At 72.4% G+C, this 54,075-nt stretch carries 58 protein-coding genes and 1 pseudogene (2 of these 59 cut by a window edge); 40 read left to right on the top strand and 19 right to left on the bottom strand.

Annotated elements, in window-relative coordinates; all coding sequences use genetic code 11:
* The 5 genes from ACIP89_RS29245 to ACIP89_RS29225 all read left to right on the top strand — a co-directional run.
* Positions 1-5: the final stretch of a DUF2993 domain-containing protein gene (locus ACIP89_RS29245; RefSeq protein WP_401922492.1), read on the top strand. Its footprint begins 691 nt before the window's first position; only the last 5 of its 696 coding nucleotides appear in the window; the start codon falls outside the window, past its left edge; its stop codon occupies positions 3-5.
* 209 nt (positions 6-214) lie between these two features.
* The gene (locus ACIP89_RS29240) at positions 215-322 is read left to right on the top strand and encodes a putative leader peptide (protein WP_353962123.1); all 108 of its coding nucleotides are present in this window, start codon (positions 215-217) and stop codon (positions 320-322) included.
* Positions 323-476: 154 nt separating this feature from the next.
* On the top strand, positions 477-1,322 hold the full coding sequence (locus ACIP89_RS29235; RefSeq protein ID WP_390085526.1) for a sulfurtransferase: 846 nt from the start codon (positions 477-479) through the stop codon (positions 1,320-1,322).
* A gap of 51 nt (positions 1,323-1,373) precedes the next feature.
* Positions 1,374-1,661 (top strand): DUF1416 domain-containing protein, encoded by a 288-nt coding sequence (locus ACIP89_RS29230; protein ID WP_018490348.1) that lies wholly within the window; start codon positions 1,374-1,376, stop codon positions 1,659-1,661.
* Positions 1,662-1,895: 234 nt separating this feature from the next.
* Positions 1,896-2,204: a DUF3099 domain-containing protein gene (locus ACIP89_RS29225; protein WP_401922496.1), complete on the top strand. Its 309-nt coding sequence runs from the start codon at positions 1,896-1,898 to the stop codon at positions 2,202-2,204.
* Positions 2,205-2,249: 45 nt separating this feature from the next.
* Here the strand turns inward: ACIP89_RS29225 and ACIP89_RS29220 are convergent, their stop codons facing one another.
* Complete coding sequence (locus ACIP89_RS29220) at positions 2,250-2,612, bottom strand: DsrE family protein (protein WP_401922499.1); 363 nt, start codon at positions 2,610-2,612, stop codon at positions 2,250-2,252.
* A gap of 181 nt (positions 2,613-2,793) precedes the next feature.
* On the opposite strand from ACIP89_RS29220, the gene ACIP89_RS29215 reads away from it, so the two are divergent.
* The 6 genes from ACIP89_RS29215 (at position 2,794) to ACIP89_RS29190 (ending at position 7,629) form a co-directional block, all read left to right on the top strand.
* Positions 2,794-3,531 carry a hypothetical protein gene (locus ACIP89_RS29215; protein WP_401922502.1) on the top strand — a complete coding sequence of 246 codons (738 nt, stop codon included), beginning with the start codon at positions 2,794-2,796 and terminating at the stop codon, positions 3,529-3,531.
* Complete coding sequence (locus ACIP89_RS29210) at positions 3,528-4,367, top strand: hypothetical protein (protein ID WP_402117551.1); 840 nt, start codon at positions 3,528-3,530, stop codon at positions 4,365-4,367. Before ACIP89_RS29215 ends, ACIP89_RS29210 begins: the two co-directional genes overlap by 4 nt.
* Positions 4,364-5,248, top strand: coding sequence for a hypothetical protein (locus ACIP89_RS29205; RefSeq protein ID WP_402117550.1), 885 nt, complete (start codon positions 4,364-4,366; stop codon positions 5,246-5,248). Before ACIP89_RS29210 ends, ACIP89_RS29205 begins: the two co-directional genes overlap by 4 nt.
* A 263-nt stretch (positions 5,249-5,511) precedes the next feature.
* Complete coding sequence (locus ACIP89_RS29200; RefSeq protein WP_401922511.1) at positions 5,512-6,084, top strand: FABP family protein; 573 nt, start codon at positions 5,512-5,514, stop codon at positions 6,082-6,084.
* Between the two features lie 66 nt (positions 6,085-6,150).
* The gene (locus tag ACIP89_RS29195) at positions 6,151-6,636 is read left to right on the top strand and encodes a Fur family transcriptional regulator (protein ID WP_401922514.1); all 486 of its coding nucleotides are present in this window, start codon (positions 6,151-6,153) and stop codon (positions 6,634-6,636) included.
* A gap of 24 nt (positions 6,637-6,660) precedes the next feature.
* On the top strand, positions 6,661-7,629 hold the full coding sequence (locus tag ACIP89_RS29190; protein ID WP_401922517.1) for a YgfZ/GcvT domain-containing protein: 969 nt from the start codon (positions 6,661-6,663) through the stop codon (positions 7,627-7,629).
* Positions 7,630-7,653: 24 nt separating this feature from the next.
* On the opposite strand, the gene dtd is transcribed toward ACIP89_RS29190, so the two are convergent.
* Positions 7,654-8,103, bottom strand: a complete 450-nt coding sequence (gene dtd, locus ACIP89_RS29185) for a D-aminoacyl-tRNA deacylase (RefSeq protein ID WP_389208078.1) — start codon at positions 8,101-8,103, stop codon at positions 7,654-7,656.
* Between the two features lie 114 nt (positions 8,104-8,217).
* On the opposite strand from dtd, the gene ACIP89_RS29180 reads away from it, so the two are divergent.
* From ACIP89_RS29180 to ACIP89_RS29170, 3 genes are all read left to right on the top strand, one after another.
* On the top strand, positions 8,218-8,841 hold the full coding sequence (locus ACIP89_RS29180) for an ABC transporter substrate-binding protein (protein WP_401922520.1): 624 nt from the start codon (positions 8,218-8,220) through the stop codon (positions 8,839-8,841).
* Between the two features lie 46 nt (positions 8,842-8,887).
* Positions 8,888-9,883, top strand: a complete 996-nt coding sequence (locus tag ACIP89_RS29175) for an asparaginase (RefSeq protein WP_402117548.1) — start codon at positions 8,888-8,890, stop codon at positions 9,881-9,883.
* Between the two features lie 70 nt (positions 9,884-9,953).
* Positions 9,954-11,207, top strand: coding sequence for a GNAT family N-acetyltransferase (locus tag ACIP89_RS29170; protein WP_401922526.1), 1,254 nt, complete (start codon positions 9,954-9,956; stop codon positions 11,205-11,207).
* Positions 11,208-11,244: 37 nt separating this feature from the next.
* Here the strand turns inward: ACIP89_RS29170 and ACIP89_RS29165 are convergent.
* Positions 11,245-11,978 (bottom strand): annotated as a pseudogene (locus tag ACIP89_RS29165) (ABC transporter permease).
* 61 nt (positions 11,979-12,039) lie between these two features.
* Positions 12,040-13,089, bottom strand: coding sequence for an ATP-binding cassette domain-containing protein (locus tag ACIP89_RS29160; RefSeq protein ID WP_402117546.1), 1,050 nt, complete (start codon positions 13,087-13,089; stop codon positions 12,040-12,042).
* Positions 13,090-13,157: 68 nt separating this feature from the next.
* Here ACIP89_RS29160 and ACIP89_RS29155 point away from each other — a divergent pair, with 68 nt between their 5' ends.
* Together ACIP89_RS29155 and ACIP89_RS29150 are read left to right on the top strand one after the other, a co-directional pair.
* Positions 13,158-13,991 (top strand): TetR/AcrR family transcriptional regulator, encoded by an 834-nt coding sequence (locus ACIP89_RS29155; RefSeq protein ID WP_402117544.1) that lies wholly within the window; start codon positions 13,158-13,160, stop codon positions 13,989-13,991.
* Between the two features lie 54 nt (positions 13,992-14,045).
* Positions 14,046-14,729 (top strand): TetR/AcrR family transcriptional regulator, encoded by a 684-nt coding sequence (locus ACIP89_RS29150; protein ID WP_402117543.1) that lies wholly within the window; start codon positions 14,046-14,048, stop codon positions 14,727-14,729.
* Here the strand turns inward: ACIP89_RS29150 and ACIP89_RS29145 are convergent.
* The 3 genes from ACIP89_RS29145 to ACIP89_RS29135 form a co-directional block, all read right to left on the bottom strand.
* A complete protein-coding gene (locus ACIP89_RS29145) occupies positions 14,726-15,244 on the bottom strand; it encodes a DUF2199 domain-containing protein (RefSeq protein ID WP_401922538.1) in 519 nt (172 codons plus the stop codon). The two genes, ACIP89_RS29150 and ACIP89_RS29145, sit on opposite strands and share 4 nt — an antisense overlap.
* Positions 15,245-15,307: 63 nt before the next feature.
* Positions 15,308-16,864 (bottom strand): MFS transporter, encoded by a 1,557-nt coding sequence (locus ACIP89_RS29140; protein ID WP_402117541.1) that lies wholly within the window; start codon positions 16,862-16,864, stop codon positions 15,308-15,310.
* A 155-nt stretch (positions 16,865-17,019) separates the two neighbouring features.
* The gene (locus tag ACIP89_RS29135) at positions 17,020-17,508 is read right to left on the bottom strand and encodes a MarR family winged helix-turn-helix transcriptional regulator (protein WP_402117539.1); all 489 of its coding nucleotides are present in this window, start codon (positions 17,506-17,508) and stop codon (positions 17,020-17,022) included.
* 121 nt (positions 17,509-17,629) lie between these two features.
* On the opposite strand from ACIP89_RS29135, the gene ACIP89_RS29130 reads away from it, so the two are divergent.
* Entirely contained in the window at positions 17,630-18,745 is a 1,116-nt protein-coding gene (locus ACIP89_RS29130) for a DUF4037 domain-containing protein (protein ID WP_402117538.1), read from the top strand.
* Positions 18,746-18,976: 231 nt separating this feature from the next.
* Positions 18,977-20,392 (top strand): MFS transporter, encoded by a 1,416-nt coding sequence (locus tag ACIP89_RS29125; RefSeq protein ID WP_402117536.1) that lies wholly within the window; start codon positions 18,977-18,979, stop codon positions 20,390-20,392.
* A gap of 187 nt (positions 20,393-20,579) precedes the next feature.
* On the opposite strand, the gene ACIP89_RS29120 is transcribed toward ACIP89_RS29125, so the two are convergent.
* Positions 20,580-21,467: an NAD(P)-dependent oxidoreductase gene (locus tag ACIP89_RS29120; RefSeq protein ID WP_401922553.1), complete on the bottom strand. Its 888-nt coding sequence runs from the start codon at positions 21,465-21,467 to the stop codon at positions 20,580-20,582.
* Between the two features lie 54 nt (positions 21,468-21,521).
* Here ACIP89_RS29120 and ACIP89_RS29115 point away from each other — a divergent pair, with 54 nt between their 5' ends.
* Both ACIP89_RS29115 and ACIP89_RS29110 read left to right on the top strand, forming a co-directional pair.
* The gene (locus ACIP89_RS29115) at positions 21,522-21,872 is read left to right on the top strand and encodes a winged helix-turn-helix transcriptional regulator (protein WP_401922556.1); all 351 of its coding nucleotides are present in this window, start codon (positions 21,522-21,524) and stop codon (positions 21,870-21,872) included.
* 137 nt (positions 21,873-22,009) lie between these two features.
* Positions 22,010-22,987: an NAD(P)H-dependent flavin oxidoreductase gene (locus ACIP89_RS29110; protein WP_402117535.1), complete on the top strand. Its 978-nt coding sequence runs from the start codon at positions 22,010-22,012 to the stop codon at positions 22,985-22,987.
* A gap of 14 nt (positions 22,988-23,001) precedes the next feature.
* Here the strand turns inward: ACIP89_RS29110 and ACIP89_RS29105 are convergent, their stop codons facing one another.
* On the bottom strand, positions 23,002-23,514 hold the full coding sequence (locus ACIP89_RS29105) for a winged helix-turn-helix transcriptional regulator (RefSeq protein ID WP_402117533.1): 513 nt from the start codon (positions 23,512-23,514) through the stop codon (positions 23,002-23,004).
* Between the two features lie 100 nt (positions 23,515-23,614).
* Between ACIP89_RS29105 and ACIP89_RS29100 the strand changes: the two genes are divergently transcribed.
* From ACIP89_RS29100 to ACIP89_RS29090, 3 genes are all read left to right on the top strand, one after another.
* Positions 23,615-24,829: an MFS transporter gene (locus tag ACIP89_RS29100; RefSeq protein WP_401922565.1), complete on the top strand. Its 1,215-nt coding sequence runs from the start codon at positions 23,615-23,617 to the stop codon at positions 24,827-24,829.
* 54 nt (positions 24,830-24,883) lie between these two features.
* The gene (locus tag ACIP89_RS29095; RefSeq protein ID WP_402117532.1) at positions 24,884-25,540 is read left to right on the top strand and encodes a DUF6000 family protein; all 657 of its coding nucleotides are present in this window, start codon (positions 24,884-24,886) and stop codon (positions 25,538-25,540) included.
* Between the two features lie 136 nt (positions 25,541-25,676).
* Positions 25,677-26,309, top strand: a complete 633-nt coding sequence (locus ACIP89_RS29090) for an SMI1/KNR4 family protein (RefSeq protein WP_402117530.1) — start codon at positions 25,677-25,679, stop codon at positions 26,307-26,309.
* Here ACIP89_RS29090 and ACIP89_RS29085 read toward each other — a convergent pair.
* On the bottom strand, positions 26,287-26,685 hold the full coding sequence (locus ACIP89_RS29085) for a hypothetical protein (protein WP_402117529.1): 399 nt from the start codon (positions 26,683-26,685) through the stop codon (positions 26,287-26,289). The two genes, ACIP89_RS29090 and ACIP89_RS29085, sit on opposite strands and share 23 nt — an antisense overlap.
* Positions 26,686-27,065: 380 nt before the next feature.
* Here ACIP89_RS29085 and ACIP89_RS29080 point away from each other — a divergent pair, with 380 nt between their 5' ends.
* From ACIP89_RS29080 to ACIP89_RS29070, 3 genes are all read left to right on the top strand, one after another.
* Entirely contained in the window at positions 27,066-27,521 is a 456-nt protein-coding gene (locus ACIP89_RS29080) for a helix-turn-helix domain-containing protein (protein ID WP_402117527.1), read from the top strand.
* Positions 27,522-27,548: 27 nt separating this feature from the next.
* Complete coding sequence (locus tag ACIP89_RS29075) at positions 27,549-28,217, top strand: hypothetical protein (RefSeq protein WP_401922578.1); 669 nt, start codon at positions 27,549-27,551, stop codon at positions 28,215-28,217.
* 116 nt (positions 28,218-28,333) lie between these two features.
* Positions 28,334-28,669, top strand: a complete 336-nt coding sequence (locus tag ACIP89_RS29070; protein WP_401922580.1) for a DUF2516 family protein — start codon at positions 28,334-28,336, stop codon at positions 28,667-28,669.
* Here the strand turns inward: ACIP89_RS29070 and ACIP89_RS29065 are convergent.
* The 3 genes from ACIP89_RS29065 to ACIP89_RS29055 form a co-directional block, all read right to left on the bottom strand.
* Complete coding sequence (locus ACIP89_RS29065; protein ID WP_402117525.1) at positions 28,651-29,994, bottom strand: PP2C family protein-serine/threonine phosphatase; 1,344 nt, start codon at positions 29,992-29,994, stop codon at positions 28,651-28,653. The two genes, ACIP89_RS29070 and ACIP89_RS29065, sit on opposite strands and share 19 nt — an antisense overlap.
* A gap of 500 nt (positions 29,995-30,494) precedes the next feature.
* On the bottom strand, positions 30,495-31,592 hold the full coding sequence (locus ACIP89_RS29060) for an NlpC/P60 family protein (RefSeq protein ID WP_402117523.1): 1,098 nt from the start codon (positions 31,590-31,592) through the stop codon (positions 30,495-30,497).
* 240 nt (positions 31,593-31,832) lie between these two features.
* On the bottom strand, positions 31,833-32,609 hold the full coding sequence (locus ACIP89_RS29055; RefSeq protein WP_401922586.1) for a class I SAM-dependent methyltransferase: 777 nt from the start codon (positions 32,607-32,609) through the stop codon (positions 31,833-31,835).
* A gap of 415 nt (positions 32,610-33,024) precedes the next feature.
* On the opposite strand from ACIP89_RS29055, the gene mshA reads away from it, so the two are divergent.
* The 3 genes from mshA to ACIP89_RS29040 all read left to right on the top strand — a co-directional run bounded on the left by mshA (position 33,025) and on the right by ACIP89_RS29040 (position 36,983).
* Positions 33,025-34,389 (top strand): D-inositol-3-phosphate glycosyltransferase, encoded by a 1,365-nt coding sequence (gene mshA, locus ACIP89_RS29050; protein ID WP_401932519.1) that lies wholly within the window; start codon positions 33,025-33,027, stop codon positions 34,387-34,389.
* A 159-nt stretch (positions 34,390-34,548) separates the two neighbouring features.
* Complete coding sequence (locus ACIP89_RS29045) at positions 34,549-35,079, top strand: YbjN domain-containing protein (RefSeq protein ID WP_401922590.1); 531 nt, start codon at positions 34,549-34,551, stop codon at positions 35,077-35,079.
* Between the two features lie 143 nt (positions 35,080-35,222).
* Entirely contained in the window at positions 35,223-36,983 is a 1,761-nt protein-coding gene (locus ACIP89_RS29040; protein ID WP_402117521.1) for a glycosyl hydrolase family 28-related protein, read from the top strand.
* Positions 36,984-37,044: 61 nt separating this feature from the next.
* Here the strand turns inward: ACIP89_RS29040 and ACIP89_RS29035 are convergent, their stop codons facing one another.
* The gene (locus ACIP89_RS29035; protein ID WP_402117519.1) at positions 37,045-38,058 is read right to left on the bottom strand and encodes a phosphotransferase family protein; all 1,014 of its coding nucleotides are present in this window, start codon (positions 38,056-38,058) and stop codon (positions 37,045-37,047) included.
* 246 nt (positions 38,059-38,304) lie between these two features.
* Here ACIP89_RS29035 and ACIP89_RS29030 point away from each other — a divergent pair, with 246 nt between their 5' ends.
* Complete coding sequence (locus ACIP89_RS29030; protein WP_402117517.1) at positions 38,305-39,087, top strand: hypothetical protein; 783 nt, start codon at positions 38,305-38,307, stop codon at positions 39,085-39,087.
* Positions 39,088-39,131: 44 nt separating this feature from the next.
* Here ACIP89_RS29030 and ACIP89_RS29025 read toward each other — a convergent pair whose 3' ends face one another.
* The 3 genes from ACIP89_RS29025 to ACIP89_RS29015 form a co-directional block, all read right to left on the bottom strand.
* Positions 39,132-39,374, bottom strand: coding sequence for a hypothetical protein (locus tag ACIP89_RS29025; protein ID WP_401922599.1), 243 nt, complete (start codon positions 39,372-39,374; stop codon positions 39,132-39,134).
* Positions 39,371-39,619 (bottom strand): hypothetical protein, encoded by a 249-nt coding sequence (locus ACIP89_RS29020; RefSeq protein ID WP_389208016.1) that lies wholly within the window; start codon positions 39,617-39,619, stop codon positions 39,371-39,373. Before ACIP89_RS29020 ends, ACIP89_RS29025 begins: the two co-directional genes overlap by 4 nt.
* Before the next feature lie 399 nt (positions 39,620-40,018).
* A complete protein-coding gene (locus ACIP89_RS29015) occupies positions 40,019-40,780 on the bottom strand; it encodes a phosphoglyceromutase (RefSeq protein ID WP_401922601.1) in 762 nt (253 codons plus the stop codon).
* A gap of 241 nt (positions 40,781-41,021) precedes the next feature.
* Here ACIP89_RS29015 and ACIP89_RS29010 point away from each other — a divergent pair, with 241 nt between their 5' ends.
* Positions 41,022-42,338 (top strand): MDR family MFS transporter, encoded by a 1,317-nt coding sequence (locus ACIP89_RS29010; protein WP_402117516.1) that lies wholly within the window; start codon positions 41,022-41,024, stop codon positions 42,336-42,338.
* Positions 42,339-42,850: 512 nt separating this feature from the next.
* Here ACIP89_RS29010 and phoU read toward each other — a convergent pair.
* Positions 42,851-43,528, bottom strand: coding sequence for a phosphate signaling complex protein PhoU (gene phoU / locus ACIP89_RS29005; protein WP_401922605.1), 678 nt, complete (start codon positions 43,526-43,528; stop codon positions 42,851-42,853).
* A 198-nt stretch (positions 43,529-43,726) separates the two neighbouring features.
* Here phoU and ACIP89_RS29000 point away from each other — a divergent pair, with 198 nt between their 5' ends.
* Positions 43,727-45,001, top strand: coding sequence for a sensor histidine kinase (locus ACIP89_RS29000; protein WP_401922608.1), 1,275 nt, complete (start codon positions 43,727-43,729; stop codon positions 44,999-45,001).
* A complete protein-coding gene (locus tag ACIP89_RS28995; protein WP_073733027.1) occupies positions 44,998-45,678 on the top strand; it encodes a response regulator transcription factor in 681 nt (226 codons plus the stop codon). Before ACIP89_RS29000 ends, ACIP89_RS28995 begins: the two co-directional genes overlap by 4 nt.
* 124 nt (positions 45,679-45,802) lie before the next feature.
* Here ACIP89_RS28995 and ACIP89_RS28990 read toward each other — a convergent pair whose 3' ends face one another.
* Positions 45,803-46,495: a DUF461 domain-containing protein gene (locus ACIP89_RS28990; RefSeq protein WP_402117514.1), complete on the bottom strand. Its 693-nt coding sequence runs from the start codon at positions 46,493-46,495 to the stop codon at positions 45,803-45,805.
* 634 nt (positions 46,496-47,129) lie between these two features.
* On the opposite strand from ACIP89_RS28990, the gene ACIP89_RS28985 reads away from it, so the two are divergent.
* From ACIP89_RS28985 to ACIP89_RS28955, 7 genes are all read left to right on the top strand, one after another.
* Positions 47,130-47,612, top strand: a complete 483-nt coding sequence (locus ACIP89_RS28985) for a CarD family transcriptional regulator (RefSeq protein ID WP_006380568.1) — start codon at positions 47,130-47,132, stop codon at positions 47,610-47,612.
* 468 nt (positions 47,613-48,080) lie between these two features.
* Positions 48,081-48,827 (top strand): 2-C-methyl-D-erythritol 4-phosphate cytidylyltransferase, encoded by a 747-nt coding sequence (ispD, locus tag ACIP89_RS28980; RefSeq protein WP_401922613.1) that lies wholly within the window; start codon positions 48,081-48,083, stop codon positions 48,825-48,827.
* Positions 48,817-49,374, top strand: coding sequence for a 2-C-methyl-D-erythritol 2,4-cyclodiphosphate synthase (ispF, locus tag ACIP89_RS28975; RefSeq protein WP_371776995.1), 558 nt, complete (start codon positions 48,817-48,819; stop codon positions 49,372-49,374). Before ispD ends, ispF begins: the two co-directional genes overlap by 11 nt.
* Before the next feature lie 121 nt (positions 49,375-49,495).
* Entirely contained in the window at positions 49,496-50,068 is a 573-nt protein-coding gene (locus tag ACIP89_RS28970; RefSeq protein WP_401932499.1) for a GNAT family N-acetyltransferase, read from the top strand.
* Between the two features lie 61 nt (positions 50,069-50,129).
* Positions 50,130-51,650, top strand: coding sequence for an ABC transporter substrate-binding protein (locus ACIP89_RS28965; RefSeq protein ID WP_402117512.1), 1,521 nt, complete (start codon positions 50,130-50,132; stop codon positions 51,648-51,650).
* A 4-nt stretch (positions 51,651-51,654) separates the two neighbouring features.
* The gene (locus tag ACIP89_RS28960; protein WP_402117511.1) at positions 51,655-53,379 is read left to right on the top strand and encodes an ABC transporter permease subunit; all 1,725 of its coding nucleotides are present in this window, start codon (positions 51,655-51,657) and stop codon (positions 53,377-53,379) included.
* Positions 53,376-54,075 carry the 5' portion of an MFS transporter gene (locus tag ACIP89_RS28955; RefSeq protein ID WP_402117510.1) on the top strand. It continues 587 nt past the right edge of the window, so only the first 700 of its 1,287 coding nucleotides appear in the window; the start codon lies at positions 53,376-53,378; the stop codon falls past the right edge of the window. The genes ACIP89_RS28960 and ACIP89_RS28955 overlap by 4 nt, the downstream gene beginning before the upstream one ends.

Here is a 54,075-nt window from a genome sequence, read left to right as displayed (position 1 = left end):
GCTGACTCCGGCGGCGAGTCGCCGCACCGTACGGGGCCTGCGCCACATACTGAGACGGCTGCGTCCGGTCCGCAGATGCCGGGCCGGCGCCACGTTCCCGGGGACGGCCGCGGAGCAGGCGTGAATCCCCTCTCGTCTCGCCCTTCGGACGATCGCGTCTCAATGGGTGACACGACGGTGACATGTCCGGCCGTACGTCCCTACGATCGGTCCCATGCAGTGCTCTATTAGCGGTCTCCCGCAGCGGGGACGGGCGGATCTCACGAAGCGGCGGGCAGTGGACCTGTGCCGCGTCGCCGCCATGCTCTGTCGCACTGTCTGAGCGGGAGCGTCGACTTCCCGCGTTCCCGGCCCGCCGACCATGCGTCGGGGCCATCCCGATGCCTCTGTGCACGTGCCGCATTCCGCGCTCCGTACATCCGCATCCCGCACCAACTCGCATCATCTCGCCGCAGACTGCCCCGGAGGAGAACACAATGAGCCGCAGTGACGTCCTGGTAGACGCCGACTGGGTCGAGGCCCACATCGACGACCCGAAGGTTGCCATCGTCGAGGTCGACGAGGACACCGCCGCGTACGAGAAGAACCACATCAAGAACGCGATCCGGATCGACTGGACCAAGGACCTCCAGGACCCGGTCCGCCGCGACTTCATCGACCAGGCGGGCTTCGAGGAGCTGCTGTCCGGCAAGGGCATCGGCAACGACACCACGGTCGTCCTGTACGGCGGCAACAACAACTGGTTCGCGTCCTACGCGTTCTGGTACTTCAAGCTCTACGGCCACCAGGACGTCCGGCTGCTCGACGGCGGCCGCAAGAAGTGGGAGCTCGACTCCCGCGACCTGGTCGACGGCGACCAGATCCCGTCCCGCCCGGCCACCCAGTACAAGGCCAAGCCGCAGGACGAGTCGATCCGCGCCTACCGCGACGACGTCGTGAAGGCGATCGGCTCCCAGAACCTGGTCGACGTGCGGTCGCCCGACGAGTTCAGCGGCAAGCTGCTCGCCCCGGCCCACCTCCCGCAGGAGCAGTCGCAGCGCCCCGGCCACGTGCCGAGCGCCCGCAACATCCCGTGGTCGAAGAACGCCAACGACGACGGCACCTTCAAGTCGGACGACGAGCTGAAGGCCCTCTACGAGGCCGAGCAGGTCGACCTGTCGAAGGACACCATCGCGTACTGCCGCATCGGTGAGCGCTCCGCGCTCACCTGGTTCGTGCTGCACCAGCTCCTCGGCCAGGAGAACGTCAAGAACTACGACGGTTCGTGGACCGAGTACGGCTCGCTGGTGGGCGTGCCGATCGAGCTCGGCGCCAACAAGTAACTCCGCACCACCCGGACCCGGCACGACCCCCGACCAGAAGGACAGAACACCATGTGTGGAGCAAAGGCCGGCGGCCCCGACGCTTCGACGATCAAGCCCGGTGAGACCACCATCCAGGGCAGCGTGACCCGCGACGGCGAGCCCGTCACCGGCTACGTCCGCCTGCTGGACTCGACCGGTGAGTTCACCGCGGAGGTCCCGACCTCCGCGACCGGACAGTTCCGCTTCTACGCGGCCGAGGGCACCTGGACGCTGCGCGCGCTCGTCCCGGGCGGCAGCGCCGACCGCACGGTCGTGGCACAGACGGGCGGTCTGTCCGAGGTGGCCATCGCCGTCTAGTGCTTGTCCGGTGGATCAGGGTCGGATAGGACGCCGCGCCCCCGGCCATGATCCACCGGACAGGCCCTCGTGCCCCTCCCGGCACCGGAACCAGGCACGAAGACCGGCCGAAGGGCCGTACCCCAGGGGGCTGGACGCCCTACTGAACCGGGGTACGGCCCTTCGTGCCGTCCGGGTGACGGTGGCTCTTCCCCAGGACCGGCTGGGCGGGCGAATCAGGCCTACGCTGGATTCATGTACGCCCGACGACGTCGCGCATATTTCCTGATGATGGGCGGATGCCTCGTCCTCTTCGTCTCGTCCTGGGCCTTCGTGAGGCTCTGGTCGATTCCCGCCGCCATCAGCATGTGCGTGATCGCCATGGTCATCCCGCCCGTCGCGGCGATCGTGGCCAACCGGAAGGGCCCGGAGGACCGCTGGTGGGACGACCCGCCCCCGGACCCCCGGCGGCGGACGGGCAAGGAGAACCCCGCGAACCCCACCGGCGACCCGGAGTCCGACGCGTGGTGGGACGAGCTGGACGGCAGGAAGCGCCGCCGGTGAGCGATCGGCCCGGCCGGTGACCGGCTGCTCGGCGACCGGCTCCCGTCAGTAGACGAGGGCCTGCACGCCGTCGGCCATGATCTCGCTGACGAAGACCTGGGCCCCGGCGATCCGTACCCCGTCCAGGACGTCCTGCTCGGTGATGTCGCGGCGGGCCGCGCACTGGGTGCAGAGCGTGATCGAGCCGCCCGCCTGGATCGACTCGATCAGATCCGGCAGCGGCGCCGAATGCGGCAGTTCGAACTCGGCGGCCCGCCCCGGCAGGGCGAACCAGGCGGATTCCCCGGTCAGCCAGAGCGAGACCTCCACGCCGCTGGCGACGGCGACCGCCGCCACCGTGAACGCCTGCGAGCAGCGCTCGGCGGAGTCGGCACCTGCGGTCACCTTGATCACGAGCTTCTTCGGCATATGCGGAACTGTAATCCCCGGCCGTACAACCTCGGCGGTGAGTGGCGGGTCAGTTGGTTGCGCGGATGACGGAATCCGCGCTTCAGGTCTCGTGGGGGGACCCATTTTGAATCAGAAGGACACCATTCCACGCCTTGGGGAAGGGCCCGTCGAGGGGGCGTCCGCGTCCGGTTCCGGTGCGGTGGGACGACGCCCGCGCGGGCGTACGGCCCTGATCGTCGCCGTCGCCGCGGTGCTCGGGATCGCCGGCGGCACCGCCGTCGGCTACGGCGTACAGGCCGAGCGGGCACCGACCCCGCTGGGCGCGCTGTCGCAGCCGGACCTGGCGTACCCGGCGAAGGCCCTGACCGCGGACCGGCTGCCGGACCCGCTCCCGGCCGCGCAGGACCGCAAGGTCCGGACGGACGGGGATCTGCGCAAGCTGCTCGTCCCGAGGCCGGCGGGCTGGAGCGAGGCCAAGGACGTGACGTCCGTACGGGACGGCTGGATGGAGGTGGAGGACTACGCGCTCGGCTTCGAGCACGAGGACGTCATGTTCGGCCGGTTCCTGGAGTCCGGCGTCCGCCGGATCGCCGCCGCCGTCTGGGAGAAGGGCGAGTACGGCACGGCGGACATCGCTCTCGTGCAGTTCGCGCCCGGTACGGGGACGCCGGCCGCGGAGCACGCGGAGGACCAGCGCCTGTACATGCCCGACAAGGATCACGGCGCGGGCAACAACGGCGACGCGATCAAGGGCAGCCTCGACGGCCGCTACTACGTGTACGAGGCCGACCGGAAGCCGGGCTACCTGCCGGTCTACCAGGCCAGGGCGGTCTTCGACCGGGGCGAGGTCATGGTCGACATCCACCTGTCCGACACCCGGCCGATCAGCAAGAAGGACATCCGGACGCTGGCCGAGCGACAGCTGGAGCGCCTGTGAGCGACGACGACACCACCACACCCGTGACCGCAGCCGCACCGCTGACCGAGCCCGAGCCCGCCTCCGGTCCCGCGCCCGCGCCCGCCGGGAAGCGCGGGAAGCGCCGCGCGATCCTGGCCACCGGCCTGACCGTGCTGGTACTCGGGGCCGTCGCCACCGCGGCCGTGTACACGAAGACCACCGTCGACAACGCCGACCGCACGGTCACGACCGAGCTGTGGGCCGGGTCCTCGCACGGCACCACCGCCAAGGACCCGGCGGGCGATGTCTCCCTGGGCCGGGCGTCCACCGAACTCAGCAAGCTGCTGCTGCCGGTCCCCGACGGGTACCGGCTCGGCCCGGACGAAGGGGTGCACGGCAACGACGGCGAGGTCAGCGGCCCCGAGGCCGCCGCCGAGATGAAGGCGGGCAACCGCGGACTCGCCGGGAAGCAGCGGCGGGAGCTGGATAAGCGGATCGACAAGCTCCACGTCCAGGGCCTCGCCGTCCGGACCTACGTGTCCGACGGGAACGACCTGATCTTCAGGACCGAGCTGGTGCGGATGAAGGACAAGAAGGCCGTCCGGGACCTCTACCGCTTCCGGGCCGGGCTCTTCGACGCCATCGGCGTCTTCCGGGACGGGCCCGCGGTCAACGGTCACAAGAAGGACGCCACGTGCTTCCTTCAGCCCAAGGACAGCGAGCACAAGATCGAGAGGATGTACTGCATGGCGTACGACGGCGAGATGGTCCTCAGCTTCTCGGCCGCGGGTCCCAGGCCCGTCCGCAAGTCGTTCGTCGCGGGCCTGGTGAGGGACCAGCTGGACCACATCAAGTCCCCGGGGGAGTACGTATGACCGAGCGGACCGCCGCCGAGGCCGAAGCGGGGCCCGCCCCTGTTGCCGCCGCCGTGGCCCCCGACGCCGCAGCGGCTGCGCCCGTGCCGCCGCTGCCGCCGCTGCCCCCGACGTCCCGGCCGCCGCGCCGGGTGCTGCGGGCCGTGGCCCGGTGGACCGTCGCCGCGCTGGTGCTCGGCGGACTGGGCGCGGGCTCGGCGTACGCCATCACCTCGCAGGAGCGCACCGACGTGCCGGGGCTGGCCACCGGGAGCGACGGGCGCTGGGGGTTCCCCCGGCTGAGCCTGCCCGCGCTCCCGCCCGGCGCGCCCCGCCCGTTCACCGAGGGCAACACCGCGGAGGTCCACCACGCGGACCTGCGCGGGCTGCTGCTGCCCGCCCCGGCCGGAGCAACGGCGGACAAGAAGCTGACGGGCGGCTGGATCAGCACGGAACGGTTCGTCTCCGAGTACGAGCGGAGCTCCCGCGCCGATATCGCCGCCGAGCTGAAGGAGGCCCCTCTCCGGCACATCGCGGCGCGTGGCTGGACCATGCCCGACGGCACGTCGAGCCGGGTCTACCTGCTCCAGTTCAACTCGGCGGGCTACGCGGACGCGTTCCACGACGACCGCTACGGCGGCACCGCGACGGCGGGGGACCCGCTGGTCGGCGCCGCTCAGGTGGAGCTGGACGAGAGCTGGTCGGGCGGCGGGAAGGTGGAGCACACCGCGTCCTACGTGGCCGTGGAGCCGAAGCCCTTCGGCGCCGCACAGGTCAGGCAGGCGTACCTGGTCGCCGGTGACACCGTCGCGCTGGTCGTCCAGTCCCGCAGGGGCGCCGGAGGCACGCCCAGCGTTCCCTTCCACCAGACGGTGATCCTGCAGAACCAGCTGCTGGGCTGAGCCGCCCCGCGGCAAACCCCGAACCGACGGGCCGGGCCTCCACCCATTAGGCTGGGACCCGGCCCGTACTGCTGCCATACCGCTCGTTCAAGGAGCTCCCGTGCTTGAGGCATTCTTCACCACCCTGCTGGTCCTGGTCTGTGTCGGCACCCTCGCCTTCGCCGGTCTGACCGTGAAGAAGCTGTACCAGGGTCAGCGCTGACCCCTCAGCTCCACGCGCGTCCTCCCCGTTCCGCCCGCCTCACAGATCGTCTGAGCCGCTCATGATCGAGATTCCGTCCGACCTCCACCCGGACCTCGTCCCGCTGGCATTCCTCCTGGGCAACTGGGCGGGCGCGGGCGTGTCCGACTTCCCCGGTGCCGAGAAGTGCAACTTCGGCCAGGAAGTGACCTTCAGCCACGACGGCCGGGACTTCCTGGAGTACGTCTCGCACACCTGGGTGCTCGACGCCGAGGGCGAGAAGGCCCGGCCGCTGGAGTCCGAGTCCGGCTACTGGCGCATCGACAAGGACCGCAAGGTCGAGGTCGTGATGGTCCGCGACCAGGGCGTCATCGAGATCTGGTACGGCGAGCTGGCCCACCAGAAGCCGCAGATCGACCTGGTCACCGACGCGGTGGCCCGGACCGCGGCCTCCGGCCCGTACAACGGTGGCAAGCGGCTCTACGGCTATGTGAAGAGCGACCTGATGTGGGTCGGTGAGAAGTCCACGCCCGAGGTGGAGCTGCGGCCGTACATGTCGGCGCACCTCAAGAAGGTCGTCACCCCCGAAGAGGTCGCCGCGATGGCGAAGAGCCTCGGGGACCTGCCGGACGACGGGATCGCGTTCTTCAAGTAGCCGGCCCGGCGGTCCGCCCTCTCGTTCCACTGGGGGCGCCACCCGTACGGACCTACACTGGGGCCTGTGGTGAGCACCGACTGGAAGACCGATCTTCGGCAGCGTGGCTACCGGCTGACGCCGCAGCGGCAGCTTGTCCTGGAAGCCGTGGACGCGCTGGAGCACGCGACGCCCGACGAGATCCTCTCCGAGGTCCGTCGGACGGCTTCCGGCGTGAACATCTCGACCGTCTACCGGACCCTGGAGCTCCTGGAGGAGCTGGGCCTGGTCAGCCACGCCCATCTGGGCCACGGGGCACCCACGTACCACCTGGCCGACCGCCATCACCACATCCACCTGGTCTGCCGGGACTGCGGAGAGGTCATCGAGGCCGATGTCGGCGTCGTCGCGGAGTTCACCGAGAAGCTGCGCGGCACGTTCGGGTTCGAGACGGACATGAAGCACTTCGCGATCTTCGGCCGCTGCGCGGACTGCGCGGCGAAGGCGGCGGGGCGGCCCGCGGATGCGGAGCGGTCCGGCAACCCGGCCGAGCGGTCCGCGAATCCGGCCTGACGGGCCGAGTCGTACGCTGGTCGCATGAAGAGCCCCCTGCTGTCCCTGCCCGGTGCCGTCCCCGCCGAGGGCTGCGACGAAGGCGTCGCCGCGCACTACGGCGACCTGTTCCGCGAGCAGCGCGCCCTCGCCGACGGCTCCGGCCTCGTCGACCTCTCGCACCGCGGCGTGGTCACCGTCACCGGGAGCGACCGGCTGGCCTGGCTGCACCTGCTGATCACCCAGCACGTCACCGACCTCGCGCCGGGCCAGGCCACCGATTCCCTGATCCTCACGGCGAACGGGCACATCGAGCACGCCATGTACCTCGTCGACGACGGCGAGACCGTGTGGATGCACGTCGAGCCGGGCACCCAGGGTGAGCTGATCGCTTATCTGGAGTCGATGAAGTTCTTCTACCGCGTCGAAGTCGCCGACCGTACCGAGGACTTCGCGGTCGTGTACCTGCCGGCCGGCTCCATCGCCCCGGCGCCGGAGGGCGGTGCCGTACGCGAGACGCCGTACGGCCGCGACCTGTTCCTGCCGCGCGCCGCTCTGGAGGCGTACGCGGCGGAGCACGGCCCGGCCGTCGGGGTGCTGGCCTACGAGGCGCTGCGCGTCGAGGGCCACCGCCCGCGCCTCGGTTTCGAGACCGACCACCGCACCATCCCGCACGAGCTGGGGCTGATCGGCAGCGCCGTCCACCTTCAGAAGGGCTGCTACCGGGGCCAGGAGACCGTGGCCCGGGTGCAGAACCTGGGCAAGCCGCCCCGCCGCCTGGTCTTCCTGCACCTGGACGGCAGCGAGGTGCTGCTCCCCGGACACGGCACCCCGGTCCGGCTCGCCTCCGACGGCGCCGAGGGCCGTCAGCTCGGCTTCATCACCAGCTCCGCCCGCCACCACGAGCTGGGGCCCATCGCCCTGGCCCTGGTGAAGCGGAACGTGCCGGTGGACGCGGAGCTGCTGGCGGGGGAGAACACCGCCGCCGCCCAGGAGACGGTCGTCGAGCCGTAGCCACGCGTTCGCGGCGCCGCCGGATCAGACCTCGACGACGAGGGTGAACGGGCCGTGATTGGTGAGCGAGACCCGCATGTCCGCCCCGAACCGGCCCGTCTCCACCCGTGCCCCCAGCGCCCGCAGCCGCGCCACCACCTCGTCGACCAGCGGCTCGGCGGTGCTGCCCGGCGCGGCGGCGTTCCAGGTGGGACGGCGGCCCTTGCGGGCGTCCCCGTAGAGAGTGAACTGCGAAATCACCAGAAGCGGTGCATTCACATCGGAGCAGGACTTCTCGCCCTCCAGGATGCGGACCGACCAGAGCTTCCGGGCGAGCTGTGCCGCCTTCTCCGGGGTGTCCCCGTGGGTGACTCCGACCAGCACACACAGGCCCTCGCCGATGATTTCTCCGACCACCGCCGGGCCGCTGCCCTCGCCGTCGGCGTCGGCCACCGTGACGGTCGCACCGTCCACCCTCTGTACCACTGCACGCATACAGACCAACCTATCTTGGGCTGAACGGGTACAGAGCACCTCCACCGGCACCCTCGGAGTGGCACGATGCACGGAGGCGGTGCGCCGACGCACCGGTCGAGGGGATGGACAAGCATGAGCACCCATGGAACCGGGCAGTCCCCGGGTACCGTGCCGGTCACGCGTGCCGGCGTCAACAGCAGTGCGGCTACGGGCACGAGCACCCTGCGCCCACCTGTGCAGCGGACCGGGCAGGGCTCCGACGACGGTCCGGCCGCGCCTGCGCCAGAACTGGGCGCCCTGCGGCTGCCGGAGCTGCGCACGCTGCGCCGCGACTCGCAGAGCGACGAGGCCGACCTGAGCTATGTGCGGCGGCTGGTCCAGGGGCGCGTGGACATCCTGCGGGCCGAGCTGGCCCGGCGGCGGGACCCCGAGTCGCCGGTGGTGGACCGGCTCTCGGAGATCCTGGCGGACGCCCCGTCGCTGCACCGCTCCTCGGCCCGGCACGTCACGCTGAGCATCCCGCGCAGCGACGAGTACCGGCAGCTGGCGGCCGAGACGCTCGCGGAGGTCGGACTGTCCGACCTCGACGCCCGTACGGACGAGGAGCTGCACACGGCGATGGGCCGCCTGGTCCGCTACGAGCAGCAGGTGTCCCGGCGCCGCCACCGGCTCCAGCGCACCGCGGACGACTGCAGCGCGGAGATCGCCCGCAGGTACCGTGACGGGGAAGCACAAGTAGACGACCTGCTCGCCTGAGGCAACCCCTCCGGGGGCGGGTCCCGCCCGTCCCCGGAAGGCCATCATGACCTCCAGCGCAGCCCCGTCCGACCGTTCCGACGCCATATCCGGGCCGGTGCCCGCACCACCGGTGCTGGCCGAGATCGTGCGGTCCGGTTTCATCGAGGGCCACCATCGCGGATCACTGGTCGTCCTGGCCGCCGACGGCAGCGTCGAGCTGACCCTGGGCGATCCGGCGGCGCCGGTCTTCCCGCGCTCCTCGAACAAGCCGATGCAGGCCGCGGCGGTGCTGCGGGCCGGGCTCGACCTGTCGGGGGAACGGCTGGCGCTGGCCGCCGCGAGCCACTCGGGCGAGGGCTTCCACCTCGCTCTCGTGGCCGAGATGCTCGCCGAGCACGGCCTGTCGCCCGATGATCTCCAGACCCCGCCGGACCTGCCGCTGGACCCGGTCGAGGCGGAGGCGTACCTCGCCGTCGGCCGGGTCCGGGAGCGGATCACCATGAACTGCTCGGGCAAGCACGCGGCGATGCTCGCGGTGTGCCTGCGCAACGGCTGGGACCCGGCCACCTACCTCGACCCGGCGCACCCGCTCCAGCAGCTCGTGCTCCAGGTGGTCGAGGAGGCGGCGGGCGAACCGGTCGCCTCGGTCGGTACGGACGGCTGCGGGGCGCCGCTGATGGCGATCTCGCTGGTGGGCCTCGCGCGGGCGTTCCGCACGTTCGTCACGGCGGCGCCGGGTTCGGCGGAGCGCCGGGTGGCGGACGCGATGCGGGCGCACCCGGAGTACGTGGCGGGCACCCGCCGCCCCGACACCTGGCTGATGCGCGAGCTGCCCGGCACGCTGTCCAAGATGGGCGCGGAGGCGGTCCAGGCGGTGGCCCTCGCGGACGGCAGGGCGCTGGCCTTCAAGATCGACGACGGCTCGACCCGGGCGCTGGGCCCGGTGCTGGCCCGCGCGCTCGGCCTGCTCGGGGTGGACGCCCCGGTGGTGTCGCGGATCGGCCGGGCACCGCTGCTGGGCGGCGCCGCGGAGGTGGGCGGGATCCGGGCGGCGTTCTGAGCCCCGCCCCGGTCCCGTACCCCGGGAAAAGCGGGCGACATCCCTGACGGCCGTGTCTAGCGTGGAGCGTATGAACAGCCTTGAGGCCCGTACCGTCACCGAGTCCGAGTTCGCCGACTGGCTGCGCGCCTTGAACACCGGGTTCCTGCGCGCGCCGACCCCCTCGGACGAGGAGGTGGCCGGGAGGCTGCCCCATATGGATCTGGCCCGCGTCCAGGGGGTGTTCGACGCCGGGCGGTGCGTCGCGACGTTCCGTTCGTTCGCGCAGGAGCTGACGGTCGTCGGCGGCGCGACGGTGCCCACCGACGCGGTCACCAACGTCACCGTGACGCCCACCCACCGCCGCCGGGGGCTGCTCACCCGGCTGATGGCGAAGGACCTGGCGGCGGCCAGGGAGCGCGGCGACGTGGCCGCGACCCTGATCGCCGCCGAGTACCCGATCTACGGGCGGTACGGCTTCGGCCCCGCGGCCTGGACCACGGAGTGGGAGATCGACATACCCCGGGCGGGCCTCGACCCCCGGCTGTCCGGGACGGCGGCCGCGGACGGCGGCCGGGTCGATCTGGTGGACGCGCCGGAGGTGCGCAAGCTGGGCCCGGCCCTCCACGACCGGCTGCGGGCCCGGCAGCACGGCGTGGTGAGCCGCGGCGACCGCTGGTGGGACCTGATGACCGGCGAGGCGCTCTTCCCGAACGTCCCCTGGACCGAGCCGTTCTACGCCGTCCACCGTGACGCGGAAGGCACCGTGGACGGCCTCCTCGTCTACCGCGCCGACGACCACTGGGGCGACGCCAAGCAGCCGCAGAACCGGGCGACGGTGCGCAGCATGATCGCGACGACCCCGGCGGCGGAGCGGGCGCTGTGGCACTTCCTCTGCTCGGTCGACTGGGTCACCACGGTCCGCACCGGCAACCGCGCCCCCGACGACCTCCTCCCGCTGCTCCTCCCGGACCCCCGCGCGGCCCGGGTGGTGACGCACGCGGACTTCCTGTGGGTGCGGCTCCTGGACGTCGTACGCGCGCTGGAGGCCCGTACCTACGCGGTCCCCGGCTCACTCGTGCTGGACGTCCACGACGCCACCGGCCTCACCGCCGGCCGCTTCCACCTGGACGCCTCGCCGGACGGCGCCACGTGCACCCCGACGACGCGCACCGCGGATCTCGCGCTGGACGTGCGGGAGCTGGGGACGCTCTACCTGGGCGACGAGTCGGCCCTGCGGCTGGCGGCCCTGGACCGGATCGAGGAACTGACCCCGGGAGCGGCGGCGCTGGCGGACGTGGTCTTCCGGGCGGGGCGGCGGGCCTGGTGCCCGGATGTGTTCTAGTGCCTGCCGGCCCTCGTGCCTGTCCCGGTTTCGTGGGTCACCGTGTCCGCCTCCTGAACAGCGCGCCCGACAGGGCCATCGCCGTCAGCAGTATCCCGCCGGCCCAGGTCAGCGCGATCCAGGGGGAGTTGCCCACCGGCTGGTCCAGCAGGAGGCCGCGGAGGGCTTCGACGGCCGGGGTGACCGGCTGGTGCTCGGCGAAGCCGTGGAGCCAGGCCGGCATGGAGTCGACCGGGACGAAGGCGCTGCTCGGGTAGGGCAGGAACAGCATCAGGAAGGTGAATCCGCCGGCCGCCTCCGGGGTCCTGGCGAGCAGGCCGATCGCGGCTGACAGCCAGGACAGGGCGACGAGGTAGGCGACCAGGACGGCGAGGGCGAGGAGCCAGCCGGTGGCGGTGGCGGTGGGGCGGAAGCCGATCAGGAGGGCGATGCCCAGGACCAGGGCGGTGGAGACCAGGTTGCGGACCGTGCTCGCGGCGACGTGGCCGGCCAGGATCCCGCACCGCTGATGTCGAGGGTGCGGAAGCGGTCGATGATGCCGCCCTTCATGTCCTCGCTGACGGCGACCGCGGTGGTGGCGGCGCCGAAGCCGGCGCACAGCAGCAGCACACCGGGGACGACGTAGGTGACGTACGCGGTGTGCGGGATTCCGGTGTCGATCGCGCCGCCGAAGAAGTAGACGAAGATCAGCATCAGCATGACCGGCAGCATCAGTGAGGTGACCAGGGCGTCGGTGTTGCGCCGGCTGACGCGCAGCGAACGGGCGGCCATCGTGCCGGCCCGGCTGAGCGAGGTGAGGGGCGCGTGCGGCGGGGCGGTGGTGGTGAAGGTTTCAGACATGGGCGGCCGGTGCCTCCTTCGGGTCCGTCGCGGTCTCCGGGTCCGTCGTGGTCTTCGGTCCCGCCGTGGTCTCCGGGTCCGTCGTGGTCAGGGCCAGGAAGACGTCGTCGAGCGTGGTGCTGTGCACGGTGAACCGCTCGACCGCCGTGCGGTCCGGGTCGATCTCGTCGAGCAGCGCCCGCACTTGGGCCGCCGAGCCGTCCGTGGGGAGCCCGAGGGTGAGGGCCGCGGGCGCGTGGTGCACGGCGCGGCCGGTGAGCCGGAGGTAGCTCTCGCGGTCGGCCATGACCAGGTCGAGGCGGTGTCCGCCGACGCGTGACTTCAGGGAGTCCGCCGTGCCCTCGGCGACCTTCCGGCCCCGGTCGAGGACGGCGATCCGGTCGGCCAGCCGGTCGGCCTCCTCCAGGTACTGGGTGGTGAGCAGCACCGTGGCACCCTCTGCGGCGAGTTCACGGACCACCTGCCAGAGCTCCTGGCGGCTGCGCGGGTCGAGGCCGGTCGTCGGCTCGTCCAGGAAGAAGACCTCCGGCTGCGGGCTGCCGACCAGGCCGGCCGCCAGGTCGAGCCTGCGCCGCATGCCGCCGGAGTACGTGCGGACGGTGCGGCGGGCCGCCGCGGTGAGGCCGAAGCGTTCGAGGAGTTCGGCGGCCCGGTGGCGCGCGTCCGCCCGGGAGCGGCCGGTGAGCCTGGCCATCATGCGCAGGTTCTCCTCGCCGGTCTGCGTCTCGTCGACGGCGGCGTTCTGCCCGGTGAGGCTGATCGCGCGGCGGACCCGGCCGCGTTCCGCCACGACGTCGTACCCGGCGACGCGGGCCGTGCCGCTGTCGGCGGTGGTGAGCGTGGCCAGGACGCGTACGGCGGTGGTCTTGCCCGCACCGTTCGGGCCGAGGAGCGCGAAGACGGTGGCGCGCTCGACGCGCAGGTCGATGCCGTCCAGGACGGGCGGTGCGCATGCCCCGTACGACTTCGTCAGGCGGTGGGCCTCGATCATGGCGGCCGGGGGCGGGGATGGGGCCGGTGGTGTGGGTGTGGCTGGTGGCATGGGTGCGCCTCCCTGCTCTCTCTGCGTATGGCGTACGCGTTACTGTGTAAGGGTTACGCATAACTAGGATGGCCGTCAAGGGAAGGCGGTTTCAGGTGACGGAAGAGAACGGTTCGCCGGGCGGTACGGGCCTGCCGGCCAGCATCGAGGCCGCCTGGGGGCTGCGGGCGCGCCCGGTGAAGGGGCCCAAGCCCGGACTGAGCCTGGAGCGCATCGTGGACGCGGCGGTGGCGGTGGCGGCGTCCGAAGGGCTCGGCGGGGTGTCCATGGGGCGGGTCGCCAAGGACCTGGGCGCCTCGACGATGTCCCTCTACCGGTACGTGGCCGCCAAGGACGAGCTCTACGTGCTGATGCAGGAGGCGGCCATGGGCCCGCCGCCCCCGCTGCCCGCCCTGGAGGAGCGGGCCGGCTGGCGGGAGGCGCTCTCGCAGTGGGCCTGGGCGCAGCGCGGGGTCTACCACCGCAACCTCTGGATGCTCCGCATCCCCGTCGCCGGACCGCCCGCGAGCCCGCACTCCGTCGCCTGGTGGGAGCAGGGCCTCCAGGCCCTCGACGGCAGCGGTCTGGGGCCGGGAGACGCCGTCTCCGTCATCCTCCTGGTCAGCGGTTTCGTGCGGAACGAGGCGCTGCTGATGGGCGATCTGGACGCTGCCGTCGAGGCGCGCGGCGTACCGGCGCGGGAAGTCATGGAGGGCTACGCCCGCACGCTGGCCCGGCTCGTCGACCCCGAGCGCCACCCCGCGCTCTCCCGGCTGATGGCCACCGACGTGATGTGGGTCCCGGACGAGCCCGACTACGAGTTCCGGTTCGGCCTCGAACGGGTGCTGGACGGGATCGCGGCGCTGATCCGCGAGCGGGGGCGGGACGCGGCGGCGGAGGGGGCCTGCGCCGGGGACCGGTAGCGGGACCGGTCGTGGTGGAGGTCGGGTCCGGTTGAGGCCGAGGGCGTACGCTGCATGGTCATGAGCGGAGAGAAGCCCAGGTCCGGCGCGGTGGCGGACGAGGACGCGCCCCGTGGGCCGAACGTGCCGATGAGTCTGCGTGAGCGGAAGAAGCGGCTGACGTACCAGGCCGTCTCCGACGCCGCGATCGCCATGTTCATGGAGCGCGGCTTCGACAAGGTCTCGGTGGCGGAGGTCGCGGCCGCCGCGGACATCTCCAAGCCGACGCTCTTCCGGTACTTCCCGTCCAAGGAGGACCTGGCCCTGCACCGGTTCGCCGATCACGAGGACGAGTCGGCCCGGGTGGTCGCCGCCCGCGCGGACGGCGAATCCCCGCTCGACGCGCTGCGGCACCACTTCCTGGAGGGCCTGGAGCGGCGCGATCCGGTCACCGGTCTGTGCGACGTGCCCGAGGTGCTGGCGTTCCACCGGCTGCTGTACGGGACGCCGTCCCTGGTGGCCAGGCTCTACGCGTACCAGGGCCGATCGGAGGCGGCCCTCGCCCGCGCACTGGGGGACGGGGTGCCGGACCGGCTGGCCGCGGGCCAGATCATCGCGGTCCTGCGCATCCTGGCCCTGGACAACTGGCGCCGGATCAGCGCGGGGCAGAGCGCGGACGAGGTGTACGCGGACGCGGTCGAGGCGGCGGAGCTGGGGTTCGTACAGCTGCGGTCGGGGCTGGGACCGGACACGCGTTAGCCGTAGTCCTCGGCGTGCTGCACCGCTTCGGCTATCTCCCGTACCCGGTCGAACGTGATTCCGTTGCGCTGCTCCACCGCCAGCGGATGGTCGGTGGGCTCCAGTTCGATGAGCGGGCGCCGGCCGATCTCGCGGGTGTGGGCGTTGGTCCTGAGGTTGGTCGTACGGGGGGAGTAGAGCCCCAGCTCGGTGGTCAGCCAGCCGAAGTAGGGCTTCTCGGACTCCCGGCCCGGGGTCCCCCACACATCGAGGGCGCGGCCGAAGTTCTCCCGGCTCAGCGACACCCAGACGCCCCAGGAGAACGGTTCCTGGCTGCCCGCCACGGGTATCTCGATCAGGCCCTTGATGAAGTAGTGCTCGTGTCTGACGATGCACTGGTCCGTCGAGAGCATGCTGTCGGGATCGCTCTCCAGGCTCGCGTCCCAGACGTCGGGTGCCATGGTCGAGTACCCCATCGGGAGTTCCGAGTGGTGTCCGCCGCAGCGGGAGCAGGTGTAGCCGGGGTCGGGTGCCATGGGCGGGATCCTATGGCCGGAAGGGGCGCCGGGGCTTCCCCACTGTCCGGCGCCTGCCGACGGCTACGCGGATCGGCCCGCGTCGGCGGCTTCGGTCCGGTGAACCGCCTCGTGCTCCGGCCGGCCTGAGCGGGTGGGAGCGCCGGTGCGGGTGGGAGCGCCCGAGCGGGTGCGGGTGCCGGGCCGCGTGCGTCCGAGGACGGTGAGTGCGACGACGAAGGCGGCGGTGAGGAGCCCGCCGCCGACCGCGAACGCCAGGTGGTAGCCGCCGGTCAGCGCCTCGGCCCGGCTGCTGCCCTCGGAGAGCAGGGTGCCGGTGCGGGAGGCCGCCAGGGTGGAGAGTACGGCGACGCCTGTTGCCATGCCGATCTGCTGGGTGGTGTTGAACAGCCCGGACACGAGCCCGGCGTCCTCCTCGCCCGCCCCCGACATGCCGAGCGCGGTGAGCGCCGGGAGGGCGAGGCCGAAGCCCGCGGCGAGGAACATCAGCGGAAGCAGGTCGGTGGCGTAGTGCCCGTGGGCGGGGAGCCGGGTGAGCAGGCCGAGCAGGGCGATCAGCAGGGCGAGCCCCAGAAGCAGGACGTTGCGGTCACCGAACCGCGCGCTCAGCCGGGCCGAGACGCCGAGCGACACGGCTCCGATGACGGCGGCGGCGGGCAGCATCGCGAGACCGGTGGCGGCGGCGCCGTGGCCGAGCACCCGCTGGAGGTACAGCGCGACCAGGATCTGGAACGAGAACAGTGCGGCCACCATCAGCATCTGGACCAGATTGGCGCCCGAGACGCTCCGCGACCGCAGGACGCGCAGCGGCAGCAGCGGAGTCCCGGCCGTGGCCTGCCGGAGGAAGAACCCGGCGAGCAGGGCGAGGGCGAGCGCGCCGAGGCCGAGCGTGTGCGCCGACAGCCACCCGTGCGTCCCGGCCCCGACGACCGAGTAGATGCCCAGCATCACCCCCGAGGTGACCAGCACGGCGCCGATGACGTCGGCCCCGGCGCGCAGGCCGGGTCCTCGGTCGGCGGGCAGGACGCGCACCGCGACGAGGAGCGTCGCGACCCCGATCGGCAGGTTGATGAGGAAGATCCAGTGCCAGCCGACGGCATCGGTGAGGACCCCGCCGAGCACCTGCCCGATCGACGCGCCCGCCGCCCCGGTGAAGCTGAACACCGCGATGGCCCTGGTGCGTTCGCGGCTCTCGGTGAACAGCGTGACGAGGATGCCCAGGCCGACCGCGGAGGCCATGGCGCTGCCCGTCCCCTGGAGGAAGCGGGCGGTGATCAGCAGCGCGGGGGAGCCGGCCGCGCCCGCCAGTACCGAGGCGGCGGTGAAGACGGCGGTGCCGGTCAGGAACATCCGCCTGCGGCCGATGAGGTCACCGAGCCGGCCGGCGAGCAGCAACAGTCCGCCGAAGGCGATCAGGTAGGCGTTCACGACCCAGCTGAGACCCGCGGGTGAGAACCCGAGGTCGTTCTGGATGGCGGGCATGGCCACGGTCACGATCGAGCCGTCGAGCACGGTCATCAGCAGGCCCGTGGCGATCACGCCGAGGGCGAGCCGGCGCGAACGGGTGGTGGCGGGGGCGGGTGTGCTGGCGGGCGGCTGGGCAGGCAGGGGTGCGGACATCGGACTCTCCTGTCGGTCGGGTCGACAAGAGAGACGCTAACAGATGGTTTTGTTGCAGACTATTTCTTTCGGTTCTGTTTTTCGTGGATGGCGCGGGGTGGGTGCCGGTGTGGGCGCGGGTACGGGTGCCGGTGCCGGTGCGGGCCTCGGCGTGGCTACTTCTGGCTCTGGCGGGCGCGGCGGGCCGTCGCGGGGGTCTCGGCCGGGGTGGCGAGGCGGTCGCCCGTCAGCTGCTCCAGGGCGCGCAGCAGCGTCTCCCGGTCGCCGCGGTCCAGTCCGGCCAGGGCGTCCCGGTGCACCCGGTCCACGATCTCCTGGCTCCGGCCGGCGAGCGCCGCGCCCTTCTCGGTGACGGCGATGATCCGCGCCCTGCGGTCCCGGCCGGAGGGTCGGCGCTCGGCGAGGCCCGCGCCCTCCAGGGCGTCCACCGTCACCACCATCGTGGTCTTGTCCATGTCGCCGATCTCGGCGAGCTGGATCTGGGTGCGCTCCTCCTCCAGGGCGTGGACCAGGACGCAGTGCATCCGCGCCGTGAGCCCGATCTCGGCGAGCGCAGCCGACATCTGGGTCCGCAGTACGTGACTGGTGTGGTCCAGGAGGTAGGAGAGGTCCGGTGCGGTGCGCGTGGGCGCCATGGCGGTCATGTCGGCCAGGGTAACAATTCGGACTGTGGCGGATTGTCCGCAACCGGACTGTCTCTGCGCACCCCGGCCGGCGGGGGTAATTTCGCTGGCCGATCCGTTTCCGCCCCCGCAGAGTGTCCGTATGACGCCCACCGACGCCGCCTTCCTGCCCGGTCTGGAGCTCTCCCGGATCCTTTACGAGGAAGCGGTGCGGCCGGTCCTGGACGCGGCCTTCCCCGGGCTGCCGTACGCCGCCGCGCGGATCGGGCCGGGCTCGGAGGTGCTCGGCTTCGACACGGCCCGGTCGGCCGACCACGACTGGGGCCCGCGGCTGGACCTCTTCCTCGCGGCGGACGACGTCGCGGCACACGGCGACTCGATCAGGCGGCTCCTGGCGGACCGGCTGCCGAAGGAGATCCGCGGCTGGCCCACCCACTTCCGCCCCGCCGACGATCCGCTCGACCCGGTCGGGCACATGGCGGCGACCGACGGACCGGTCAACCACCGCGTGGCCGCGCACGACCTCACCGGCTGGCTGACCCGGGAGGCCGGCTTCGACGCGTCGGCCGCCGAACCGTCCGTATGGGACTGGCTCGCGATGCCCCAGCAGCGGCTCGCCGGGATCACCGGCGGCGCGGTCTTCCACGACGGTCCCGGACTCCTCACCACCGCACGGCGACGGCTGGCCCGGTACCCCGAACAGGTCTGGCGCTACCTGCTGGCCTGCCAGTGGCAGCGGATCTCCCAGGAGGAGGCCTTCGTCGGGCGCTGCGCCGAGGTCGGTGACGAACTCGGCTCCGCCGTGGTCGCGGCCCGTCAGGTGCGCGACCTCATGCGCCTCAGCCTGCTCCTGGAGCGGCGGTACGCGCCGTACAGCAAGTGGCTGGGCAGCGCCTTCGCCCAACTGGACGCGGCCGAGCGGCTGTTGCCGTCCCTGCGCGGCGCACTGGCGGCGACCCGATACCCGGAACGGGAACGGCACCTCTGCGAGGCGTACCGGGCCGTCGCGATCCGCCAGAACGAGAGCGGCCTCGTCGGCCCGGTGGACCCGTCCCCGCGCCCGTACCACGGCAGGCCGTTCCTCGTCCTGCACGCCGAACGCTTCGCCCGTCCGCTCGCCGCCTCGGTCACGGACCCGGAGCTGCGCGGCCGGCCGCTGACCGGGTCCGTGGACCAATGGGCGGACAGCGCGGACCTGTTGACGGGGGCGGACGGGGACGCGCTCCGTGCGGCGGAGGCGGCCACGGCCCGCCGGTGAAGGAGCGTCCCCTCGCCCGGCGGCGGAAGGGAATCCGTCCCTTCCGCCGCCGGGCGGCAGGAACAGCATCCGTCCTTCGCCCCCCCGTCCGGCACGAAAAGAAGTGGCAGGCCGTGGCGTCGCGCACATAGCTTTGGCGCCCGTGACCCATGATCCCAGAGCGCCGCGCGACGGGTTGATACGTGTGCTCCGCACCCGGTCAACTGCCCTTCCGGTGACGGGTGGAGGCCGATGACCGAGCGGGCTCCGGTGAAGCCGGGGACCGTCGTGGACGAGCGCCTGTTCTCCCGGACGTACGCGGCCGCGACCATCAGTTTCGCCGCCGTCATGTTCCTGACCGGGTTCGCCGCGCTCGCCGTCGTGCCCACCCTCCCGGCGGCCGCCAGGGAGCTGGACGGGGTCCACCTCTACCCCCTGGTCGCGGGCTGTTTCGTCGCCGCGAGCCTGCTCGGCGGGGTGCTGGGCGGCGACTGGGCGGACCGGGCCGGACCGGCGCGTCCGCTGGCGGCCGGAGTGGTGCTGGCGGTGGTGACCCTGGTGGTCTCGGCGTCCAGCACCACCATCTGGCAACTGGCGGCCGGGCGCTTCCTGGACGGAGTGGCGGCCGGGATGATCGCGGTGGCCATCAACACCGCCATCGCCCACGCCTACCCGGACCGGCTGCGGGCGCGCGCCCTGGCGTTGATGAGTACCTGCTGGATCATCCCGTCGCTGACCGGCCCGCCGCTGGCCGGGCTGGTGGCCGACCGGTGGTCCTGGCGGGTGGTGTTCTACGGCCTCGCCGCCCTGACGGTGATCCCGTCGCTGGCCGTGGTGTTCCTGCTGCGCAGCCGCTCCTTGCGGGCGGCGCACGCGGATCCTGCGCCCGAGGCGCCGGCGGACCGGGTGCCGCGCCCCGCGCTGCTGGTCGCCGCGGCGGTGAGCGTGGGCGCGGCGCTCGGGCAGTACGCCGTCTCGGGCTGGGACGTGCGCCATCTGCTGTTCGGGGTGGCGGGTGTGGCGCTGCTGGTGGTCTTCACGCCCCGGCTGCTGCCGCCGGGCACCTGGCGCGCCGCCCGCGGGCTGCCCGCCGCCGTGCTGCTGCGCGGGCTGACGTCGGGGGCGTACTTCACGCTGGAGGCCTTCGTGCCGCTGCTGCTGGACACCGCCCGGCACGTGCCGCCGGTGCTGACGGGGCTGGCGTTCACCGGCGCCGCCATCGCCTGGGCGGGCGCCTCCTGGCTCCAGGGACGGCTCCAGGGGCGGGTCTCCCGGCACCGCATGGTCTCCGCCGGTTCGCTGGTGATGGGCGCGGCGGTCGTGATCGCCGCGGCCGGGACGCTTCCCGGGACGCCCGCGCTCACCGCCGCCGGGGCCATGGTGTTCGCGGCCATCGGTATGGGCATGGTCGCCCCGTCCCTCACCCTGCTCTCGCTCACCCACAGCCCGCCGGGCCGGCAGGGGTACGCGAGCAGCGCGATGCAGACCAGCCAGAACCTCGGGCAGATGGCGGTCATGGGGGCGTCCTCCGCCCTGTTCAACCTCTTCCTGGGCATCGGCTCCGCCGACCTGGCCGGGTACGCCGCCGCCTTCGGCCTGCTGCTCGTACCGAGCATCCTGGCGGCGACCCTCGCGGTCCGCGCCCGTGCCCTCAGCGGCAGCGGCTGAGCCGGGCCGGGCCCGTGCCCACAGCGGCAGGGGGCTGAGCCGGGCCGGGCCCTCGACAGTGGGCCCGGCCCGGCCGGACGGAAGGTGCGCGCCCTCTTCAGCGCGGCCCGGCCGTCACCCCGTGGGCCGGCCCCCACCCCGGCCCTCACCCCGTGGGCCGGCCCCCACCCCGACCCCCCTCCAGCCCTCAGCCCCGGCCGAGGAGCTCCGCGATCCGGATGAAGCCGTCGGCGCCGTGTCCGTCGGCGATGGCCCGTCGCGCCAGTTCCCCGGCCGCGCGCATCACGCCCGCGTCGATGCCGTGGGCCTCGGAGGTGTGGGCGATGTGGGACATGGAGGATGCCGCAGAGGTGAGCGGATTGTCGTTGCCGGAGAAGTCCCCGTCGTCCAGCGCCCCCGCGTACTGCTCGAAGAGCGGAGGAAGGATGGCGCCGATTCCCTTGGCGAACGGGGCCAGTTCGCGGGCCGTGATCCCTTCCGCCCGCGCCACCGCCAGAGCGTGTGCGAAGCCGGTCATCGCGGTCCAGAAGATGTCCAGCAGCGCGATGTCGTACGCGGCCGCCCGGCCGATCTCCTCGTTCAGATGGGTATGGGTGCCGCCCAGCGCCTCCAGTACCGGCCGGTGCTCCCGGTAGAGCTCGGCCGGGCCGCTGTGGAGGAACACGGCGGCCGGGGTCCCGATGGTGGTGGTCGGCGTCATGATCGCGCCGTCCAGGTAGCGGACGCCGTGCCCGGCGGCCCACTGCGCGGTGGACCGGGCCCGGTCCGGGGTGTCGGCGCTCAGGTTCACGACCGTGCGTCCCTTGGCCGCGGCCGTGACCGTATCGCTCCGCAGGACGGCGTCGGCCGCGTCGTAGTTCACGACGCACACCACGGTCAGCGGGCTCGCGGCGACCGCCTCCCCGGCCGAGGGGGCACCGGCCGCGCCGCGTTCGAGCAGCTCCCGGTCCCGGCCCGGTGTCCGGTTCCAGACCGTGGTCCGCAGACCCGCGTCCAGGAACGCACGGGCCAGGCAACGGCCCATCGGGCCCAGGCCGAGCACGGTGACGGCAGACTGGCCGGAGGATGTGGACATGGTTCAACTCCATGGGAAATCGGAAACGTTGACGAAAGTGGTGGAAGGGCAGAGATGACGCGCAGCCGTGCGAAGGACCCGAATGTCTGCGGAGTGACGGCCGCGATCGCGGTGATCGACGGCAAGTGGAAGACCGTCCTGCTCTGGCTGCTGGAGTCGGGGCCGTGCCGCCCCGGGGAGCTGCGGCGACAGCTGCCGGGGCTCAGCGAGAAGGTGCTGACACAGGCGCTGCGCGAGATGGCGGACGACGGGCTCGTGCACCGGGAGGTGTACGACGAACTGCCGCTCAGGACCGAGTACTCCCTGACCCCGTTCGGGCGGGAACTCGCCGAGGCGCTGGGGCCGCTGTCCGACTGGGGACACCGCCGCCTGGACCGGCTGGCCGAATCCGCCCCGGCGTCCTGACCGGGCTCACCTTCTCCTTTCCCGAACCGCGCTTCCTTCCGCACGGGTCGCCCTGCCGTCTTCCGTCTCCAGGTTCGCCCCGGCGGGATCGGCTGCCAAGTACCCACAAAAAGGTGGGTACGGGCGATGCTGGTGGGATGGAACTGGCGACCGCTTTCACGGAGTTGCTCGCTGTACGGCATCCGATCGCGCTGGCCCCGATGGGCGGTTCGGCCGGCGGCGCGCTGGCGGCGGCCGTCTCGCGCGGCGGCGGGCTCGGCATGCTGGGCGCCGGAATGGGCGACCCGGACTGGCTGGCCCGCGAACTGCCGCTCATGGCTGATGTGGCGGAGCCGTGGGGCGTCGGCTTCCTGAGCTGGGCGGCGGATATCGGCGCGGTCGAGCGGGTGCTGGAACACGGGCCCCGGGCGGTGATGCTGTCGTTCGGGGATCCGGGCCCGTTCGCGGGACGCGTCCGTGAGGCGGGTGCGACGCTGATCATCCAGGTCACCGGTGTGGAAGAGGCCCGGCGGGCCGTGGACCTGGGTGCCGACGTCATCGTGGCGCAGGGCACCGAGGGCGGTGGGCACGGCGCCCGGCGCGGGCGGTCCACCCTGCCGTTCGTCCCGGTCGTGGTGGACCTGGCGGGGCCGGTGCCCGTGCTGGCGGCCGGCGGGATCGCCGATGGCCGGGGCGTGGCCGCCGCCCTGGCCCTGGGCGCCGCGGGGGCGCTCATCGGCACCCGGTTCCAGGCCACGGCGGAGGCGCTTGCCGATCCCTCGGCCACCGAGGCGATCGTGCGGGGGAGCGGGCAGGACACGGAGCGCAGCCGCGTTCTCGACATCGCCCGGGGCTCGCGGTGGCCGGCGGAGTACACCGCTCGCACCCTCGGCCACCCCTACCTCGACCGGTGGCGGGACCGGGAGGCGGAGCTCGCGGCGGACCTCGGGGCCCGGCAGCGCTATCGGGACGACGTGGCCGGCGGCCCCGTACCGCCCCTGCCGGTATGGGCGGGTGAGGGCGCCGACCTCATCACCGACGTGCCGCCCGCGGCCGGTCTCGTCGCCGCGCTGGCGGCCCAGGCGGCCGACGCCCTGGAGCGGGCGGGGAGGCACCGCGCGCACGAGGGGCGGTGAGCGGCCGGGCGGTGTCACTCACCGACCTTCCGCACATGTGATGTCGCCGCGGTGACGGGCCGGCCGCTCCGGTCCAGCACGCGGAAGCGGGGCACGTCCCGCCCGCCGTCGTCGACCAGGACGGAGTGGTCCTCGCCGGGAGCGAAGGCGTGCCGCTCACCCCACTGCCTGAGCGCGACGACGACGGTGAACAGCTCCTGGCCGGACTCGGTCAGCCGGTAGGTATGGCGCTTGGCCCCCGGCGGGGTGCTCATGGCCAGGATGCCGTGCGCGGTGAGCTTCCGGAGCCGGTCACTGAGGATGTTGCGGGCGACGCCGAGGCGGTTGCGGAAGTCGGTGAAGGACGCCGCGCCGTCCATGGCGTCCCGGACGATGAGCAGGCTCCAGCGGTCGCCCACGAGATCGACCGTGCGCGCGACCGGGCACGCCGGATCGGTCCAGTCCTGGGCTCGGCCCCGCGCGGCCCCGTCCCGCTCGTCCCCGTCCTGCTCCGTCCACTTCTGCTCGGTCGGTACCGCGTCCGTCATCGGACCCCCATATGAGTTTCAGATTGAAACCATTGTGCCTCACGCGGGGATGTCCTACTCTCAAACGGTTGCAGATTGAAACCAATCGAGGAGTGGCGGAATGCCGTCGACAATCACGCGCGGTCAGCGGTTCGTCCTGGCGGCGGTGTGCGCGGTGGCGGTGTCCACCATCTACGCCATCCAGCCGGTGCTGGAGTCCGCGGGCGGCGAACTCGGGCTGGCCGGGCCGGAGCTGGGAAGGCTGGTCGCGGCCGGCCAGCTCGGCTACTTCGCCGGGCTCGTGCTGCTGGTGCCCCTCGGGGACATCCTCGACCGGCGCACGCTGATCGTCGGGCATCTGATCCTCACCGGAACGGGAGCGGCGATCACCTCCCTCGCTCCCGGCGGGGTGGCGGCCGGGGCAGGGCTGGCGCTCGCGGGCCTGTTCGCGGTGGTCGTGCAGATCACGGTCGCCTACGTCGCGGCCACCTCGCCCCCGGGGGAGCGCGGGCGCAACATCGGCACGGTCACCTCGGGGGTGGTGCTCGGGATCCTCGGCGTCCGGCTGCTCGCGGGCGTGCTGGGGGACAGCCTCGGATGGCGGTCCGTCTACGCCGTGCTCGCCGTGCTCTGCCTCGCTCTCGCCCTGCTCGCACGCCTGACCCTGCACCCCGACGTCCGGCCCGCGCGGGCCCGTTACCGGGACGTCCTGGCCACCGCGGGACGCCTCGTCGCCACCGACCGGCTCCTCCTCGGCCGCGGGCTGATCGCCTTCTTCCTGTTCGCGTCCTTCGGGACGCTGTGGAGCGGGCTGGCCCTGCCGCTGGGAGCCGCGCCCTGGCACTTCGGGACGACGGTCATCGGGCTGTTCGGCCTGGCCGGCCTCATCGGCGCGGTGGCCGCCGCACGCGCGGGCAGCTGGGCCGACGCGGGGCACGCCCACGCCGTCACCGGCTGGTCGCTGGCGCTGCTGGCGGTGTCCTGGACGCTCACCGCGTGGACGTCCCCGGGCCTGTGGCCGCTCATCGCCGGCGTCGTACTCCTCGACTTCGCCGTCCAGGCGGTGCACGTGAGCAACCAGCACCTCCTCACCGCCGCGCACCCCGAACGCTCCAGCAGCGTCATCGGCGCCTACATGGCCTTCTACTCGCTCGGCTCCGCCCTCGGCGCCACCACCACGACAGCGGCGTACGCCGCCGCCGGCTGGCGGGCCTCCTGCCTGCTGGGCGCCGCCTACGCCGTCGCCGCCCTGGCGGTATGGGCGCTCACCCGCCGCACGAGCGCGTTCCCCCGCCGTGCCGCTTCGGGGGACGCTTCGGTAAGGGCACTTCGGTGAGGCACCTCGGTAAAGGGGTGGTCCGATCGCGTGTCGGAGAGCCAGGATCCTGTGATGCGCCATGCTCACGAGGACACCGAACTGCGGGCCCTGGTCAGCCGCTACGTCACGCCGGGGCGCCGCTACCGGAAGCTCGGCGGCGGCGTGCTGACCATGCCCGGTCCCGCGTACGACCGCTTCGCGCGAGCCCTCGGCGAAGACGCGGGACGCGTCACCCCGCACGAGATCGCCACCCTCCTGGAGGGCGGATGGCGCGAGCGGAGGACCGCCGCATGGCTCATCGCGGTCTCCCGCCGGACCGAGTTCCGTGAGCGCCTCGGAGAACTCCTGTTGGACAGCGAGGTCTGCTGCGCAGGGCTGGCGTACAGCGTGGCCCTCGCCCGCTTCGGCACGCCGCGCGACGCCGAACTGCTGGCCGCTTACCTCGACCGCTACCTTCGCCGCCCGGACCTCGGCTACGACCAGATCGTGGTCATGGGCGCCCTCGTGTTCACTGGTCTGAACCTCGGGGAGGACCACTCCGCCCGGTTCCTGGCCCCGGACGGCCTGTGGCACCAGTGGCTCCGCGACGCACCCCACGTGCAGCCCACCACGGACCCCGCCACCTGCCTGAGCCTGATCCGCAGGCTCTGCGCCTTCGCCGACGAATGCGCGGAACCGGGACGAACGACGGACGCGGCCCTCAACCACGAGCCGGACCAACAGGATTGAGCCATCCTGCCCGGCATCCCGTATCCCGCATCCGTTATTCGTCGCCGGAGGCCCGGCAGCCGAATCAGCCGTCGGCCGGGCGGGGAGTCGGGTGGGTTGTCAGTGCCGCCTTCTATCGTCTCCCTCCATGACGTCGATGAACACTGCTCTGTTCGATCAGGCATGGGACCGGTTCGAATCGTGGCTGGCCGACCGGTCTCCGGCGGATCACGCCGCCCTCCAACCGCCGGCGACGGCTGCCGAGATAGCCGGTCTGGAGGAGCAGTTGGGCTTCGCGCTCCACCCCGAGCTGAGGCGGCTGCTGGAGCGGCGGAACGGCGTGGTGGCACCCGAGACGGGCGACGGGGCCGGGCAGGAGTTCTTCCCGGCGGGCGGGATCCTGCCGCTGGGCCATCGGCTCAGCTCGACCGCGGAGATCGCGTCGGTGCACAAAATTCTCGTCGAGGTGGGCGAGGACAACGCCGAGGCCGACGCGTGGGACGAGGAGGAGCCGGCCGGCCACCTCCACCTGTGTGTCCCGTTCGCGCTGCCCAACGACGGAGGTGTCGCGTTCGTCGACCACCGGCCCGGACCCACGTACGGGCACGTGTACGAGATGGGCATCGGCTCCGGAGATCTGGACGGCACCCTCTGGGGTGCGGGCCTGGCCGAGTTCGTCGGCGCGGTGACGGACGCCCTGGAGGCGGGCGCCCCGTTCCTGTACTACTGGCCGGATACCTTCGAGGCCCCCTCCGGCAGGACCTGCGTCACGTGGGAGGTCCGTGCGTAGGACGTCCGGGGACCTCCGTCCGGGTGATCCACGCACGGGCCAGGACGGCTCGGGCCCCTCCGCGCCGACCGGGCCGCAGACCGGACAGGGCGTGCCGCACGGAATCGGCACGGGACCGGCGGCTGTGTCCGACCGCGGCGTCGCCGAAGCCCGAGAAGCGCCGGTAGCGGGTCGGCGCGTAGAAGAGCTCGGCCATCGCGTCCGTGGGCACGTCGGAGCGGAGCTGCCCGGCGGTGACGTCGGAGTCCAGCCGGGCCAGGCACTGGGCGACGCCGGGTCCGAGGACCGCCCGGCGGGCGCGCTCGCCGCGCCGTTCGCTGCTGGGCCGGGAGGCGCACCCTCCCGCGTGACGGCACGTTTCGTAGCGCCACCGCACGGGACCGGAGCCGTCCCCCGCCGGGACGGGGGAGAGGCACGCCCGGCAACGAGAAGGCGGCCGCCGGGGAGCACGCCTCGCGCAGGGCCGCCGGCAGCGTGAGCCCCGGCGCCTCCTCGGCTCGCTCCGCTCCTGTGCCCGCGTACCCGCACCGTCCGCGAGCGGTTCCGCCCACGCTGGGGCGAAGTCCCGGACGAAGGACCGGGCTCGCGCCCTGCCGGGCATCCCGCCGCGCAGGGCGCGCGCCACATGAACGTGTCAGCCATGCGGTGGACGGTACGGAGACCGGGGGGCGGCCGCACCCACCCGTACGAGTGGTTCGGAACACTTTTGCAAGCGGCTGCTTGCAAAAGTTAGCGCCGAGGGTCCACCATCGGGGCATGGCATCACTCAACGTCGGCAGCCTCGGCGAGTACCTGCGTGAGCAGCGGCGCACCGCGCAGCTGTCGCTGCGGCAGCTCGCCGATGCCGCCGGGGTGTCCAATCCCTACCTCAGCCAGATCGAGCGCGGGCTGCGCAAGCCCAGTGCCGAGGTGCTGCAGCAGGTCGCCAAGGCGCTGCGGATCTCCGCCGAGACGCTTTACGTCCGGGCCGGAATCCTGGACGAGCGGGAGCGGGACGAGCTGGAGACGCGGGCGGTGATTCTGGCCGATCCGTCGATCAACGAGCGGCAGAAGAGCGTGCTGCTCCAGATCTACGCCTCCTTCCGCAAGGAGAACGGGTTCGAGGACGAGCCCGGGGGTGAGGAGGGGAGTGCGCCCGGTGCGGACGCGCCCTTCAATGCCGACGGCAGTGCTGCCGATACAGCTCCAAAGCCTTCAAAACCCTCACACTGAGTCTGATGATCCGGGAGGACCACAGTCATGGCCATCACCGATGACCTGCGCAAGACCCTCACCGACCCGACCCCCCTCTACTTCGCCGCCGGTACGGCCGATCTCGCCGTGCAGCAGGCGCGCAAGGTTCCGGCGCTGATCGAGCAGCTGCGGGCCGAGGCGCCGGAGCGCATCGAGGCCGTGCGCAACACCGACCCCAAGGTCGTGCAGGAGAAGGTGGCCGGTCAGGCCAAGGAGGCGCAGGCCAGCTTCCAGGCCAGGGTCACCGAGGTGATCGGCGCGTTCGACACCGACCTGAAGAAGCTGGGCGAGAGCGCCCAGGACCTGGCACTGCGCAGCGTGGGTGTGGCCGCCGAGTACGCGGTCCGGGCCCGTGAGACGTACGAGAAGGTCGCGGAGCGCGGCGAGCAGACCGTGCGCACGTGGCGTGGTGAGACCGCCGAGGAGATCGTCGAGATCGCCGTCGTCGTCGAGCCGCGCAAGGAGTCCGAGCCGGCGGCCGCCAAGCCCGCGCCCGCCGCCCCGGCCAAGGACGGGACCAAGGCGGCGCCGAAGCCGGCCGCCAAGCCCGCGCCCGCCGCCAGGGCCGTCAAGCCGGAGGCCAAGACGGAGGCCAAGCCCGCGCCCGCGGCTGCCAAGAAGGCGCCCGCGCGCAAGCCCGCCGCCAAGAAGACCACACCGCCCACCGCCAAGTAGCGCGACCGGTGCGACGGCCGGCCGGAGGGGCGGCCGGGCACCTTTCGGGGTGTCCCGGCCGTTGTCCCGGTACCTTGGCCGCGAGGCGCTCATCCACGTATTAGGCGGTGCACATCATGTTGCTCGAAGGCTTCAACTCGATCCTCGGGCTGATCTACACGGCGATGCTCGTTCTCGCCGTCGTGGCCCTGATCATGGCCGCGGTCGTCCGTGAGGACGCCTACCGGGCGGCCGGGAAGCAGACCAAGCCCTTCTGGCTGATCATTCTCGGTGTCACGGTGGTGGTGAACCTCTGGGTGCCCATGCTCTTCGTGCAGCTCGCCGGGCTGGTCGCGACCATCGTGTACTTCGTGGACGTGCGGCCGGCGCTCAAGGCCGTCACGGGCGGCGGCAACCGCCGCGGCGGCTCCAGCAGCGACGGCCCGTACGGGCCCTACAACGGTGGGCGCTGAGCGACCGCGGGTGACACCTGTCCGGGGCGGGGGCGTGGAACGCTCCGGCCCCGGTCGCCGTGGTACGGCCTGCGGCGCTCGGCGTCCTCGTCGCGGTCGAGCAGCAGGACCGCGACGTCGTCGGTCAGTTCGCCGCCGTTCAGCTCACGGACGCGGGTGACCGCGGCCTCCAGCAGGGCCTCGCCGGTCAGCCCCTCCGCCAGCTGACGGTTGATCATCGTGACCATTCCGTCCTGCCCGAGGCGCTGGGTGCCGGCGCCGGTCCGGCCCTCGATCAGCCCGTCCGTGTACATCATCAGGCTCCAGGAGCCGCCCAGTTCCACCTGCCTGCGCGGCCACCGGGCACGCGGCAGCAGGCCGAGCGCCGGGCCGCCGTCCTGGTAGGGAAGCAGATGCGCCGCCCGGCCCCGGCGGGCGATCAGCGGTGCGGGGTGGCCCGCCAGGCAGAGGCCCGCCCGGCGGCCGTCCGGGGCGATGTCCACCGTGCAGAGCGTCGCGAAGATCTCCTCGCTCTCCCGTTCGTGCTCCAGGACCTGCTGGAGCGTGGAGAGCAGCTCGTCGCCGCAGAGTCCGGCCAGGGTCAGGGCCCGCCACGCGATGCGCAGCTCCACGCCGAGCGCCGCCTCGTCCGGGCCGTGTCCGCAGACGTCGCCGATCATCACGTGGACCGTGCCGTCGGGCGTACGGACCGTGTCGTAGAAGTCCCCGCCGAGCAGCGCACGGCTGCGGCCGGGGCGGTAGCGGGCGGCGAAGTGCAGATCGGAGCCGTCGAGCAGCGGGGTGGGGAGCAGACCGCGCTCCAGGCGGGCGTTCTCCTGGGCACGCAGCCGGGACTCGGTGAGCTGGCGCTGCGCGACGTCGGCGCGCTTGCGCTCGACGGCGTAGCGGATGGCGCGGCTGAGCAGCCTGCCGTCGAGCTCGTCGCGGAAGAGGTAGTCCTGCGCCCCCACCCGTACCGCCTCGGCGGCCAGCCCGGCGTCCTCCTGGGCGGTGAGCGCGATGACGGCGTGCCGGGGCGCGATCCGCAGCACGTGCTTGAGGGTGGCCAGGTTGTCCGCCCCCTCGCCCTGGGCGGTGCGCGCCTCGCCGCCGGCCGGCAGGGCCAGGTCCAGCAGGATGCAGTCCACGTCGTCGGTGAGGAGCCGGCCCGCCTCCGTCAGGTTGCGGGCGCTGCGGATACGGACCCGGGCGCCGGCCGTGGCGGGCAGTTCCGGGACGGTGAGCGTGCCCGTCGGGTCGTCCTCGATCACCAGGAGGGTGAGGTCGGCGCCATAGCTGGTCTCCGCAGCGGGAACGGAACGCTGCTGCGGTACGGGTACGGGCATCGAATCGGGTTTCCTTCCCTCCCCCCGAGGGCGCGGCGGAGCGACGATCGACGACCCGCCAGACGGGGACGATAGCGGTACGGGATGTGGGAACGGAATGGCGCCCGATGCGTGTCGGGCCTTCCGGTAACGGCCTTAAGCCGCGGAAGGACGCAGATCCGGCGGGTCGCGGGCGGGGCGCGCTGGTTTCCGGCGCATGACAAAGGTCACGTGCCACGGCGGGCGCCGGGTGGCGCGGGTCACGGCTGCCGGGCGGGAGGCGGATCCTGGCCCGGTGGCGGCGAGGGAATCCGCTCCGGAATCCGCTCCGCTCCAGGGTTCCGGGGGCTTCCGAAGAGCCTTAAGAGTCCCTTGAGGCTCTCTTAAGGTTGCCGGATCGCGTACGGGCCGGGAGCCGGTACGTACCCCAGGTCAGGCGGCGGGGAGCCTGACCCGGTACGTACCCCGGCTCAGGCGGCGGGGAGCCTGACCGGTGCCGTCCGCGGCCCGGCCCGCGGCCGCTACTTGTCCGGGCGTACGACTCCGAGGATCTCCATCGATCCCGCCCCCGTGATCGTGACGTTGCGGCCGGGGCGCGGGGCGTGCACGATCGCGCCGTCGCCGATGTACATCCCGACGTGCGTGGCGTCGTTGAAGTAGATGACCAGGTCGCCGGGGCGCATGTCCTTGACGGCGATGTGCGGCAGCTGCCGCCACTGCTCCTGCGAGGTGCGCGGGATCGGGTGACCGGCCGCCGCCCACGCCTGTGACGTCAGCCCCGAGCAGTCGAACGACGCGGGGCCCACCGCGCCCCACTTGTACGGCTTGCCGATCTGCGAGGTCGCGAAGGCCACCGCCTTCTTGCCGCTCGCGCTCGCTCCCCGGTTGATCTCCTTCAGCGCGCCGGAACTCAGCCAGGCCGTCTGCGACTTGTACTCCGCCTGCTGTTCGAGCTGGAGGAGCCGGGCCCGCTCCTTCTTCTCCAGCTGGGACTCCAGCTTCTTCGCCGCCGCGATCTGCTCGTTGATCTTCTTCTTGGCCTTGGCCTGCTTGACGCGACTGGCTTCGAGCTTGGTCCAGTTGGTGCTCGCGTCCTGGGTGTACGTCTCCAGGTCCTGCTGGGTCCTGTTCAGTTCACCGAGGACGCCCTTGGCGGCCTGCTGGCCCTGGTGGGCCCGGCTGATGCCGTCCAGGAAGAGCTGCGGGTCGCCGCTGAGCATCAGCTGGGCGCCGGGCGGCAGTCCGGCGTTGCGGTACTGCTCACGGGCCTGGGCGCCCGCCCTGCTCCTGAGGTCGGCGATCTTCGCCTGGCCCTCGACTATGGCCTGGGCCAGCTTGACGATCTCGCTCGACTGCTTCTTGGACCGCTCCTCGGCGAGGTTGTACGCGTCGGTCGCCGCCCCCGCCTTGCGGTAGAGGGCGTCGATCTTCGCGCGCACCTCTTCGAGGCTCTTCTTGCCGGACGTCCCGGATGCCCCGGAGTCCTCGGTGTCCCCGGACCCCGGCGGCTGTTCCGGCGCGGGGGGCGTGGGCGCTGCGAACGCCTGGACCGGTGCGGCCAGTACGGCCAGCGCGCAGACCAGTGTGATCGCCGCGGCGGCACTGTGGCGTCGGTTCACGAGCTCCCCCTCCGGACAGACCCGACCGGATCTGATTTACCGTCAGTAACTTATGGCACCGACGAGATCGTGCCATGCCGTACCGAAAAGCAACAGAGGCTCACACATCTCCGGTCCATCCCCGGTCCAGCCGCCGGTTCCAGCCGCGCTCCCCCCTGCCGCTCCCCATATCTGGGACGAACGGTGCCCGGCCGACGTTCCCGGCGGCGGGGGAGTTCCCCCGGCCAGGGCGAGCCGCGGCTACCGTTCGGGCTTCAGCGCCGCCCAGTTCACCGTGACTTCGCCCTGCCGCCACCGTCGTACCCCGTCCGCCAGCGGCCAGTCCCCGGACAGCGCCCGAACCGCCGTGATCCAGCGCTGCCGGGCGCCCAGTGAGGCGTACGGCGCCGCGGCGGCCCAGGCCCGGTCGAAGTCGCGCAGGAACGCGTGGACGGGCTCGCCCGGCACATTGCGGTGGATGAGCGCCTTGGGCAGCCGCTCCGCGAGGTCGGAGGGCCGGTCGAGGGAGCCGAGCCGGGTCGCGAACGTCACCGTGCGCGGGCCCTCCGGACCGAGCGCCACCCACACGTGCCGGCGCCCGATCTCGTCGCAGGTGCCCTCCACCAGCAGCCCGCCCGGCGCGAGCCGCGCGCACAGGCGCTGCCAGACCGCGGCGACCTCGCCCTCGTCGTACTGGCGCAGCACGTTCGCCGCCCGGATCAGCACGGGCCGTTCGGGCAGCGGGATCTCGAAGCCGCCGTGCCGGAAGGTGAGCCCCTCGCGCTCGTACGGCTTCGCCGCGGCCACCCGCTCCGGGGAGATCTCGATGCCGACCACCGCGGTGCGCGGTTCGGCGCCGCGCAGCCGCTCCAGCAGCTCGACGGCGGTCCAGGGCGCGGCGCCGTACCCCAGGTCGACCGCGACGGGGGCGTCGGCGCGGCGCAGGGCGGGCCCGTGGGTGGCGGCGATCCAGCGGTCCATGCGGCGCAGCCGGTTCGGGTTGGTCGTCCCGCGGGTCGCGGTACCGATGGGGCGCATGGCACAGAGCGTAACGAGCGGCGTGGAGCGGGTTCGCGCAGGATCGGGCGTTGGTGCTCGCCTTGCGTGCGGGGCCCCCAGTGACGCGCGGCTCGGCGCGACAGCCGAGCCCGGCTGGGAGTGGACCACGGATATGTCAGTGCAGCAGATCAAGCGCCCCGCCGGGAGAAGCGGGCGCCGCCGCACGCGTCGCGTACTTCTCGTTCGGTGACCGGGTCCGCTGTCGCAGGACAGGAGTGGGGCGGATGGCGCAGTGGAGTCGCGGCGACGCGCCGGACACGTAGCGTAATGATTTGGCAAAGCGGAAATGAAAGGAGGGATTCCGCTGTTCCAGCCCTTCGAAGGGACCGTGTGCCCCTTCGGTGCCATGCCTTGAACGAGGTATCAGTGCCCTGAACGAGGAGGACCGGACGACGTGAGCCAGTACGTCTCTCGGCTCGGCAGCAGCCGCGTCTCACCGCGTCTCAGGTTCCCCGCCGGTCTCTCCGGCTCCTTCCCGGGCGGCCACCGCAAGCCCCGCCGGATCGCGATGCTCTCCGTGCACACCTCCCCGCTGCACCAGCCGGGTACGGGCGACGCGGGCGGCATGAACGTCTACATCGTGGAGCTGGCGGAGCGCCTCGCCGCGATCAACATCGAGGTCGAGATCTTCACCCGCTCCACCATGGGCGCGCTGCCGCCCGCGGTCGAGCTGTCGCCCGGTGTGCTGGTGCGCCATGTCGACGCGGGTCCCTACGAGGGTCTGGCCAAGGAGGAGCTGCCCGCCCAGCTCTGCGCCTTCACCCACGGCGTGATGCAGGCGTGGGCCGGTCAGCGCCCCGGCTACTACGACCTGGTGCACTCCCACTACTGGCTCTCCGGCCATGTCGGCTGGCTCGCCGCCCAGCGCTGGGGCGTCCCGCTCGTCCACGCCATGCACACCATGGCGAAGGTCAAGAACGCCTCGCTCGCCGAGGGCGACACCCCCGAGCCCGCCGCCCGGGTCATCGGTGAGACGCAGATCGTCAGCGCGGCCGACCGGCTGGTCGCGAACACCGCGGAGGAGGCGGACCAGCTCGTCCGCTTCTACGAGGCCGCTCCGGAGGCGGTCGCCGTCGTGCACCCCGGCGTGAACCTGGACCGCTTCCGCCCGGCCGACGGGCGGGCCGCGGCGCGGGCCCGGCTGGGGCTGCCGCAGGACGCCCTCATCCCGCTCTTCGCGGGCCGCATCCAGCCGCTGAAGGCCCCGGACGTGCTGCTGCGCGCGGTCGCGGTCCTGCTGGACCGCGACCCCTCGCTGCGCTCGCGCATCGTCGTACCGGTCGTCGGCGGCCCCAGTGGCAGCGGGCTCGCCAAGCCGGAGGGGCTCCAGAAACTCGCGGCCCGGCTCGGCATCGCGGACGTCGTACGGTTCCAGCCGCCGGTCGGGCAGGACCAGCTCGCCGACTGGTTCCGGGCCGCGTCCGTGCTGGTCATGCCCTCGTACAGCGAGTCCTTCGGCCTGGTCGCCATCGAGGCCCAGGCAGCCGGCACCCCGGTGGTCGCGGCGGCCGTGGGCGGGCTGCCGGTGGCGGTGCGGGACGGGGTGAGCGGCTTCCTGGTCCCCGGCCACGACCCGGCGGCGTACGCGGAGGCGCTGGCGCGCTTCGCGGACGCGCCGGAGCTGGTCACCCGGATGGGCGGGGCGGCCGCGGAGCACGCCCAGCGGTTCGGCTGGGACACGGCTGCGGCGGCGACGGCGGACGTGTACACGGAGGCGATGCAGAACCACCGCCGACGGGTGCGCTCACGCCACGTGTGAGACGCATGCGGCGGATACCGACGTGTGAAGCGGGCGGGACGCTCGCCCAGGCGTGAGGCGGACGGGACGCATACCCACGGGTGAGGCGCCCGCGGCGCTTGCCCACGGGTGAGGCGCACGCGTTCGAACCGCTCGGCTGATCCGACGTACGCTCGGACCATGGCTGATGCACCCGAGGAAGCGGCGGCGACGAACCAGGCCGGGCAGGTGGCGCGGGTCATCGAGGCGACGCTCGACGACGCCGGGCTCGACTGGGAGAGCCCGGCGCCCGGCAGTTACGTCGTACCGCTGCCCGGCACCCGCAAGCTGTCCACCACCTGCTCGCTGCTCGTCGGCAAGCACTCGCTGTCCCTCAACGCCTTCGTCATCCGGCACCCCGACGAGAACGAGCCGGCCGTGCACCGCTGGCTGCTGGAGCGCAACCTCCGCCTGTTCGGCGTGAGTTACGCCGTCGACTCCCTCGGGGACATCTACCTCGTCGGCAAACTGCCGCTCTCGGTGGTCACGGCCGAGGAGCTGGACCGGCTGCTGGGCGTGGTCCTGGAGGCCGCCGACGGGGCCTTCAACCCCCTCCTGGAACTCGGATTCGCGAGCGCGATCCGCAAGGAGTACGAGTGGCGGGTGTCGCGCGGAGAGTCCACCCGGAACCTGGAAGCGTTCACGCATCTGACTCAACGCCCCACTGGCTGACAGGCACCGACTGAGCCAAGCCGCACGCCAATTCCCCGAAGCGCCCGACGCACGACTCTTTCGCCGCGGCGGGGGCTCATGGCATGCTCACCGCCGACGCAGACATGAACGTCGTTCACATTCATGAAAGGCGGATCGGGCTCATGGCGACCAGGGCGAGCACGGGGAACATCAGCAGGCGTGGACTGCTCGGCAGCGCGGTGGCCGTCGCGGCGGCGGCGGCCACCGGAGCGGCCGGCATCGGGACGGCGTTCGCGGCGCCGCGCGAAGGCTCCGCAACCGGCTTCCCAACCGGCTCCGCAACCGGCTCCGCGACCCGTGCGGGCGGCGGCAGACCCCAGCACACCCCGCTCTGGCGGGAGTTCACCGAGACACCCCTCACCCACCCGCAGATCCCGTTCGTCGGCCGGGCCGGCTACCGCGGCGGCGCGGACCTCCCCCGCCACACAGGCCACGGCTTCACCGCCAACGTCCTGCACTACGGCGCCAGGCCCGACAACTCCGTCGACGCCGCCCCCGCGATCAACCGTGCCATCGCCGCCGCCGGGAGGCGCGGCGGCGGCACGGTGCTCATCCCCGAGGGCACCTACCGCATCGACGACATCATCCGCATCGGCCACAGCGACGTCGTCGTGCGCGGCGCGGGCAGCGGCCGCACCAAGCTGTACGCGACCCGCAGCCTCACCGAGCTGATCGGCGTCTACGGCAGCCGGTACGGCGGCGACAAGTCCAGCTGGTCCTGGGCGGGCGGCCTCATCTGGCTCTGCCCCGAGGACCGTTGGACCTCCCTCACCGACGCGATCAAGGCGAAGGACTGGCCCTTCGAGGGCTGGACCGGCAACAAGCGCGACGAATGGCGCACCCTGACCACCGTCGCCCCCGCCCGACTCGGCGACCGTACGATCACCGTCGACGACACCCGGAAGCTGAAGCGCGGCGCACTCGTCCTGCTCCGCCTCGCCGACGACTCCGCGCACACCCTCCTGGAGCACATGGCGGGCGGCGGTCCGGGCCCCGAGGCGTACTACTGGGACGACAAGACCAAGCTGACCTCGTACGTCCCCTACGAATGGCCCGTCCGCGTCACCGCCGTGCACGGCCGCAGGGTCACCCTGGAACGCCCCCTCCCGCTCGACGTCCGCCCCGAGTGGGACCCCCGGCTCACCACTCTCGCCACCCCGCTCACCGGCTCCGGCGTCGAGGGGCTCACGCTCGAAGCGGTCGAGACCCCGCAGTCGAAGCACCTGCTCGACGAGGGGTACAACGGCGTCGCGTTCCAGTGCGCGTACGACTGCTGGGCCGACGACATCACCGTCCGCCATGTCGACAACGGCTTCGGCCTCATCGGCGCCTCCGCCTGCACCCTGCGCCGGACGAGGGTCGCGGGACGCGGCTCGCACCACCCGTACTACTGCCGCGAGGGCTCGCACGACAACCTGGTCGAGGACTTCACCATCGAGCAGCGCACCGTCCCCGCGCCCGCCGGGACCCAGCTGCACGGCATCAACGTCGAGGGCCTGTCCAGCTACAACGTCTGGTCGCGCGGCGAGATGGAGATGGGCACGTTCGACTCGCACCGGGGGATGCCGTTCGCGAACGTCCGCACCGACATCACGGTGAACAACAACGGGCAGCACGGCGGCGACGCGAGCGCCGGGCCCCTGTTCGGCGCCCGCTTCACGCACTGGAACATCAGGGTGACCAACGGCCGGGCGGGCCTGATGCGCATCGACGGCCTCGCCCCCTGCAGCGCGAGCGTCGGGATCAGCGAGGTGACGGAGTTCGGCCAGATCGACGTCCCCGACTTCACGGGTGACCTGCACACCCGCCTGGAGGCGTACGGCACACCGGAGGCAGTCCGTCCGCAGAACCTGCACGACGCCCAACGGTCCCTGGGCCGCTGACGGACGGGGCCGGCGCTGCGGCGGACTCCAGCCCCGCAGCGCCGGCCCCACCTGCGGTCCTTCAGCCCCGCAGCGCCGACTCCACCTCACCCAGGGCCGCTTCGAGCCGGGGCGCCACTTCCTTCCACGTCCAGGCCAGCTGCTCCTCGTCCGCCTTCCGGGGCACCGTCTCCACCAGCATGATCAGGTAGAGGTACGAGCGGTAGAGCGCGAGGCGCAGCCGCAGCGAACCGTCGAACTCCACCGGCCCGCCCGGCGCCGACTCCCCGTATCCGGCCAGGAGATCCTTGTCCTCCTCGATGTCCGCGAAGAGGGCGAGCGAGACGAAGTCGGCGGCCGGATCGCCCCAGAACATCCGCTCCCCGTCGATGATCCCGCCGATCCGCCGCGCCCCCGGCTCCCCGGACACCAGGATGTTCCCCTGCCACAGGTCGAAGTGGACCAGGGCGGGCCGTGTGACGTCGTCCAGTACGTACGAGGCGGCGGCGAGCACCTCACGTATGCCGGGGACCGCACGCGGCAGCCTCGCCGCGTAGCTCAGCGCGTCGTCCAGCACGGCGTCGGTCATCGTGGTGAACGCCTGCCGCCAGGTCGGCGCCAGCGGGGCGAGCGCGGCGGAGGGGTAGCCGAATCCGCCGGGCGCCGGGGCGGCGTGCAGCCGGCCGACGAACCGCCCCAGCTCCGCGCGCAGCCGCTGCTCCTCGCCCTCGGCCATCGTGTCGGTGACCTCGTGCCAGGGCCGCCCGGGGCACGCCGTCATGACCACGTACGCGCCCCCGGGGGCGGCGGCGTCGAGCCCGCTGTGGACGACGCGGGGGACCGGGGTCTCCTCGGTGAGGGCGGCCGCCGCGTTGTAGAAGGCGACCTCGTTGACCAGCAGGTCGCGCTCGTAGCCGAGGTGCGCCCCGGCCTTCACGGGCGGCGGAGTCTTCACCACCCACTCCCGGCCGTCGGTGAGCCGGACCCGGGTGACGGCGTTGTACGTGCCGCCGGTGAGCGGTTCGCACGCGGCGATCAGCTCCGACGGCACGCCTACGGAACCGAGCACGGCGGACAGGGCGGAATCGATCGGCATCAGCGGACCCCCTTCGGGTGGTCACCCGGGTACGTGTCGCGGCCGGCCGGGGCGAAGACCCAGCTCAAAGCGTGCTCGGGTGATCACGACGTAGTCACGATCAGGGGCGATGCCCGGTCTGACGGATTGCCAAACCACAGCGGGCTCATAGAGTTGGCGCACCCCCACGATCTCCCCACGGCCGCGCCGAACCCGGCGGCGGCTGCCTTCGTGCGGGCGAGACGACTTGATACAGAAGGATGGGCCATGCGACCCACTGCCATACGCCGTACCGCTGTTGCCGCCACCGTGATGTCCCTGGCCTTGCTCACCGCGGCCTGCGGTTCGGACGCGTCGGACAAGGACGGCGGCGACAAGGGCAAGGCGGACGGAGCCTCCCCGGGCAAGCCCGCCGCCGCCAAGGCGCTGACCGCCGCCGAGCTGGAGAAGATCTCGCTCGCCCAGGGCGACGTCAAGGGCAACAAGGTCTCCAAGGCCGGTCCCGAGGACGCCGTTTCCGCCGGTGACGTCACTGTGGACAAGGCCGCCTGCGACGTCTTCGGCGATGCGCTGATGGGCGCCCAGTCCGGCTCCTCGGCCTCGTCCACCCAGCGCAAGGTGATCAGCGAACCGAAGAAGGGCGCCGGCGAGGACAGCGCGGACCTCGACGAGGCGTTCGAGGCGGCCTTCGACATCACGACGACGCTCACCACGCTCTCCTCCTACGAGGGCAAGGGCGCCGAGGAGTACCTGGCCGGCCTGCGGTCGGCGGCGACCGGGTGCGCGTCCGGCTTCACGCTGACGGTGGGCGGGACGAAGCAGAAGATCGTCAAGATCGCGGAGGAGCAGGTCAAGGGCGGCGAGGACGCCGTCGGCTGGACGGTGACCATCGAGTCGGAGGGCGACAGGACGACGATGAAGCTCGTCCAGGTCCGGCAGGGCACCACGGTCGCCTCGTTCAGCGCGATCAACCTGGGCGCGGCCGCCTCCGGCGGCGGCTTCGAGATGCCGACCGCCGTGATCGAAGCGCAGGCCGCCAAGCTGATCTGACGCCTCATCAGTAAAGGCTCGGCCGTCGGGCCTGCCCGCCCCGGTCAGGGCAGCGGGACGAGCCGCACCACGGTGACGGTCAGCACCGACCCGGAGACGTAATAGAGCACGATCGCCCCGGCGACGGTGGCCTCACGGCGGTCGTGCTCCTCCTTGACGGCGGAAGACCCGTGCCCGTACGGCTCGCGCCCCAGGGACCGCGCCATCTGGTCCCGGAAGGTGCCGCCGTCCCGCATCTTGGCCAGGGTGTCGTCGGCAGGTGGCGCGTAAGAGATCCGGAAGCTCAAGCGACGTTCCGCCTCTCGGCCTCGTCCCGCGCCAGCCGGTCCAGGATCCGCTCGGCCTCCGGATCGGGTACGGCCTCCAGCATCCAGTGCCGCATCACGGCCTGGATCTCATGCACCCCGGCCCCGTTGATGGCACCGTCGAACTCCCCGCGTCTCGCCTCGGGCAGGGCGGCGCGGATGGCCGGGATGCTGTTGGGCACCTCGACCTCGGCACCGCCGACAAAGGTCTTCAGGGGCTCACCCATAGCCGCTCTCCCGATCTCCCCGCATGCGCCACAGGGTACGACGAGGGAAACGGGGCGTCACCTCCGGCCGCTCCAGCACCACTTGAGGGCCTCGCGTCGGCCGCACGATGGACAGGTCATCGCGAGAGCCTGGTGCGCGACGCGGTCGAGCCGCGCCGTGCGCGGCGGCTGAGGGCGCGAGTCGCCGGGGCCTCGCCGTGCGGGACCCGGAGGGTGCCGGTCCGGCCGGGCGGGGAGGAGTTCCGGGGAGCGGCGGAAGTCCTGGCCCGCCGCTTCTGCGCGTTGGGGGATGACGGCGTACTGATCGGGCAGCACCGCCCCCCGGCAGAGGCCCCAGCACAGCAAAAAGCCCCCCACCACGCGGAAAACCCGCAGGTGGGGGGGCTTCTTCGGCTCTGCTTACTTCTTCTTGCCCTGGTTCTTCACGGCTTCGATGGCCGCCTTCGCCGCGTCCGGGTCGAGGTAGGTGCCGCCCGGCTTCAACGGGCGGAAGTTCTCGTCCAGTTCGTAGGCGAGCGGGATGCCCGTCGGGATGTTCAGGCCCGCGATGTCGGCGTCGGAGATGCCGTCGAGGTGCTTGACCAGGGCGCGGAGGCTGTTGCCGTGCGCGGCGACCAGGACCGTGCGGCCGGCCAGCAGGTCCGGGACGATGCCGTCGTACCAGTACGGCAGCATGCGGACGACGACGTCCTTGAGGCACTCGGTGCGCGGGCGCAGCTCCGGCGGGATCGTCGCGTAGCGCGGGTCGCCGCTCTGCGAGTACTCGGCGCCGTCCGCGAGCTCCGGGGGCGGGGTGTCGTACGAGCGGCGCCAGAGCATGAACTGCTCCTCGCCGAACTCGGCGAGGGTCTGGGCCTTGTCCTTGCCCTGGAGGGCGCCGTAGTGGCGCTCGTTCAGCCGCCAGGAGCGGTGCACGGGGATCCAGTGGCGGTCCGCGGCCTCCAGCGAGAGCTGGGCGGTGCGGATCGCGCGCTTCTGGAGCGAGGTGTGCACGACGTCGGGAAGCAGGCCGGCCTCCGTCAGCAGCTCACCGCCGCGGACCGCCTCCTTCTCGCCCTTCTGGGTCAGGTTGACGTCCACCCAACCGGTGAACTGATTTGTCGCGTTCCATTCGCTCTCGCCGTGGCGGAGGAGGATCAGCTTGTACGGTGCGTCGGCCATGCGTCCGAGCCTAATCGAACCCGTGAGGGCCGCGCGCGCCCGGCCACAGGGCGGACAGCCGGACGGCCGGGGGAGCCGGGGCACAGGGCGGACAGCCGGACGGACGGGGGAGCCGGGGCGGCTTCGATTGACGGGAGCTGTCAATCGAGTGGCCGGGCGCAATCCGTGGTTCGTAATGTTCGGATCGTCGGCGGGCCTCTTACCGCCTCATCCGTTCACGTACGCCCCGGGGGGAACCCGCATGTCTGTCGCCGCGCTCAGGCGGGCCACCCGCGACACCGTCTCCGGGCTCCCCAGGGAGTTCTGGTGGCTGTGGACCAGCACCCTGGTCAACCGGCTCGGGGCGTTCGTCGCCACGTTCATGGCCCTGTACCTGACCCTGGACCGGGGCTACTCGGCCTCGTACGCCGGGCTGGTCGCCGCCCTGCACGGGCTCGGCGGGGTCGTTTCCTCGCTCGGGGCCGGGGTGATGGCCGACCGGTTCGGGCGGCGGCCCACGATGCTGGTCGCGCAGGTCTCGACGGCCGTCTCGGTGGCCGTGCTCGGTTTCATGGTCCATCCGGTGGCCATCGCCGGTGTCGCCTTCTTCGTCGGCCTGTCGAGCAACGCCTCGCGGCCCGCCGTCCAGGCGATGATCGCCGACATCGTCCCGGCCGAGGACCGGGTCAGGGCCTTCTCGCTCAACTACTGGGCGATCAACCTGGGCTTCGCGGTCTCCTCGGCCGGAGCCGGGTTCATCGCGGAGTACAGCTATCTCGCCGGCTTCGTCGGTGAGGCCCTGATGACCCTGTTCTGCGCCGTCGTCGTCTTCATGAAGGTGCCGGAGTCCCGCCCGGAGAAGTCCGCCGCTCGCACCGGGGCCGGGCCCGCACCGGGCGGCCCGGACAGCGACGACGTACGGCTCGGTACCGTGCTGCGCGACGGGCGGTTCATGGGGGTCGTCGGGCTGTCCTTCGTCATCGCCCTGATCTTCCAGCAGGGGTACGTGGGGCTGCCGGTGGCCATGGGGACGGACGGGTTCAGCAGCTCCGACTTCGGTACCGCCATCGCCGTCAACGGCGTGCTCATCGTGGTGCTCCAGATCCCGGTCACCCGCTTCATCCAGCACCGCGACCCGCGCCGGCTGCTCATCGTCTCGTCGCTGCTGGCGGGGTACGGGTTCGGGCTGACCGCGTTCGCCGGGTCGGTCGCCGTGTACGCGCTGACGATCTGCGTGTGGACCGTTGCCGAGATCGTCAACGCGCCCGTGCAGAACGGCCTGGTCGTCCAGCTCTCCCCGGCCCACGGGCGGGGCCGCTACCAGGGCATGTACACGCTGTCCTGGGCCGCCGCCGCGCTGGTCGCCCCGCTGCTGTCCGGGGTGGTCATCGACCATTTCGGGGCCGGGTGGCTCTGGGGGATGTGCGCGGTCCTGGGCACGGTCGCGGCCCTCGGGTACCGGCTGCTGATGCGGAACCTGCCGCAGCCGGGCGGGACGGTCGTGACGGCGGAGATCGGGCACGGCAGCACCACTCCCGGACCCGCCGCTCCGGAGCCCACCGCCGAGCGCACCGTCTGAGCCGGGCGGACCGTCTGAGCCGGGCGGACCGTCTGAGCCGGGCGGACCGTCCGACCCGGACCGTCGAACGCGACGGGCGCCCCGCTCGGGGGCGCCCACCGTTGTTCCGCGTCCGTCAGCCCGAGCAGCCGCCGCACTGGCACGGCGCTCCGGACTGGCATCCGCACCCGCAGCCCGAGCCGCATCCGCAGGCACCGAGGACGGCCCCCCGAGCGACGTCGGCGGATGTCTCCTGCTGGGGTTCGGTCGTGGGGGAATCGGCCATGGTTCCTCCTCAAGGCGTACGACAGGGCCGTACGCCCGCACGGGGCCCACGACCGGGGCGTACGGACAAGTCGTGCCGCCCCACCCCATTGCATGCCCACCCGGGCAGGCGCATCAACGGCGCACACGTGCAGGAACGCATGTGCGAGAAAACGCGCCGTCGTACGCCGGTCTGCCCTTGCCCTTGCCCCTGCCCTGCACCTGTCCTGCCGGGGCTGCCCGGCTGCAGCGCCGCCCGGCGCTTGCGGTTACGCGCCCTCCACCGGCGCCGACTGCTGGATCTCGTCCGCGTGCTCGCCCGTCACCAGGTAGACCACGCGCTTGGCGACCGAGACCGCGTGGTCGGCGAACCGCTCGTAGTAGCGGCCCAGCAGCGTCACGTCGACGGCCGTCTCGATGCCGTGCTTCCAGCGGTCGTCCATCAGGTGCTGGAACAGCGTGCGGTGCAGCAGGTCCATCTCGTCGTCGTCCTGCTCCAGCTGGAGCGCCAGGTCGACATCCTTGGTGATGATCACCTCGGCGGCCTTGGCCATCAGGCGCTGCGCCAGCTGCCCCATCTCCAGGATGGTGGCGTGCAGGTCGTGCGGCACCGCCGACTGCGGGAAGCGCAGCCGGGCCAGCTTGGCGACGTGCTGGGCGAGGTCGCCCGAGCGCTCCAGGTCGGCGCTCATCCGGAGCGAGGTCACCACGATCCGCAGGTCCGTGGCCACCGGCTGCTGGCGGGCCAGCAGCGCGATGGCCCTGGCCTCCAGGTCGTGCTGGAGGTCGTCGACCTTCTGGTCCGCGGCGATCACCGTCTCCGCGAGCTTGAGATCGGCATCGAGCATGGACGTCGTCGCCCGGCCGATCGCCGACCCGACGAGCCTGGCCATCTCGACCAGCCCCTCGCCGATCGAGTCGAGTTCCTCGTGGTACGCGTCACGCATGGGAAGTCCCTCTCCAGTCCTAAACCGAGGCCGGGGCCAGCTCTGAACCCCACGTTGCCACCGTGACGGCCGTACGCGTCGGGTTCCGACCGGCCAAGTGAACCGGTGCTTGCTCCTCGGTGAACTCTGGGCGACGAGTGTTCGAGTAGGCACTCGGATGGCTGGGAGAGTGTCCGCCCGGCCGCATAACCTGGAGCTATGGACGTGAACGCGGCGGTCGCCGCAGCTGCAGCGATCGCCGGGCTGTGTACCGGTGTGATCGCGATGCTGGCGTTCCGCTGGAGCGAGCGCGACCAGAAGAAGCCGACGCGTACCTCCCTGCGGCCCGACAGCAATGCCCCCCTGCCCCCCGGAGTCGACACGGTCCTGTCCGTGCTGAGCTCCTCCGCCGTCGTGCTCGACGAGAGCGACAGCGTCGTCAAGGCCAGCTCCGCCGCGTACGCGCTCGGGCTGGTCAGGGGCGGACGGCTCGCCGTCGAACCGATGCTGAACATGGCCAGGGACACCCGCCGTGACGGCGAGATACGCCAGGTCGAACTGGACCTCCCACGGCGCGGCACCGGGCGGGGCGAGGCCCTCGCGGTCTCCGCCCGGGTCGCCCCGCTGGGCTCCCGGCTGGTGCTGCTGCTGGTCGAGGACCTCACGGAAGCCCGCCGCATCGAGGCGGTACGGCGCGACTTCGTCGCCAACGTCAGCCACGAGCTCAAGACCCCGACCGGAGCGCTCTCCCTGCTCTCCGAGGCCGTCATGGACGCCTCCGACGACCCGGAGGCGGTCGAACGGTTCGCGGGCCGGATGCAGATCGAGGCGACCCGGCTCACCAACCTCGTACAGGAGCTCATCGACCTCTCCCGGGTGCAGAACGACGACCCGCTGGAGGACGCCGAACCGGTCCGGGTGGACGAACTGGTCGCGGAGGCCATCGACCGCTGCCGGCAGCAGGCCGGCTCCAAGCAGATCACCATGGCCGCCGGCGGCACCGCCGAGCTCCGCATCTGGGGCAACCGGGGCCAGCTCGCCGCCGCTCTCGGCAACCTCGTCGAGAACGCCGTCAACTACAGCCCCGCCCGCACCCGCGTCGGCATCGCCGTCCGCCGGGTGGCCATGTCCGGCGGGGACGAGATCGAGATAGCCGTGACCGACCAGGGCTTCGGCATCTCGGAGAAGGACCGCGAGCGGGTCTTCGAACGCTTCTACCGCGTCGACCCGGCCCGCTCACGGGCCACCGGTGGCACCGGCCTCGGCCTCGCCATCGTCAAGCACGTGGCCGCCTCGCACGGCGGGGAGGTCACCGTCTGGAGCTCGGAGGGACAGGGCTCCACCTTCACCCTGCGGCTGCCCGAAGCGGGCGCCGTGAGGGAACGGGACCGCACATCAGGCGGACCGCTCATCGTCAACGGCGACGAGGGGCCTCACCAGGCCGCCGCCCCCGACACTCTTGATTCATTTCCTGCCCCGGAGGCTCTTCCGTGACCCGAGTGCTTGTCGTCGAGGATGAGGAATCCTTCAGCGACGTCCTGTCCTACATGCTCCGCAAGGAAGGCTTCGAGGTCGCCATCGCGGCCACGGGTCCCGACGGCCTGGACGAGTTCGAGCGCAACGGCGCCGACCTCGTGCTGCTCGACCTGATGCTGCCCGGACTGCCCGGCACCGAGGTCTGCCGGCAGCTGCGCAGCAAGTCCAACGTCCCCGTGATCATGGTCACGGCCAAGGACAGCGAGATCGACAAGGTCGTCGGCCTGGAAATAGGAGCCGACGACTATGTGACCAAGCCCTTCTCCTCGCGTGAGCTCGTCGCCCGTATCCGCGCGGTGCTGCGCCGCCGCGGGGAGCCGGAGGAGGTCACTCCGGCCGCTCTGGAGGCCGGGCCGGTCCGGATGGACGTGGACCGCCACGTCGTCACCGTCTCCGGCGGCAAGGTCGACCTCCCGCTCAAGGAGTTCGACCTGCTGGAGATGCTGCTGCGCAACGCCGGCCGGGTGCTGACCCGGATGCAGCTGATCGACCGGGTCTGGGGCGCCGACTACGTGGGCGACACCAAGACGCTCGACGTCCACGTCAAGCGGCTGCGCGCCAAGATCGAGCCCGACCCGGGCGCGCCGAGGTTCCTGGTGACGGTGCGGGGCCTCGGGTACAAGTTCGAGCCGTAAACCGGCCCGCTGCCCGCTGAGGGCCGAGAGCGGTACACACGGCTGAGGCGCCTCCCGGAGCGGGAGGCGCCTCAGCCGTGTGCGCGGTTGCGTGTGCTCGCGTCTGCGTGCGCGCGCTCGTGGGTCAGGTGTTCGGCTGGGCCGAGTCGGACGCCGCGTCGGTCGGGGTGGTCTTGTCCTCCGAGGAGGCAGACCCGGAGGGGGTGCCGGACGTGGAGCCCGGGGTCTTCTCCGTGGCGGAGCCGGAGGGTGTCGCGTCGGACGAGGGGGACGCCGAGGCGTTCGCGTTCGGCAGCTCCGGGAGCGCGCTCGGGCCGAAGCCCTTGAAGTAGCTGGTGGCCGGGACGACGGTGGCGCCCAGCGGGATGTCGCCGGACTCGCTGAACTTGAAGACCAGGTTCTGGACGTTGCCGTTCTGCGTGGCCTCGCTGCCGTTCTCGATCACGGCGGCCGCGTTGTCCTTGCCGCCGATCACCACCCGGCCGCCGGCCGGTACGACGACCGGTCCCGTGCCCTTGGCGGCGTGCAGCTGCACGGAGACGCTGGTGCCGGTCAGCGCGATGGCGTTGAGGGTCTCCGGCTTGGTGCCGTTGTTGAACAGCGTGGCGATCACGACGGCCGGACCCTTGGCGCCGGCTTCCGGCTGGGTGACGACATTGGCGTTCTGGATCTTGATGGTGCCGACCGAGGTGGCGGCGTTGTCAGGCCTGACTTCGAGCGTCTGCGCGTTCTTGCCCGCACCACATGCGGAGAGCGCGGCGATCGAGAACGCGATGGCGGTGGCGGCGAGAGCGCCGTGTCGAAGGCTGCGGCTCACGGCGGGGGCAACTCCTTGAACGAGCGGACTTACGGACGGGGTCGGGCGAGTCGTGTCGAAGTCGCCCCAAGCGGTGTGACAGCGGTCAGGTTACCGAGCCGCCGTCCCCGTCCCGCACCCGACCCGCCCCCTGGACGTACCGGGGATCGCGGGCCGGACCGGGGGCGATGATTCGCAAGCCGTTCACATAACGCGCTTGATCAATTCCGCCGGATGTCCGTCCGGCGCTTCCCGCGCGAGTTCCACCGGCCTTGACGTGCCCCGGCGCATTCATTGCGGATAATCCACGCGACATCCGCCCGACGGCCGAACGTTGATCAATTTCATTGGGCATCGGCACTTACCGCCGTACGGGTGATCGATCCTCGAACGGAGTACGGAAAGTTCACCATCCTGAACCAGGCAAAACGGGACGTTAGGTCCCTTCCGAGCAAGTTCCGACGGGTGTAACGTCCGCGTTTCTCCTCCCCCGTACAGCGCCTCCGACCTGCGAATACCCCCCTCGATGTGCCTTCCGCAGCACGTACGTGTTGCAGTTGTCAAGCCCCGAGATATGCCCTGACCTGCGAAAACGCCATTCAGGAGAAGCAGTTCTCGTGTTACTCTTGATAGCCACGGAAGGGGTACCTGTCACATGACGTTCAAGGTTGGCGACACCGTGGTCTATCCCCATCACGGGGCCGCGCTGATCGAGGCTATCGAAACTCGCCAGATCAAAGGCGTGGACAAGACCTACTTGGTGCTCAAGGTCGCCCAGGGCGACTTGACGGTGCGTGTGCCTGCGGACAATGCGGAGTTCGTGGGTGTGCGTGACGTGGTCGGTCAGGAAGGGCTGGACCGGGTCTTCGAGGTGCTGCGCGCGCCGTATGCCGAAGAGCCGACGAACTGGTCCCGACGCTACAAGGCAAATCTCGAAAAGCTCGCCTCCGGCGATGTCATCAAGGTCGCGGAAGTAGTCCGTGACCTGTGGCGTCGTGAGCGCGAGCGCGGACTCTCCGCAGGTGAGAAGCGCATGCTCGCCAAGGCTCGCCAGATCCTGGTGAGTGAGCTCGCTCTCGCGGAGAACACCAACGAGGACAAGGCCGAGGCTCTGCTGGACGAGGTCCTCGCGTCCTGAAGTGCTCGTGTCTGATGTCCGAACCGGATCGCACCGGTCCGGGACGTCCGAGACGTAAATAATGTGCCGCGGTGCCCGCTGACCAGCCGTTCGAACGGCCTGTCGTCGGGCACTGCGGCATGTCCGGGCATGGCCGTCGGCGCGCGCCCGATTGCGGATTTCGGACGCGCGGATTCCGGCCATATTCCGGATTCCGGGCACCGGGACGTCAGGGCGCGAGGCCCAGGTGTCCCGGATGTTGTTCTCGATGCGGCGACGCGTTGGCCTCGTCGACGATCCCCCGGTACTTTGCTCGCGATCTTGTGAAGTCGACGTGTCAGGCCGATCCCGAGCGGCCGGTGCGGTCCTCGTCTCGCCCGGGGTCACGGAAAGGGTCCCGGCCGAGTCATGGCGTAGCGCCTGGCTCGATTGAGGCCATACCCACGTCGGCCGTGGAGACAAACATGCCGATGCTTCGGAGTGCAACCGATGTCTGATCAATCACTTCCCCGCCGCACCGCCGCCGTGATTCCGGCGGCCGGCCGCGGTGTACGGCTCGGCCCCGGCGCCCCCAAGGCGCTCCGCGCGCTGGGCGGAACGCCCATGCTCGTCCATGCGGTCCGGGCCATGGCGGCCTCCCGTCAGGTCTCCCTGGTGGTGGTCGTCGCACCGCCGGACGGCGCGCCCGCGGTCCGAAACCTGCTCGACGAGCACGCACTGCCGGAGCGCACCGAATTCCTGGTCGTGCCCGGTGGCGGGACCCGGCAGGAGTCGGTGAAGCTCGGCCTGGACGCGCTGCCCGCCGATGTCTCCGCCGTCCTCGTGCACGACGCGGCCCGCCCGCTGGTGCCCGTCGACACGGTGGACGCGGTGGTCGAGGCGGTACGGGCCGGAGCGCTCGCCGTCGTCCCGGCGCTGCCGCTGGCGGACACCGTCAAGGAGGTGGAGCCGGGCGTGCCGGGGGAGCCGGAACCGGTGCTCTCCACCCCGGTGCGGTCCAGGCTGCGGGCGGTGCAGACGCCGCAGGGCTTCGACCGCGACACGCTGGTGCGGGCCCACGAGCGGGTCGCCGTCAGCGGCGAGGGCGCGACCGACGACGCGGGCCTGGTCGAGCAGCTCGGGGCGCCCGTCGTGGTCGTCCCCGGACACGAGGAGGCGTTCAAGGTGACCCGGCCGCTGGATCTGGTCCTGGCCGAAGCGGTTCTCGCACGCAGGAGGGCGAACGATGGCTTCTGAGGAGCAGAGGGTTTCCGGGGAGCGGACGGCTCCCGAGAGCTCCGGGGGTCCCGGGGCACGCAACGCGCCGGTGATCCCGCTCGTCGGGATCGGTACCGACATCCACGCCTTCGAGGAGGGCCGCGAGCTGTGGTGCGCGGGGCTCCTGTGGGAGGGCGAGGGCCCCGGGCTCGCCGGGCACTCCGACGCGGACGTGGTCGCGCACGCCGCGTGCAACGCGCTGTTCTCGGCCGCCGGTCTCGGCGACCTCGGGCAGCACTTCGGCACGGGCCGCCCCGAGTGGTCCGGCGCCGCGGGGGTCACGCTGCTGACCGAGGCGGCCCGGATCGTGCGGTCCGAGGGGTTCGAGATCGGCAATGTCGCCGTCCAGGTCGTCGGCGTACGGCCGAAGATCGGCAAGCGGCGCGACGAGGCGCAGCGCGTGCTGTCCGCCGCCGTGGGCGCGCCGGTGTCGCTCTCCGCCGCCACCTCCGACGGGCTGGGCTTCACCGGCCGTGCGGAGGGCATCGCGGGAATCGCCACCGCGCTGGTCTACCGACCGGTCTGACCTGCCGCGGAGCCGGCCGGGCGGGCCCGGCGGACCGCCGGGCCCGTGGCCTTGTTGCACATCAGTCGCACGTACTCTGGTACGGCAATGAGGTGACGCGAGGGACGGGAGAGGCTCCGGGATGAGTACGACGACAGTGGCCGCGGTACGGGCCGATGCCGACGGATACGTCCTGCGCACCGCCACCCCCCGGGATGTCGACGGTGCGCGGGCCGTGATGCTCGACACCGTCTACCGCGACCTGGGGTCCGGCTACGTACCCCGCTGGCACGCCGACATCATCGACCCCGAGTCCAGCTATCTGCGGCCCGCGCGCTGCACCCTGCTGGTGGTCGAGCGCGACGGCGAGATCGTCGCGACGGGCGCCGTGCGGGACCGCGGACCGCAGGCGCCGCCCAATCCGCAGTGGGTCGCGGACCGCTTCCCGTCCGGCACCACCGCCCAGCTGTGCCGGATCTACGTGGCGCCGGAGCACCGCAGGCGCGGGCTGGCGCGGCGGCTGGTGCGGGAGCTCCGCGACTTCGTCGCGCGGGCCGGCGGGTACGAGGCGGTCTACCTGCACACCGACCCGTCCGTGCCGGGCGCGGAGCCGTTCTGGCGCTCGCTCGCGCGGGAGGTGTGCGACGAGCGCACGCTGCCCGGCCGGGGTCAGAGCGTCGTCCACTTCGAGCTGCCGATGCCCGCCGCCGGCTGAACCGCGCCGGCCCTCGTCGCACCATTTCAGATGACAATCGTTTTCATATAAGGTCGTTGCCATGCCCACGTCCCGACTCCGTCGCGCCGCGCTGCCGCTGACCGCGGCCGCCCTTCTCGTCCCGCTCGCCACCGCCTGCTCCGGCGGCGCGGACGACACCGGGAGCGCGCCGGGCGGCGGGCAACGCCTCCGGGTCGTCATGGCCTTCCCGCCCGCCCAGGCGATGTCCCCCTACGGCGACGACGCCGTCACCCTCAGCCGCCTCGCGGTCGTCGAGGGCCTCACCGCCCTCGACCGCGAGGGCGCCGCGAAGCCCGCGCTCGCCACCTCCTGGAAGCGCGAGAGCCCGAAGGTGTGGACCTTCGCCCTGCGCGAGGCGACCTTCCAGGACGGCACGAAGGTCGACGCGGCCGCCGTCGCCCGCTCCCTGAACGCCGCTCAGAAGGCCTCGCCCAAGCCCCGCGTCCTGTCCGACACCGGCATCACCGCGACGGCCGAGGGCGCCGGCACCGTACGGGTCGTCACCACAGCGGCCGACCCGCTGCTGCCCCAGCGCCTCGCCAACCCCTCCCTCACCGTCCTGTCCGCCGCGGCCTACCGCGGCGGCAAGGTGAACCCGGCCGGGCACGCCACCGGGCCCTTCACCCTCGCCACGGTCAAGGGCGCCGTCAGCGCCACCCTGGAGCGCAACGAGCACTACTGGGGCGGCAAGGCCAAGGCCCCCGGTGCCGACGTGACCTTCGTGGCCGACGGCACCGCCCGCGCCAACGCCCTGCGCACCAAGGCCGTCGACGTCGCCGAGTACGTACCGATCTCGCAGGCCTCCCTCCTCGGCGACGGGCTCGTCCACGAGTTCCCCTCCGCCCGCACCAACGGCCTCTCCCTCAACACGGAGCACGGGGTCTTCAGCGATCCCGCGATGCGCGCCGCCGCCCGTGAGGCGATCGACTCCCAGGCCCTCGTCAAGGCCGTCTACGAAGGCCGCGCCGACCGCGCGCAGGGCCTCCTCGGACCAGGCGTGCCGTGGGCCGCCGCCGCCCGCCAGGACCCGGCGGGCCGGGCGAAGGCCGCGGGCAGGAGGCAGGTCGCGAAGACGCGGCAGATCGTCCTCGCCACGTACACCAACCGGCCCGAACTCCCCGAGGTCGCCACCGTCGTCCAGCAGCAGCTCCAGAAGCGCGGCTTCACCGTCAAGCAGGTCGTCCGCGACTACGCCCAGCTGGAGGCCGACGCCCTCGCCGGCAAGTACGACGCCTTCATCCAGGCCCGCAACACCCTCCTGGACACCGCCGACCCCGTCTCCTACCTCGCCTCCGACTTCACCTGCGACGGCAGCTTCAACATCTCGCAGCTCTGCGACAAGCGCGTCGACACCGACGTGGACAAGGCCGCCGCCCTCGCCGGAACCGACGCCCGCCACCGCGCCGCGATGACCGCGGAGGCCCGCATCCTCTCCACCGACGCACTCGTCCCGCTGCTCCACGAACGCTTCGTGCAGGGGTACGACGACAGCCGCGTCCACGGTGTCGCGCTCGACCCGATGGAGCGCACCCTCATCACCGCGGACACCCGCGTCGGATGACCGGATGAAGTACCTCGCCGGACGGCTCACCGCGCTCCTCGCGGTCCTCGCCGTCATCGGCCTGCTGCCCCGGCTGACCCGCACGGACCCGGCCCTGACGATCCTGCGCGCCCGCTACGCCGACCGGCCGCCGACCCCGGAGACCCTCGACGCCATCCGGGCCCAGACCGGCCTCGACGGCGGTCCGCTCCACATCCTCGGCGGCTGGCTCGGCGGACTCCTCCACGGCGACCTCGGCACCTCCTGGGTCTCCGGGCAGCCCGTCGCGCCCGACGCGGTGTCCGCCCTGGGCGTCTCGCTCACCCTGATGGGCGGCTCCCTCGCCGTCGCCCTGGTCCTCGCCGCGGCGCTCGCCGCCGGGACCCTGCGGCGCGGGGCGGCGCGCCGCCCCGCCACCACCCGCGCGGGCGTCGGCGCGGCCGTCCTCGCCGCCTTCCCCGAGTTCCTGATCGCCGCCGTGCTCGCCGCCGTCGTCGCGGTCCGGCTCGGCTGGCTCCCCGCGCTCGGCTGGGGGAGCCCCGGGCAGGCGGTGCTGCCCGCCCTCGCCATGGGCATCCCGGCGGGCGCGCTGCTCGGCCGGCTGCTGGACGACGCGCTGCCCGCCGCGTTCGCCGAGCCCTGGGCGCGCGCCGCCACCGCCGGCGGACTGCCCGCGCGCCGCATCGCCCGGCACGCCCTGCGCCGCACCCTGCCCGGACTGCTGCCCCAGCTCGGCCTGATCGTCGTCGGGCTCACCGGCGGGGCCGTCGCCGTGGAGACCCTCTACGCGATCCCCGGCCTCGGCGGCAGCGCCCTGGCCGCCGCACTCGCCCAGGACCTCCCGGTCCTCCAGGCCTGCGTCCTGATGCTGCTGCTCCTCGGCGTCGCGGCCGGACTCGCCGCCCGCCTCGCCTCCCGCACCCTGCTCGGCCCCGCCCTGCACGACGGCGCGCTGCCCGCGCTCGTCCCACCGGCCGCCCGCGCACGCCGGTCCCTGATCACCGGCGCACTCCTCCTCACCGCGCTCTTCGCCGCCGTCACCGTCGCCGGGCTGCTGCGCGATCCGCTCCACATCGACGCCGCCGCCCGCCTCGCCGGACCCTCCACCGCCCACCCCTTCGGCACCGACTCCCTCGGCCGCGACATCCTCGCCCGCCTCGGACACGGCGCCGCCCGCACCGTCCTCACCGCCGTCGCGGTGTCGGCGGCCACCCTGCTCCTCGGCCTCGTCCTCGGAGCCGTCCGCGCCGGAGCGCTCACCGAGACCGCGAACGCGCTGCCCGCGATCCTCACCGGGCTCGTCGTCGCGGGTGTCGCCGGACCGGGCCCCTGGAGCGCCGCCGCAGCCGTCACCGCCGTCGCCTGGGCACCGCTGGCCGCACACACCAGCGCCCTGTACGCGCAGGAACGCGCCGCCCCGCACATCGCCGCCGCCCGAGCGCTCGGCGCCGGACGCGCACACCTGCTGCGCCGCCACGTCCTGCCCGGCGTACTGCCCCCCGTCGTCCGCCACGCCGTCCTGCGCGTCCCCGCCATCGCGCTGGCCCTCGCCTCGCTCGGCTTCCTCGGCCTCGGCACCGCGCCGCCGTCGCCCGAATGGGGCCGGATGCTCTCCGAGAACCTCCCCTACGCCGAACGCGCCCCCTGGGCCGTACTCGCCCCCGCCGCCGCCCTCGCTGCCCTCGGCGCGACCGCCGTCCTCGCGGCCGCCGCCGTCCGGGGCCTGCGACACCGCAGGGGCGCCGCGTGAGCCCCGGCGCACACCCGCCACGGGCCACCGCCACCACCCCGGACCGCTACCTCCGCCTCCTCACCACCACCCAGTTCGCGTTCAGCACCGGCTTCTACGCCGTCCTGCCCTACCTCGCCACCCACCTCGGAACCGGACTCGGCATGGCCGGCTGGCTCGTCGGCCTGGTCCTCGGGCTGCGCACCTTCAGCCAGCAAGGGCTCTTCGTCATCGGCGGCGCCCTCACCGACCGCTACGGCCCCCGCCCCGTCGTCCTCGCCGGATGCGTCCTGCGCATCGCCGGATTCGGCTGGCTGGCCTTCGCCGCATCCACCGCGACCGTCATCGGCGCCGTCCTGCTGACCGGGCTGGCCGCCGCGCTCTTCTCACCCGCCGTCGAGTCGGAGACCGCCCGCGAGGCCGTCCGCCACGAACGGGCGACCGGCACCCCGCGCGCCCAGGTGCTCGCCCGGTTCTCCGCCGCCGGACAGGCCGGGGCCTTCCTCGGACCGCTCCTCGGCTCGGCCCTCCTGCTCCTGGGCGGCGGGTTCCGGGAGGCCGCCCTCGCCGGGGTCGCCGTCTTCGTCGCGGTCCTCGCCGGGCATGCCCGGCTGATGCCGCGCCGCGCGCCCGTGGCCCGGACGAACCGGAACCGGGGCTCCGTGCGCCAGGTGTTCGGCAGCCGGCCGTTCCTGCTGCTCTGCCTCGCGTACAGCA

The sequence above is a fragment of the Streptomyces sp. NPDC088730 genome, assembly GCF_044751215.1.
Taxonomy (GTDB): Bacteria; Actinomycetota; Actinomycetes; order Streptomycetales; family Streptomycetaceae; genus Streptomyces.
Note: the sequence above shows the minus strand (reverse complement) of the source record. Positions and strands in the feature narration are given on the sequence as shown.

Excerpts from the sequence above, each read along its gene's own strand:
- ACIP89_RS29220 (WP_401922499.1), bottom strand. The coding sequence starts at position 2,612 with ATGCCGAAGAAGCTCGTGATCAAGGTGACCGCAGGTGCCGACTCCGCC.
- ACIP89_RS28985 (WP_006380568.1), top strand. The coding sequence starts at position 47,130 with ATGACGTTCAAGGTTGGCGACACCGTGGTCTATCCCCATCACGGGGCC.
- ACIP89_RS29070 (WP_401922580.1), top strand. The coding sequence starts at position 28,334 with ATGTTGCTCGAAGGCTTCAACTCGATCCTCGGGCTGATCTACACGGCG.
- ACIP89_RS29140 (WP_402117541.1), bottom strand. The coding sequence starts at position 16,864 with ATGTCCGCACCCCTGCCTGCCCAGCCGCCCGCCAGCACACCCGCCCCC.
- ACIP89_RS28965 (WP_402117512.1), top strand. The coding sequence starts at position 50,130 with ATGCCCACGTCCCGACTCCGTCGCGCCGCGCTGCCGCTGACCGCGGCC.
- ACIP89_RS29065 (WP_402117525.1), bottom strand. The coding sequence starts at position 29,994 with ATGCCCGTACCCGTACCGCAGCAGCGTTCCGTTCCCGCTGCGGAGACC.
- ACIP89_RS29015 (WP_401922601.1), bottom strand. The coding sequence starts at position 40,780 with ATGGCCGACGCACCGTACAAGCTGATCCTCCTCCGCCACGGCGAGAGC.
- ACIP89_RS29090 (WP_402117530.1), top strand. The coding sequence starts at position 25,677 with ATGAACACTGCTCTGTTCGATCAGGCATGGGACCGGTTCGAATCGTGG.
- ACIP89_RS29035 (WP_402117519.1), bottom strand. The coding sequence starts at position 38,058 with ATGCCGATCGATTCCGCCCTGTCCGCCGTGCTCGGTTCCGTAGGCGTG.
- ispF (WP_371776995.1), top strand. The coding sequence starts at position 48,817 with ATGGCTTCTGAGGAGCAGAGGGTTTCCGGGGAGCGGACGGCTCCCGAG.
- ACIP89_RS28960 (WP_402117511.1), top strand. The coding sequence starts at position 51,655 with ATGAAGTACCTCGCCGGACGGCTCACCGCGCTCCTCGCGGTCCTCGCC.
- ACIP89_RS29110 (WP_402117535.1), top strand. The coding sequence starts at position 22,010 with ATGGAACTGGCGACCGCTTTCACGGAGTTGCTCGCTGTACGGCATCCG.
- ispD (WP_401922613.1), top strand. The coding sequence starts at position 48,081 with ATGTCTGATCAATCACTTCCCCGCCGCACCGCCGCCGTGATTCCGGCG.
- ACIP89_RS29055 (WP_401922586.1), bottom strand. The coding sequence starts at position 32,609 with ATGCGCCCCATCGGTACCGCGACCCGCGGGACGACCAACCCGAACCGG.
- dtd (WP_389208078.1), bottom strand. The coding sequence starts at position 8,103 with ATGCGTGCAGTGGTACAGAGGGTGGACGGTGCGACCGTCACGGTGGCC.
- phoU (WP_401922605.1), bottom strand. The coding sequence starts at position 43,528 with ATGCGTGACGCGTACCACGAGGAACTCGACTCGATCGGCGAGGGGCTG.
- ACIP89_RS29100 (WP_401922565.1), top strand. The coding sequence starts at position 23,615 with ATGCCGTCGACAATCACGCGCGGTCAGCGGTTCGTCCTGGCGGCGGTG.
- ACIP89_RS29045 (WP_401922590.1), top strand. The coding sequence starts at position 34,549 with ATGGCTGATGCACCCGAGGAAGCGGCGGCGACGAACCAGGCCGGGCAG.
- ACIP89_RS29225 (WP_401922496.1), top strand. The coding sequence starts at position 1,896 with ATGTACGCCCGACGACGTCGCGCATATTTCCTGATGATGGGCGGATGC.
- ACIP89_RS29180 (WP_401922520.1), top strand. The coding sequence starts at position 8,218 with ATGAGCACCCATGGAACCGGGCAGTCCCCGGGTACCGTGCCGGTCACG.
- ACIP89_RS29135 (WP_402117539.1), bottom strand. The coding sequence starts at position 17,508 with ATGACCGCCATGGCGCCCACGCGCACCGCACCGGACCTCTCCTACCTC.
- ACIP89_RS29125 (WP_402117536.1), top strand. The coding sequence starts at position 18,977 with ATGACCGAGCGGGCTCCGGTGAAGCCGGGGACCGTCGTGGACGAGCGC.
- ACIP89_RS29080 (WP_402117527.1), top strand. The coding sequence starts at position 27,066 with ATGGCATCACTCAACGTCGGCAGCCTCGGCGAGTACCTGCGTGAGCAG.
- ACIP89_RS29145 (WP_401922538.1), bottom strand. The coding sequence starts at position 15,244 with ATGGCACCCGACCCCGGCTACACCTGCTCCCGCTGCGGCGGACACCAC.
- ACIP89_RS29095 (WP_402117532.1), top strand. The coding sequence starts at position 24,884 with ATGCGCCATGCTCACGAGGACACCGAACTGCGGGCCCTGGTCAGCCGC.
- ACIP89_RS29010 (WP_402117516.1), top strand. The coding sequence starts at position 41,022 with ATGTCTGTCGCCGCGCTCAGGCGGGCCACCCGCGACACCGTCTCCGGG.
- ACIP89_RS29115 (WP_401922556.1), top strand. The coding sequence starts at position 21,522 with ATGACGCGCAGCCGTGCGAAGGACCCGAATGTCTGCGGAGTGACGGCC.
- ACIP89_RS29230 (WP_018490348.1), top strand. The coding sequence starts at position 1,374 with ATGTGTGGAGCAAAGGCCGGCGGCCCCGACGCTTCGACGATCAAGCCC.
- ACIP89_RS29200 (WP_401922511.1), top strand. The coding sequence starts at position 5,512 with ATGATCGAGATTCCGTCCGACCTCCACCCGGACCTCGTCCCGCTGGCA.
- ACIP89_RS29075 (WP_401922578.1), top strand. The coding sequence starts at position 27,549 with ATGGCCATCACCGATGACCTGCGCAAGACCCTCACCGACCCGACCCCC.
- ACIP89_RS29120 (WP_401922553.1), bottom strand. The coding sequence starts at position 21,467 with ATGTCCACATCCTCCGGCCAGTCTGCCGTCACCGTGCTCGGCCTGGGC.
- ACIP89_RS29105 (WP_402117533.1), bottom strand. The coding sequence starts at position 23,514 with ATGACGGACGCGGTACCGACCGAGCAGAAGTGGACGGAGCAGGACGGG.
- ACIP89_RS29235 (WP_390085526.1), top strand. The coding sequence starts at position 477 with ATGAGCCGCAGTGACGTCCTGGTAGACGCCGACTGGGTCGAGGCCCAC.
- ACIP89_RS29155 (WP_402117544.1), top strand. The coding sequence starts at position 13,158 with ATGGCCGTCAAGGGAAGGCGGTTTCAGGTGACGGAAGAGAACGGTTCG.
- ACIP89_RS28970 (WP_401932499.1), top strand. The coding sequence starts at position 49,496 with ATGAGTACGACGACAGTGGCCGCGGTACGGGCCGATGCCGACGGATAC.
- ACIP89_RS29170 (WP_401922526.1), top strand. The coding sequence starts at position 9,954 with ATGAACAGCCTTGAGGCCCGTACCGTCACCGAGTCCGAGTTCGCCGAC.
- ACIP89_RS29020 (WP_389208016.1), bottom strand. The coding sequence starts at position 39,619 with ATGGGTGAGCCCCTGAAGACCTTTGTCGGCGGTGCCGAGGTCGAGGTG.
- ACIP89_RS29130 (WP_402117538.1), top strand. The coding sequence starts at position 17,630 with ATGACGCCCACCGACGCCGCCTTCCTGCCCGGTCTGGAGCTCTCCCGG.
- ACIP89_RS29205 (WP_402117550.1), top strand. The coding sequence starts at position 4,364 with ATGACCGAGCGGACCGCCGCCGAGGCCGAAGCGGGGCCCGCCCCTGTT.
- ACIP89_RS29160 (WP_402117546.1), bottom strand. The coding sequence starts at position 13,089 with ATGCCACCAGCCACACCCACACCACCGGCCCCATCCCCGCCCCCGGCC.
- ACIP89_RS29240 (WP_353962123.1), top strand. The coding sequence starts at position 215 with ATGCAGTGCTCTATTAGCGGTCTCCCGCAGCGGGGACGGGCGGATCTC.
- ACIP89_RS29175 (WP_402117548.1), top strand. The coding sequence starts at position 8,888 with ATGACCTCCAGCGCAGCCCCGTCCGACCGTTCCGACGCCATATCCGGG.
- ACIP89_RS29000 (WP_401922608.1), top strand. The coding sequence starts at position 43,727 with ATGGACGTGAACGCGGCGGTCGCCGCAGCTGCAGCGATCGCCGGGCTG.
- ACIP89_RS29030 (WP_402117517.1), top strand. The coding sequence starts at position 38,305 with ATGCGACCCACTGCCATACGCCGTACCGCTGTTGCCGCCACCGTGATG.
- ACIP89_RS29040 (WP_402117521.1), top strand. The coding sequence starts at position 35,223 with ATGGCGACCAGGGCGAGCACGGGGAACATCAGCAGGCGTGGACTGCTC.
- ACIP89_RS29150 (WP_402117543.1), top strand. The coding sequence starts at position 14,046 with ATGGTCATGAGCGGAGAGAAGCCCAGGTCCGGCGCGGTGGCGGACGAG.
- ACIP89_RS29190 (WP_401922517.1), top strand. The coding sequence starts at position 6,661 with ATGAAGAGCCCCCTGCTGTCCCTGCCCGGTGCCGTCCCCGCCGAGGGC.